This is a genomic window from Streptomyces sp. NPDC000941, assembly GCF_053599555.1.
Genome location: NZ_JBSFMM010000007.1, coordinates 54,272 through 107,952, shown reverse-complemented (window position 1 = coordinate 107,952; position 53,681 = coordinate 54,272). Strand labels below are relative to the sequence as shown.

Genomic DNA, 53,681 nt, shown 5'->3' with positions numbered 1-53,681 from the left:
GGGTGCGCGAGCCCGCGCAGGGAGCGGGCGTCGAGCACCCGTACATCATCGTCGGGCGTCGGCTTCTCGTTCTCGGCCATGGCGGCAGCGTAAGCATGCAAAGAATCCATTGCAAGGATTTCTTTGCATCTAGATCTTTGCAACGGAGTCTTTGGAATATCGTCCGGGAGAGCCGGTCAGTCCTCTGCCGCCTGCTTGACCAGCGGGATGATCCTCAGCGGCACCGCGTTCTCCATCACGATCGTCGTCGATGCCCGCACGATCCCCTCGAACCCCACCACCCGGTCGATCACCCGCTGCAGGTCCGCGTTGGAGCGGGCGACCAGGCGGCAGAGCATGTCGCCGTGGCCGGTGGTGGTGTGCAGTTCGAGCACTTCCGGGACGCTCGCCAGGTGGCTCCGTACGTCCGGGCCCTGGCCCTGCTTGATCTCCAGGGTCGCGAAGGCCGTGACCGGATAGCCGATGGCCGCCGGGTCCACCTCGGGCCCGAAGCCCCGGATCACGCCCTGGGCCTGGAGCCGGTCCAGCCGCGCCTGCGCCGTGCCGCGCGCGACGCCGAGTCGGCGGGACGCCTCCAGTACGCCGATCCGGGGCTCCTCGGCGAGCAGTGTGATCAGTCGGGCGTCGAGCCGGTCGATTGCCACGGCGGTCCTCCTGCTGAGGGTGAGAGTGTGAGGGTGGTCACTGTGTACAGAATGCCCGGCTGTTCACCGGACCAGCTGTACGCATTGTCCATCGAATCATCGAACTGTTGCGCATCCTGAGCCGTGGAGTAACGGTAAAGACATGACTGAGACCTTGGATCACACCCTGGCCGTGACGGGAGAAGGCGCGCGTCGGGCGGACCCCTTCCCGGTGAAGGGGATGGACGCGGTCGTCTTCGCCGTCGGCAATGCCAAGCAGGCCGCGCACTACTACTCCACCGCGTTCGGCATGCGGCTCGTCGCCTACGCCGGGCCCGAGAACGGCAGCCGGGAGACCGCGAGCTATGTCCTCGTCTCCGGCGGCGCCCGCTTCGTGTTCACCTCCGTCATCAAGCCCGCCACCGGATGGGGCACCTTCCTCGCCGAGCATGTCGCGGCCCATGGCGACGGCGTCATCGACCTGGCCATCGAGGTGCCGGACGCGCGCGCCGCGTACGCGTACGCCATCGCCCACGGCGCCTCCGGTATCGAGGAGCCGCACGAGGTCAAGGACGAGTACGGCACGGTGGTGCTCGCCTCCATCGCCACGTACGGCGACACCCGCCACACCCTCGTCGACCGCTCCGGCTACACCGGCCCCTACCTCCCCGGCTTCGCCCCCGCCGCCCCGCTGGTCGAGCCGCCCGCCCGCCGTAACTTCCAGGCCGTCGACCACTGCGTGGGCAATGTCGAACTGGGCCGGATGAACGAGTGGGTGACCTTCTACAACGACGTCATGGGCTTCACCAACATGAAGGAGTTCGTGGGCGACGACATCGCCACCGAGTACTCCGCGCTGATGTCCAAGGTCGTCGCGGACGGCACCCGCAAGGTGAAGTTCCCGCTCAACGAGCCCGCCGTCGGCAAGAAGAAGTCCCAGATCGACGAGTATCTGGAGTTCTACGGCGGTCCCGGCGTCCAGCACATCGCGCTCGCCACGAACGACATCGTCGCGACCGTACGGGCCATGCGCGCGGCCGGTGTCCAGTTCCTGGACACCCCCGAGTCGTACTACGACACGCTCGGCGAGTGGGTCGGCGAGACCCGGGTGCCCTTGGAGACGCTGCGGGAGCTGAAGATCCTCGCCGACCGCGACGAGGACGGCTACCTGCTGCAGATCTTCACCAAGCCGGTGCAGGACCGCCCGACGGTCTTCTTCGAGCTGATCGAGCGGCACGGCTCGATGGGCTTCGGGAAGGGCAACTTCAAGGCGTTGTTCGAGGCGATCGAGCGCGAGCAGGCCAGGCGCGGCAACCTCTGACGACCCCTTTGCCCCGGTCCACTTGCGCGAAAGTACGAACTAAAGCTGTTACGAACTTCGGACCGTCTACACTCGGCGCGTTGCTATCCAGTACAACGCCGCGTGGTGTATGGGGAGTTGTTGAGGTTCGAATGGCGCAAGATGTGCAAGATATGTATGCCAAAGGGCGGCTGACCAGGAATAAGTTCGCCCTCGGGGGAGGGAAGGCCGCCGCCTCGGGCGCGCTGGGAGTGCTCTCCGTCCCCGCGCCCGACACGGCCGAGGACGAGGTGCCGGTCGTGCCGGTCGTGCCGGTCGGCGAGGGCGGCGCACGGGAACTGCCGGCTCTGACGGCTCTGACGGCCCTGACGGCTCAGGAACAGCCGTAGCTCCGGCGCCGACCCAGCCGCCCGCTCCCGCACCACCCGCTGCCGTGGCGATCTTCCCTCCCGGACGGTCGGGTGCGAGTCTGGAGCCATGGCTGATCTGATGGAGATGCTGCGGGAGGGCCTCCCCTCCGAGGCCGTCCTGACCGACCCCGACGTCATGAGCTCGTACGCCAACGACATGGCGAGCTTCTGCGAGGCGGGCACCCCGGCCGTCGTCGTCCTCCCGCGCAGCGTCGAGCAGGTGCAGCACGTGATGCGTACCGCGACCGTCCTTCGTGTCCCGGTCGTGCCGCAGGGGGCTCGTACGGGCCTGTCGGGGGCCGCCAACGCCTCCGACGGCTGCATCGTCCTCTCCCTGATCAAGATGGACCGGATCCTGGAGATCAACCCGGTCGACCGGATCGCGGTCGTCGAGCCGGGCGTGGTCAACGCCGTTCTGTCGCGCGCCGTCATGGAGCATGGCCTCTACTACCCGCCGGACCCCTCCAGCTGGGAGGAGTGCACCATCGGCGGCAACATCGGCACCGCCTCCGGCGGCCTGTGCTGTGTGAAGTACGGCGTCACCGCCGAATACGTACTGGGCCTGGACGTCGTCCTCGCCGACGGCCGGCTGCTGAAGACCGGCCGCCGCACCGCCAAGGGCGTCGCGGGCTATGACCTGACCCGGCTGTTCGTCGGCTCCGAAGGCAGCCTCGGCATCGTCGTCCGCGCCGTGCTCGCGCTCAAGCCCGCCCCGCCCCAGCAGCTGGTCCTCGCCGCCGAGTTCCCGTCCACCGCGACCGCCAGTGACGCCATCTGCAAGATCATGGAGAGCGGACACACCCCCTCGCTCCTCGAACTCATGGACCGCACCAGCGTCCAGGCGGTCAACACGATGGCGAACATGGGGCTGCCGGACTCCACCGAGGCCCTGCTCCTGGCCGGCTTCGACACCCCGGACCCCGCCGCCGACCTCGCCGCCGTCGGCGAGCTGTGCACCGCCGCGGGCGCCACCGAGGTCGTCCCCGCCGAGGACACCGCCGAGTCCGACCTGTTGCTCCAGGCCCGCAGGCTGACCCTCCCGGCCCTGGAGGCGGTCAAGGGCGTCACGATGATCGACGACGTCTGCGTTCCGCGCTCACAGCTCGGCGCGATGATCGACGGGGCTGCCGCGATCGCCGAGAAGTACGGCCTGACCATCGGCGTCGTCGCCCACGCCGGCGACGGCAACACCCACCCGACCGTCTGCTTCGACCCCTCCGACCCGGACGAGACGCGGCGCGCGCGGGAGTCCTTCGACGAGATCATGGCCCTGGGCCTGGAGCTGGGCGGCACGATCACGGGCGAGCACGGGGTGGGGGTCCTCAAGCGCGAGTGGCTGGCGCGGGAACTCGGCCCGGTGGGGGTGGAGTTGCAGCGCGGCATCAAGCAGGTCTTCGACCCGCTGGGGCTGCTGAACCCGGACAAGCTCTTCGTGTAGCCGCCGGTGCAGCTTGTGTAGCTTGTGCAGCCCTTCCTGCGGCTATTCCCTCCGTCGGCCCTGGTACGCGTCCCACGCCAGCCAATGGACAAGCTGATCCCTCATCTTCGCCTTGGCCGGAGAGAGCGAATCGAAGTCCTTCTCGGCGATGTCGAGCCTGGCGAACTCGTAGCGCGGCTTCTCCCCGGCCCCCAACTCCATGCCATGCGGAATAGCCGCGATCAGACACATCCAGCTCTTCACGGGTGAGGGCTCCGGGAGATACGGGATCACCACGAAGAGCTGCCCCGACTCCAGGTCCAGGCCCTTGCCCGTCCTGCTGAAGCCGCTCGTCCTCGCGGTCTCCACAAGCTCCCGCATGCGGGACGGCGATGCCGTCATGACGGCGGCGGGGACGGGCCAGCCGAACCACGACCGGGCTCGTCTGGATGTCCTCAGCCAGTTCCTCATGGGACCACCCATACCTGTGTGTCGGGAGTGATTCCTGGAGAGTACGGGTCGTTCACGCGATCCAGGGCCTCGCCTATGCGGTGGTTGCCGTTGACCACCTCTCCGTTGTCCAGGACGACACTGCCGCCCAGCTCATCCGGGTTGTTGATCGATTCCAGCAGGCGCTCGTCGTCCATTCCGCGTATGGCCGCCAGCTTCTCCGGGTCTCCGCGGTCGGGCAGTCTGACGTCTTCCAGATCGCCGAGTCGCATGGGCACCCGTTTGGCCCTCATCGCCGCGTCGGCCGCCTCTGCGGCGCTGGGTTGGCGGCCGAAGACCTTGCTGAGAAATTTCCCGATCCCGGAACGAGTTTCGCCGTCGGGGTACGGCCCGAGCCCCAGCGGGTCGCTCCAGGTGGTGGGGTTGTGGACGTAGGTGGCGGGGTTGGGGGCGGGGATCAGGCCGAGGGGGTCGGGGGTGAGATAGCGGGCGGTGGTGGGGTCGTAGTAGCGGTGGTGGTTGTAGTGGAGGCCGGTTTCCGGGTCGTAGTACTGGCCGGGGAAGCGGAGGGGTGTGTACGTGGTGCTGGTGGCGGCCCAGGTGGTCGTTCCCCAGAGGGCGGTGCGGGCGTGCCAGGCGATCTCGCCGGACTCGTCGATGAGGTGGGTGGGGGTGCCGACGAGGTCGGTGACGATGGCGTAGAACCGCTGGTCGACCTCGCGTTGGGAGGTCGCGTCGGTGATCCGCTCGGTCTGGGCGATGGGGTGGCGGCCCTGGTGGTCCCAGGTCAGGGAGATGGGGTGGGGGAGGCCCGGTGTGCTGGTGGTCTGTTCGACGAGGGTCGAGCCGTCCCAGGTGAAGTCCACCTGCTCCATGACCGTTTCGCCGTCGTCGGCCAGGCGTTGTTTGGCGGCGCGGCGGCCGAAGGGGTCGTAGAGATAGCGCCAGACCGTGCCGTCGGGGGTGGTGACGGTGGTGAGGTGGTCCTCTGCGTCCCAGGTGTAGTGCCAGGTGTCGGGCTTGCGGGAGAGGCGTGTCTTCTGGCGGAGGGTGAGGCGGCCCGCGGTGTCGTGTTCGTAGCGGATGTCTCCGGCGCGGGTGATGCGGGTGCCGGTGTAGGTCCGGTCTCCTGTCGCATCGGCTTCGGGGTGTCGCTCCGGCCAGGTGGCGTGGGTCTGGTTGCCCGCCTCGTCGTACGCGTAGCTCTCCGTCCAGTTCCGGGCCCGGACCGTGGTGACGCGGCCCGCCGCGTCGAGGTCGAAGGTGCGGGGGCCGGTGAGCCGGTCGTCGATGGTGGTGACGTAGCCGTCGGCGCGGTAGGTGTAGGCGCGGTGGTGGAGAGGGGCGGTGGCGGCGGCTGGGCCGGTGAGGGTCTGTTCGGTGAGCCGGCCGAGGGGGTCCCGGACGGTGGCGAGGGTGAGGTCCCCGCTGATCCGGCGGCTGGTCTCGCGGCCCGCGGCGTCGTGGTCGAAGTCGAGGGTGTGGCCGGAGGCGGTGAGGGTGGTGCGGTTGCCCGCCGCGTCGTAGGTGTAGGTGGTGGTGGCCCCGGTGGGGGTGATACGGCGGATACGGCGGCCCAGCGCGTCGTACGTGTGGGTGAGGACCCGGCCGTTCACCATCTCGGACTTGACGCGGCCCATGCGGTCGCGCTGGTAGATCAACTCGACGTCGGGCCCGGTGGCCGAGGCCAGGCGCCCGGCGGGGTCGTAGCCGTAGGCGGTGGTCCGGTCGTCGGCGGTCTTGCGGACCGTACGGCCGAGCGCGTCGCGTTCGAAGGCCACCGTCTGGCCGAGGGGGTTGGTGCGGGCCGTGAGGTGTCCCGCCGCGTCGTGGGCGTAGGTGTGGGTGCGGTGGTCGAAGTCGGTCTCGGCGACCAGGCGTCCGGCCGGGTCGTAGTCGTACGACCAGGTCAGGCCCTGGGGGTTGGTGACCTGGGTCAGGCGCAGCGCGGCGTCGTGGGCGAACTCGTAGCGCACCCCGTCCGGGCCGGTCCGGGCGGTGAGCAGATCGAAGTGCGTGTATTCGTAAGAGGTCGTGCCGCCGCCCGGGGCGGTGTGGCTGGTGCAGTTGCCCTCGCCGTCGTACGTCCAGCTCTCCTGGGACCCGTCGGGGTGGGCACGCCGGGCGAGTTTGCCCTCCACCGTCCACTCCAGGTGGGTGGTGTGGCCGAGCGGATCGGTGATGGTGGTGGGGCGGCCGAAGGGGTCGCGCCGGTAGCGGGTGGTGGCGCCCAGCGGGTCGGTGATCTCCACCGGGAGGCCCGCGGGGTCACACATCACGGCTGTGGTCTGCCCCAGCGCGTCCGTGGTGGCGATCAAGTGGCCGTGGTCGTCGTAGGCGTAGCGGGTGGTGTGGCCGGCGGGGTCGGTGAGGCTGGTGCGGCGGCCCGCCTCGTCGTAGGTCTGCCGCCAGGTGGCGCCGTCCGCTCCGGTCAGGGTGAGGGGGAGGCCGAGCGCGTCGTAGGTGGCGGAGGCCGTGTGGCCGTCGGGGCGGGTGACGGTGGTGAGGTGTCCGGCCTCGTCGTAGGTGTGGGTGGTGGTGTGGCCGAGGGGGTCGGTGTGGGCCAGGGGGCGGTGGTGGCGGTCGTAGGTGGTGCGGGTGGTGTGGCCCAGGGGGTCGGTCTGGGCGATGACCTGGCAGGCGTCATTGATGACGTAGCGGCTGGTGTGGCCGTCGGGGGTGGTGACGGTGGTGATGCGGTGGCCGGTGGCCTGGTCGAAGCGGTCGTAGTCGATACGGATCGATATGTGGCCCGCTTCGCCGCCTTCCGCGATGCAGCGGTCGCGGTTGTCGTAGACGTAGTCGTAGCGGCGGTCGTTGGTGTCCGTCCAGGAGATGACCCGGCGCTCGTCGTCGTACGCGAACCGCAGCGGCAGCCCTGAGGAGTTGATGACCTCGGTGAGATTGCCGTCGGCGTAGCCGTAGCGGATCAGTTCCTGATCCGAGCCGTCCTCGGCCGCGCCCGCCAGGTGGAGGGCGGTGATCCGGCCGTCGGCGGTGGTCAGCTTCAGGTGATAGCCGGCCGAGTGGACGACATCGGTGGGCGCCCCCTCGCTGTCGTGGTCGAAGGTGATGAAACGGCCGCTTCGGTCCATGACCTGTGCCAGCCTCGCCACTCCGTCGCCCCCGCCCTCCGGGCCGGTGAAGTGGCGGGTGTGCCCGGTGTCGGGATCGGTGAGGGTGTAGTCGCCCTGCGCGTCCCGCTCCAGCGGCCGGCGCGGACCCGCCTCGGGGAGGGTCGGCAGGCCGGGGGCGGGGTGCGGATAGGCCAGCAGCAGGCCGTCCTCGCTGATGAACACCACACCCTCGGGGTCGATCTCCAGCCGCTGGTCGGCCGTGCTCGACCACGACGGACCGAACCAGCCCCCCGCCGCGTAACCGGACTCCACCCGGCGCCGGAAGATCAGCGGCAGCTCGCCGGGCAGCGTCACATCCGTCTGGGGCAGGAACATCTTCCCGGTCGCCAGGTCCACCGGGTCCGTGCCCTTGCACGGCCTCCCGGCATCCTCGCGCGCGAACGGATGCGACCCCTCCTTGCGCAGCGCCGCACGAGCCGCATCCTCCCCACCCCGCGCATACCGGGCCGCCGCCATGCCCTCCCGGGCGGCGCCCATGCCCGCCCGGGCCGCGCCGAGTCCCTTGGTGCCGACCAGTTCGGGCACCAGCCGGCCCAGGCCCTCGCCCGGGTCCTTGGCGAAGGCGTCGAGCATGGTCTTGCCCGTCCCGACCGGATCATTGGCCATCGTCACCAGCCCGGCCGCGGTGCTGTTCAGGTTGGTCACGTACTCGGCGGGGTGGGTGATGTTGTACGGGTCCAGCGGATTGAGCCCACGGGCGAAATTGACCAGCCCCGCCGTCCCCTTCACCACACCGCCGAGGAAATGCGACGTGTCCAGCTGCAGACCCTCCAGCCCATCGGCGACCTGCTCGCTGTACGACGGCTTGGGCGGGGCGGCGTCCCGCGCCTGCGCCACCGCCTTGACCGCCGTCTCCTCCGCCCGGTTCCGCTGCCGCCGCGCCTCGTCCAGCTTCTCCTGCGCGGCCTGCGCCTTGGCGGGGCCCGGGTCGGCGAAATCCCCCGGCTTCTTCGGCTTCGCCCCCGGCTCCTTACCGTCCTCCACAGCGGCCTTGTACGTGTCCACCGCCGCGTTGTACGTGTCCACCTTCCCGTTGTGGGCCGAACGCGCCTCCTCCGACGCCTTCTTCGCCGCCTTGTACGCGTCGATGGCCTCTTGCGCCTGGCCCTGCGCCCACTCCACGGTCCCCGCGAAGCCGTCCAGCGCCAGCGCGGCCTTCTCACACGCGTCCGCGGCCTTGAACCACTTCGCCGGCTCGTCCGCCACCTTCTCCCCGAACGCATCCGCGCTCCGGCCCTTCAGCCGGGACGGATCCACCCCCTTCAACCCACGCCCCACCTGGTCGAACGCCTTTTGGAAGTCCCGCAGATGCGTGGCCGTGGACCGGATCTTGCCGGCGCTCCCGAAGACCAGCTTCTTCGGATCCTCGGTCTCGTCCAGCTGGAACTCGGCGACATCGGCGCCCAAGGCGTTCGCCGCCGAACGGGACTTGTCACGGACCCAGTCCGCCCCGCCCTCCCAGCCGACCTTGTCCAAACCCTCCGCGGACTTGTTCCCCAGCCACTCCACACCGTCGCCGACGGCCTCAGTGCCCGACTCGACCGCGTCATCGAGCCAATCGGGGGTCAGATCCCACCCCATCAGCGGCACCCCTCGGACGTTTCGGACACCTGGAAGGGCCATCTACGCCGAGATTCGGCCACACACTCCAGCAACGTCATGACGCCCCCGCCTCCCCGTCAACAACCGAGCGCTACCCGACAGTATTCATAGAAGGGGAGGTAACTGCCATCTTAAGGTGTTATTAATCACCGAAGGCGGCCGCTTTAACTCGTTCGCTCCGCAAACCCGGCGGATCTACCATGCATCGGATGACAAGCCTGGCTGAGACTATTCGCCCCTTCCGCATCGACATCCCGCAAGCCGAGCTGGACGATCTGCACGCACGGCTCGACCGGACCCGGTGGCCCGATGAACTGCCGGGCGTGGGCTGGGCGTACGGCATTCCGCGCGACTATCTGCGGGAGCTCGTACGGCACTGGCGCCACACATACGACTGGCGGGCCGCCGAGGCCCGGCTGAACCAGTGGCCGCAGTTCACCACGGTGACCGACGGGGCGAACATCCACTTCGCGCATATCCGCTCACCCGAGCCGGACGCCACCCCGCTGATCATGACGCACGGCTGGCCGGGCTCCATCGTCGAATTCGCCCAGGTCGCCGGCCCGCTCACCGACCCACGCGGCCACGGCGGCGACCCCTCCGACGCGTTCCACCTCGTCCTGCCGAGCATCCCGGGGTTCGGCCTCTCGGGACCGACGCGGGAGACCGGCTGGGAGTACCACCGGGTCGGCGCCGCGTTCGCCGAGCTCATGGAGCGCCTCGGCTACCGGCGATACGGCGCCCAGGGCGGCGACTGGGGCTCCGCCATCTCCCGCGAGCTCGGCCGCATCCACCCCGACCGGATCATCGGCGTCCACCTCAACCACATTCCCGGCTCCTCCGTCACCGAGGAACCCGACCCCGCCCACCTGGCCACCCTGCCCCCGGCCGAACGCGCCCGCACCCTCGCCTCCTGGGAGCTGAACCAGCGGTGGGCCCGCGACCGCCAGGGCTACGCCGACATCCAGTCCACCCGCCCCCAGACCCTGGCCTACGGGCTCACCGACTCACCGGTCGGCCAACTGGCCTGGATCGCCGAGAAGTTCAAGGAGTGGACCGACTCCCGGGACCGCCCCGAGGACGCGGTCGACCGAGACCAGCTCCTCACCAACGTCATGCTCTACTGGCTGACCGGCACCGCCGGCTCCGCCGGCCGCATCTACTACGAACGCGCCCACTCCTCCTGGGGCGCGGCCCCCGAACCCTCCACCGCCCCGACCGCCCTCGCCGTCTTCCCCCGCGAGAACTTCATCCCGCTGCGGCATATCGCGGAGCGGACGAACAACATCGTGCGGTGGACGGAGTACGAGCGGGGCGGGCATTTCCCGGCCATGGAACAGCCGGACCTGCTGGTCGCGGACGTCCGCGCGTTCTTCCGCGACCTCGGGCGATGAGCGGAGCCTCATGGCGTCCGAAAGACGGCGTGTCAGCGGCAAGTGGCATAGGACGTATGGTCGATGCCGTGTCTCCCGTCTACGAAGAGCACTTCACACGAACACCAATCAACCTGCTCGGCGGCCACGGCTGGAAGCGGCTCTTGGCCTTCCGGGCGGATCAGTACGGCATCACCTTGGGCGGTATGCCGCTCCAATATCGCCGTCAGACCGCCGTGGTCCCCTGGGCGGAGATCGAGGCCGTCGTGCTGTGGGGCCAGAGAACAGCCCAGCTCCGCCCGATCCGCTGCGTGGGCGTCAAGCGCCGGCCCGGCTCCCCGGCACTCCCTGGTCCCAACTGGAACCTCAGACCCGAGATGGCCGCGCGCGTGGCGCCCCACATCGAGTACGAGGTCGTCCGGGACGGCCGCACCATGGTCCTCTGGCGTGTCGACCCCGACGGCCTCACCACCGCGCTACGCGCCTTCGCCCCCGGTGTGCCGCTGCGCTTCCACCAGGAGTACTGGAAGGGGCGGACGGGCGAGATCGACCTCGACCTGTTCTCGTGACCGGCAATTTCACTTCGCCTCGCCGACCGGACGCCGTGGGTCGTCGATATCGACGGTTATTTCGACGGCTGAGGTCGAGATGAAGGACGCGATCTTGCCGTGTAGCAGAATCTCTTGGAACGGGTTCGATTCGGTGAGGAAGATTGCCCACATAAGCGAACGGTCGGCAGTCAAACGCGCTACGAATCCTTCCGAGCCGTAGGAACCCTCACCGCCCCAGAGGAAACCGCCATGAGCCAGCTCCACGGATTTGAGCCCATCGACCTCGGACGTCCAATCCGGTTCGCTTGTGAGTACCTGATGCAGATCGAAGGCCCCAAGTAGCCTGAAGCCGCTCGGCGTGCCCGGTGAGAGGGCCACGTCGTACGAATTTCCGTCCGCGAGATGGAGTGCATCCCGGATCGGGAGCCGGAATTCTCCCCATAGGAGTTGGATGTCATTCATGTGTGTTCACTGCTGGGCTCGACATACTGGTCGATGATCCTCCTGCCGCGGTGGGTGTGGCATGTGTGCACGGGATGTCTCAACGCCACGGAGTCGGGTACTCGGCGGGCTTACGACCGGCGGAAAACCGGTTCGGCTCGTTCGGATCGGCCGCTGACCTGCCCATATGCCACTCCGATCGCTGGAGAGAACCATGAGTGACCTCCCCGACGACAGCACCGTCCACGCCACCCAGCACGCCCTCGGCGAACTCGCGGCCAACCGGGCGGACGATACGGCGCTGGACACCCTCGCCAGCAGCGAGGTGCTGCTTCCCGCTCCCGAGGGCGTGGAGGATACGGACCCGCAGGCCGTGACGCTCCCCGTGCTCGAACAGGACGACGGCGCGCAGCTGGTGCCGGTCTTCACCACCCCGGACCGTATGCACCAGGCCCTGCCGCAGATCCACCGCTACCACCGGGTGCCGCTGGGCGCCCTGGCCCAGGGCTGGCCCTCCGATGAGCTCTCGCTGGCCATCGACGCGGGCGCGCCCGAAGAGGTGACCCTCACCGGGGGCGGCGTACGCACCCTCCTCACGCGTCCCGGCCGCTGAGGCCGCCGAGCCCCGGGCGAGGGTGATGTGCACGGCCATCGCCGCCGCACTGGCCCTGCTGCTGTCCTCGGTGTCGGCTGTGGAGTTCGGGGCGAATATGGCGACCACATCAGCACAGGTGACCGCGTCACCTCGGGTAAATGATTTCTCTAGGGGAATTTCTTCCCCCGAGTGGAAGGCTGTTTTCCCGAACCGGGTTGCGAGCTTCAACGTGTGCAATCCGTGTCGTGTTTCCAACCCGCTCCACCACATCGACCAGATCGTTGACGAGATCGTCAAGTACAGGCCCCAAGCCATCGCGCTCGAGGAGATCTGCGTCGGCGAGACGCTACGCGTCATCAGACAGCTGAGGGCAAGGGGCTATCGGTACTACGCCGCGCACGGAAACCAGATGAACACCCGTTGGGGCTGCAACGATTTCGGTTCCGCGTACGGGAGCGCGATTCTGTCTGCCGCGCCGCTCACGAACAAGGTGAACCGTCATTACTCACAGGGCGGCAGTGAGCCTCGTGGATACGTGGCCGCCAATACGACTGTCGCAGGCAGGAAGGTCAGAGTCTTCGCGACCCACCTTGCCCAGGCCGGGCAGGACAATGTCCGTAAAGTCCAGATCGGGGAACTCATCAAAGCCGCCCGGGCCTATCCGCAAGTCATTGTGCTCGGCGACTTCAACGCCGAGCCAAACGCCAGTGAAATGTCTCCCATGTGGTCGAAATTCCATGACGCCGACCCTGCCTGCAGCCCGACCCGGTACCTTCGCCCCTGCAAGATGACAGAGGACTCCAGAAGGCCAGGAGGGAAGAAGTTCGACTACATCTTCCTGCGCAATGGCGGTGCCTTCAGCTCCTCCGGCGTCGGCGTCCACAAGAACTTCTCCGACCACAAACTCATCCACGCCGACCTGGCCACCAACTGACCGCTAGGTGAGTACGGGGGTTCCGTGCGCCCGACCACGACCCCGAGCCGTACTGCGTCAGAGATCGGCCACGAGCAGCCGGTATCCGACGTCGAAGGTGTCGAGCGCGAGCAGTTCGGCGTGGCGGGTGTGCCAGCGGCCGGTCGCCAGATCGTCCGCGAGCCGGGCCAGACCAGGCGCGATGGTGTCCTCGCCGGTCTGAGCGAACAGGGAGACCCCGGCGCGCACCTGCGGGTCGAGATAGGCCTCGGGGCGGCGCCAGTACGCGGCGCCGAAACCGTCCACGCAGTCGTGGGGGACCCGCACCGGCTCCTGGCGCGCCCCGCCGAGCAGGCCGATCAGTTGGTCGGTCGGGGTGGCACGGGTGTCGTCGAACGCGGCCGCCTCCGGGAGGTAGTCCCGGACGAGCCAGAACCGCTCGCGGAAGACCTGCTGGTCCCACGTCAGGATGACGATGCGGCGGCGGGCGACCCTGCGCAGTTCCTCGATTCCCGCTGCCAGATCGGTCCAGTGGTGGACGGTCAGCAGGGCCATCACGGCATCGGCTGCGTCGTCACGCAGCGGGAGCCGTTCCGCGACGGCCTGCACGGCGGGCGCGGATCCCGGCGGGCGCTGGGCGATCATGACCTGGCTGGGCTCGACCGCGAGGGCCGTCTGCGGCGGTTCATAGGAGCCGGTGCCCGCTCCGACGTTGATCACGTCGGTGACGCTCCCGAGCGCTGCGTGGATCTGCGCGCCGATCCGCGGATCGGGCTGCCGTGTGCGGGCGTACGTCGTGCCGAGCGTGTCATAGGTAGTCATGCTCGTCAGTATGCGAAACGGGCACCGCCGCTGTCCTGCACACAGCTACCGTATGTGGCGGCCGTAGTGCTGGGCCAGTGCATGGAACGCTTCCTTCCGTTCCCAGTGCCAGTTGGGCGTCGGCTCCTCGAAGGTCTTCCAGATCGGCTTGACGATGCCGTAGCTCGCCAGGTCGAGGTCGTAGCGCGGGTTGGTCCGATGCGGGGCATCAGGGGCGCCGAACTGGTAGACCAGGGCCGCGTAGAGGTTCATTGACTCGAAGGCGTCGAGCAGATCGGTGAGGTACGCGGCCTGGGTCCGCTCGCTGCGGGCCAGATCGCCGACGATCTCCGGGGGGTCCTTGTCGTAGTCCACGACGTTCCAGCCCATGCCGCCCTGCTCCGGGGCGCCCTTGAAGGTGCAGGTGCCGAACTCGGAGATCGCGACTGGTTTGTTCCAGCGAAGGAAGGGGGTGAGTTCGCGGACGTAGTCGGCCTTGTTCGGGAAGTACGAGTAGTAGTTGACGCTGACCATGTCGAACAGGTCCCAGTCGACCTCCTCGTCCTGCGCCGCGCCATACGTCATCCGGCCCTTGAAGACGGACCTGCCGACCTTCGCGGCTCGCGCGGTGAACTCGCGCAGGCGGCGCACCATCTTCTCGGGGTCGAAGTTTCCGCTCAGCATGTTCTTTACGCGCTCAAGAGCGTTGTCACCTGGCACGATGCCCGGCACGAACAACACGAATTCGGCGCCCACGCTCAGGTGGACCCGTGCACCCTGGCGCCGCAGTTGCTCGGCATGCCTGCCCGTCTCCGCCAAGTGGTCAAGGATCTCCTGGTGGGAGACGTCCGCCAGACGCGGCTGGAGCCAGACGTGCAGCCCCTGCTCCGCCGCCTCCGAGGATGTGGCCTTGAGCCGGTCCACACCGTCGCCGAAGACCGACACCGAGCCGGCGTGCAGATCGTTCTTGATGACCTGGATGTCCTTGCGCATCCGCGTGGCACTCCAACTCGTCGCCGGTGTCTCGCCGTCGATGACCTCGTACGACACGCCCCGGTAGGTCAGGCCCGCCGGGCCGCGGCGACTTCGCGCCTCGGCCCGGCCCGGCGTCAGCAGCGCCCCCGCGGTGCCCGACACCGCAACGGCTCCCGCAGCCCCCGTCCCTGCCAGAAAACGCGCCCGGCTGATGCCCTTGTCCCCCATGTGTCTCCCCCTGGTGTCCGGGCCCGCTGTCTGCGACCCACCACCAGTTTCGGGACTAGCGGCGCCCCCTGTCGTCAGCCGATGGTCTGCGCCTGCTCGACTTAAGTTGTACTGCGTCGGCCGCCTCCACCCGAGGACCACTTGTTGAGCTTCCGGATGACCTCCTTCAGCTCGTCGCGCTTGGCCTCCTGGTCGGCACCGCCGGGGTTGGGGTTGGGGGCGGGGGTCTCGCTCTTCTGACCGGGCATCAGAGTCCCCACCGTGCTCGTTCCCGGTCCCGCTGCCGCTGGTCCATGCCGGGGAAGGCCCGCTCGTTGAGCAGGCGGGTCAGCTGGGCGTTCATCAGCGACGCGTCGTCGATCGAGATGTGCGCCAGCTCGGTCGCCATGTACACCTCGCCCCGCAACACGCGGACCCCGACGACGAACTGACCGTCGTGCTGCCGCACATCGCCGGTCAGTTTGAGAGTGCGGGGGAGTGTTTCGTATCGGTGGCCGCTCACTGATGTCTGCCTTTCTGGGGGGTGTTGCTGTCTGTGCCTCCATGCTTACGGAGCGGCGCTACAGTGGGTAGACCTGCGGTTTTCGTGGTGCGAGATCGGAAACGGGGGCGACGATGCCTGCGCCGAAGGAACTTGACCCGTCTACGTCACTGGCTGCGCTGTACGGCGTCAAGCTTCGCAAGCTGCGGTTGCGCGCGGGGTGGACGCAGCGGGAGCTGGGGGCGAAGGTTCCGATCGGGCACAGTCGGATCGCGCAGTTCGAGCTGGGCAAGGAGATCCCGCCGGAGGACGTGAACGACGTGTTGGACGCGGTGCTGGGGGCGGATGGGGATCTGTGTGACCTGTGGGAGCACGTCAAGAAGACGCCGCTCGCGGACTGGGCTCGGAAGTTCGTGGAGTACGAGGCCAGGGCCAATGCCATGCGTAAGTTCATGGTGCAGTACGTCCCGGGTCTGTTGCAGACCGAGGCGTACGCCCGTGAGTTGCTGCGACTTGGCCACCCTTGGTGCACGGCAAGCGAGATCGAGGAGAAGGTGCGGGCTCGGCTCGACCGGCAGAGCTTGCTGGCTAGCCAGATGCCCCCATTCCTGTGGGTCGTTCTGGACGAGTCGGTACTGCGGCGGTCGGTTGGAGGACCGGCGGTCATGCGCGAGCAGCTGGCTCGCTTGGTCGAGGCAGCCAGCGCTCCGAACATCGAGATCCAGGTTCTGCCGTTCAGCGCAGGCGGGGAAACCTTGGGTGGCTCGCTGACGTGGCTTTCGTTCGAAAACGCGCCCGACGTGGTCTACCTTGAGGGTGTCTCCGGCGAGTTGGTCGAGAACGGGGCCGCCGTGAGGAGGCTGTCTCACCGATACGATCTTGTGCGTGCCATGGCGTTGCCCCTGGCCTCGTCAACTGCCCTGATCCAGCAGGCAATGGAGGACTTCAACCGATGCGAGCCGAACTGAGCACCGCTAGATGGCGCAAGTCCACCCACAGCAATGGGACCGGAGGCGAATGCCTCGAAGTCGCCGAAGGCTTTCCCGGCGCTGCCAGGTGGCGTAAGTCCACCCACAGCGGTGGCGGCGGCGGCGACTGCCTCGAAGTCGCGGAAGGCTTCCTGGGCGCCGCCCGGTGGCGCAAGTCCACCTACAGCAACCCTGGCGGCGGCGACTGCCTAGAGGTCGCCGATAACCTCCCCGGCATCGTCCCCGTCCGCGACAGCAAAAACCCCCACGGCCCCACCCTCATATTCTCCGCAAACGCATGGTCGGTCTTCGTGGCGACCATAGCCACGAAGACCGATCACACCACCCGCCGTTAGCCCTTCAGCGACGCGATGTCGATCACGAACCGGTACCGCACATCGCTGCTCACGACCCGCTCGTAAGCCTCGTTGATCTGGTCAGCCGTGATCACCTCGATCTCCGCGCCGAACCCGTGCCCCGCGCAGAAGTCCAGCATCTCCTGCGTCTGCCGGATGCCGCCGATCTTCGAGCCAGCCATCGATTTACGGCCCATGATCAGCGAGAACTGGTGGAACGAGCTCGGGAACTCCGGGCCGCCCACGTGCACCATCGTGCCGTCGCGCTTGAGCAGCGAGAGATACGAGTCCAGCGGGAGGTTCGCCGAGACCGTGTTGATGATGAGGTCGAAGGAGCCCGCCAGCTCGGCGAACGTCGACTCGTCGCTGGTCGCGTAGAAGTGGTCGGCGCCCAGCCGCAGCCCGTCGTCCTTCTTGCGGAGCGACTGGGACAGGACGGTGACCTCCGCGCCCATGGCGTGGGCGATCTTGACGCCCATGTGGCCGAGGCCGCCGAGGCCGACGATGGCGACCTTCTTGCCGGGGCCGGCGTTCCAGTGGGCCAGCGGGGAGTAGAGGGTGATGCCGGCGCACAGCAGCGGGGCGGCGACGTCGAGGGACAGGCCGTCGGGGATGCGCAGCGCGTAGTTCTCGTCGACGACGACGTGCGTGCTGTAGCCGCCGTAGGTGGGGGAGCCGTCGTACTGCTTGCCGTTGTACGTCGACACCTCGCCCTTGAGGCAGAACTGCTCCTCGCCGGCCAGGCAGTTCTCACATTCGCGGCAGGAGTCGACGAAACAGCCGACGCCGACCCGGTCGCCGACGGCGTACTTGGTGACGCCGGAGCCGACCTCGGCGACGGTGCCCGCGATCTCATGGCCGGGGACCATCGGGAACAGGGCGCTGCCCCACTCCTCGCGGGCCTGGTGGATATCGGAGTGGCAGATGCCGGCGTACGCGATCTCGATCAGGATGTCGTGCTCGCCGACCGGGCGGCGCTCGATGGTGGTGCGCTCCAGCGGGGCCTTGGGTGCCGGGGCAGCGTACGCGGTGACGCTGGTGGTCATATCAGTGATCTCCGTGAACGGGGTTTCGGGGTATGGAAGGGGGAGGGGAGGAGGGAGAGGGGGAAGAGGGAGAAGGGGACGAAGGAGAAGAGGACGAGGCGCGGTCGGGGGGCGTGGTCGCGGTCCAGTTCGCGAGTAGCTGCAGCGCCGCCTCGGAGGGGGATCCGGACTCGACCGTGTAAATGCACATCGCCTGATCGTCATCGCCAGGGAAGGTCACGTTCTCGTAGGCGAGCGTCATGTCCCCGACCACCGGGTGGTGGTAGAGCTTGACGCCGTGCGTCTTCTCCCGCACGTTGTGGTCGGCCCACCACGTGCGGAACTCCGGGCTCTTGATCGTCAGCTCGCCGACCAGCTCGGTGAGGCCGGGGTCGTCGGCGTAGCGGCTCGTATGGAGCCGCAGACTGGCCACCATTTCCGACGCGTATTTGTCCCACTCGCGGTACAGCTCGCGGGCCGCCGGGTCGAGGAACATGAAGCGGGTCAGATTCCGCTCGCGGTACGGCAGCGCGTCGAAGTCGATGATCAGCGCGCGGGCCAGCCGGTTGGAGGCCAGCACATCGCCACCGCGCCCGAGCACGAAGGCGGGCGAGACCCCCTCCAGCATCTGCAGCACGCGGTACACCCCGGGCCGCACCCGCTGGGGGCGGAGCGGCCGGCGGCGCTGGGCGCGGCGGGGCCGTGGCTTGGCCAGCTCGAAGAGGTACGCACGCTCGGTGTCGTTCAGCTGCAGGCCGCGCGCGACGGCGTCCAGCACCGCCTCCGAGACATTCAGATGGCGGCCCTGTTCCAGCCGGGTGTAGTAGTCGGTGCTGACCCCGGCCAGATGCGCCAGCTCCTCGCGGCGCAGCCCCGGCACCCGGCGGCGTCCGGAGGCAGTCATGTTCACGCCCGCGTCCTCAGGGCGCAGCCGGGCCCTGCGGGTCCGCAGGAACTCGCTGAGCTCGGTGTTGCGGTCCATGGCTTCAAGTATTCGCGGTCGGAAAGGCTCGCGGCCGTGTCAACGTAGGTCTGCTGGACCTAGGCGGGCCGGACCCAGCCAGAGGCTCGCGGGTGTACGGCGGCGGCGTCGCGCTCGCACGGGAGAGTGGTGCCCACCCAGGATGGGTACGGGCCTCGGGCCGGTCTGATAGACCTTGACCGCGCGCTCCGTGTTGCACTGCGGCTCTTGTACGGCAGACTGCATGTCCGCCCCCACCGCGACGCACCGCACAGGCGCGGCGCAACACAGCACGGCCGAGCAGATACGGGACATCGGAGATCATGAGCGCCCCTACCTCAGGATCCGCGGACGGTACCTCTTTTCCTGGTTTTTATCCTGATCCGTCCATCCCCGGCTACATCCGTTACTGGAACGGCGCCGCCTGGGTGCCCGGCACCAGTCGGCCCGCGCCGATCGACGGCGAGGCCATGCCCGCGCCGCCGCCTGGGGTGACCCATACGCAGGTCACGGCCCCGGTGCCGGACGAGACCGGGCCCATGTATCTCGACGAGGCCCCTGCCGCCGGTCCTGCCGGTCCTGTCGGAGACAGCGGCGGACGTGCGCTGCCGGAGCTGCGTCCGCGCGGTGAGATGGACGTACGGAGCGGGCCGGTGCCCGAGCCCGTGCCGCCGGCCCAGGGCGTGGGCGGCGCGGCTCCGGTCGGCATGGACTGGAACGATCCGCAGCGGCTGCACGGCACCCGGCCGGAGCCCGCGTCGGCCTGGCAGGCGGACGCGGCCCGGCAGTCCGGTTTCGGCGGGGAGCAGGACCGCCGCGTCTCCTGGGGCTCGAACCCGGCGGAGCCGGGAGCGGAGGCCGGAGGCCCGGCTTCCGGTGGGCCCGTAAGGCCCGGGGTGCCGGATCCACGCCGGGCCGTCAGCGGTTCTGGTGGTTCCGGTGGTCCTGGTGGCTCCGGCGGGCCCGGGGGCGCCGGCGGTCCCGCGGGCGCGCAGGCCCTGCCGCCCGCGCGGCGCGCTCCGGAGCTGCCCCCGGCGGAGCCGGGCCCCGGCGCGGGCGCCCCTGGTGCGGGCGCGGGCGGTGATACGGATGCGCCCGGCGGCGGGCGTACGACAGGCGGGGACGGCACGATCTCCATCCGCGCGATTCGGCCCGGCCAGACCGGGCCGGGCCAGACCGGGTCGGGGGCGGGCAGCGGCGCGCCCACGCGGGACGACGGCACGATGACGATGCGCGCCCTCGGGCGCGGCGCGCCGAAGCAGAGCGGCGGTACGGCGGCGCCCGGGCAGCAGCAGGGACAGCAGGGACAGCCGGGGCAGCAGGCGCAGCCTGGCTGGTCCGGGCAGGCCGGTGGGCAGCCCGGCGGGGCCGCTCCCATGCAGGGCGCGGGTGCGCTGCCCCCGCAGGGCGGCGTCGTGCTTCCGGGCGGCGGTCCGGCCGCGCCCGGCCACGGTGCTCCAGCACAGGGCCCGGTCGGGCTACCCGGCGGTGGTCCTGCCGCACCCGGAGCCCAGCCCCAGCCCCAACCCCAGCCTCAACCCCAATCCCAGCCCGGCTGGCAGCAGCAGGTGCGGCAGCTCGCCCAGCAGCCCGCGCCCGGTGCTGTCCCAGGCGCGGTCCCGGGCGCAGGCCCTGGTGCCCCCGGTGGTGCGCCTGAAGGCGTCATTCCGTGGAAGCCGCCCGTCGACAACCCCTTCCTTCAGGCCGCCCAGGCGGAGGGTCGGCCCGCCTCCCTCGGCCGTCGCCTCGTGGCCCGGCTCATCGACTCCGCCGTACTCCTCGGGGCAGTCGGCGCCGCCGCGTATCCGCTGTGGACCAAGGCGAGCGATCACTTCGACGAGAAGGTGGAGCGCGCCAAGCTGACCGGCGAGACCGTCACCGTCTACTGGCTGGACGGCACGACGGGCGCCTACCTCGGCATGGTGCTCGGCCTGCTGCTCGTCGTCGGGCTGGTCTACGAGGCGTTCCCGACCGCGAAGTGGGGCGCCACGCTGGGCAAGAAGCTGTGCGGGGTGCGGGTCCTGGACATCGAGGGGCACGACACCCCTTCCTTCGGCGCCGCGCTGCGCCGCTGGTTGGTGTACTCGGTGCTCTGGCTGCTGGTGATCGGGGTCCTCAATGTGCTGTGGTGCCTGTTCGACCGGCCCTGGCGGCAGTGCTGGCACGACAAGGCGGCGCGCACCTTCGTGGCCGGTCGCGGCTGAGCCGCAGGGGCGAGGCTGAGCCGTAGGCCGGTGCCGGGGCGGTGAGGCGGTAGGGGCCGTACGGGGCGCTGACTCGTACGGTCCATCCCGGTCGCCCGAACGGAGCGCGCCGGATGCGGTGGCTCCGGCTCCGGGGTCGACTCGGGCCATGAGCACCGACCAGCCGACCCCGGGGCCTGACGAACCCCGGCCCGACCAACCCAGGCCCGACCAGCCCCGGTCCGAGGAGCCCCCGTCCGAGGGGCCCAGGCCCGAGGAACCCCGGCCGGGAGGGCCAGGGCCGGGCGGGCCAGGGCCGGGCGAGCCGCGGGCCGAGGAGCAGCCAGAGGGCGACGCGTTCTCCAAGCAGCAGCCGCCTCCGTCCTTCGGCTCGCCGCACGGAGGCGAGTACGGCGGCGAGTACGGCGCCCCCGACCCGCTCGCGGGCATGCCCCCGCTCGCGAACCGCGGCCGCCGCCTCGTCGCCCGGATCATCGACGCGCTGATCGTGGGCATCCCGGTGGGTCTGGTGATGGCGGTGCTCGTGGGCGACTACGACCCGGTGAACAACAACGACGAGGCGACCGCCATAACGATCGTCTACGCCCTGGTGTACTTCCTCTACGAAGGGCTGATGCTGACCAAGTACGGCCAGACGGTGGGCAAGAAGGTGATGAAGATCCGCGTCGCCCTGCTGGAGAACGGGGAGATCCCGGCCGGTCAGCCGGGCTGGCTGCGCGCCGGTACGTATGCCCTGCCCGAGATCGTGCCGTGCTGCGGCTTCATCTTCTGGCTGGTCAATGTGTTGTGGTGCACCTGGGACCAGCCGTACCACCAGTGTCTGCACGACAAGGTCGCCAAGACGGTCGTGGTCGCCGTGCCTTCATGATCCGCTGCACCGAAACCGCAGCCCCCGAGCTACCTGCCGCCCGCGCGCTGCTGGTGTAATCGGGTCATGAGCCCCGACCAGCTGTCGTATCCACAGCACCACCCCCCTGTGGGCATGCCGCCGCCCGCCACTCCCGGTCAGCGCTTCGTCGCCCGGCTGGTCGACACCCTGATCCTCGGGTTCATCTGGACCGTGGCGCTCGCCTCGACCGGCGCGCTCAAGTACGCCTACGACAACCCCGGCGAGCAGGACATGGGCAAGGTGACCCTGTCGCTGGTGATCACCATGGCCGTCTACTTCGTCTACGAGGGCGTGATGCTGGCCCGCAGCGGCCAGACGCTCGGCAAGAAGGCGCTGCGTATCCGCGTGGCGATGCTGTCCGACGGCGATGTGCCGGGCCGCCAGGGCTGGCTGCGGGCCGTGGTGTACGTGCTGCCCGGGATGCTGATCCCGCTGCTGGTGGGCACCCTGTTCTGGCTGCTCAACGTCCTGTGGTGCACCTGGGACCAGCCGCTGCGCCAGTGTCTGCACGACAAGGCGGCCAAAACCGTCGTAGTGGCGGCCTAAGACTTGATCCGCGATTCACCAAAGGGTGAGCTGCGGATTGCACGTGGGGCGGGGTCCGGGCTTTCCGGCGTGGTCGCGCACGGGGCGCGGCTCATCCGGGGTCGCTCGGTCCCGCCGTCCGGCGGTTCGGTGAGCAGAGGTCACCCGCTGGCGGGGGACTGCCACGCGACCAGCACCCCGAGGGGTGTTCTGGCACGGTGTGGTTGACTCACGCAGGGCCTCTTCCAGCCCTTGATCGAAGATGATCTGTGCGTTCCGCGACCGGGCCGAATCCAGTCGGGCCGTCTTGGGGTCGTCTGGGTCGGCCAGGTCCACGAAGGCGGCCAGCGCTGCGGACACCAGGTCGCGTTCGCCGACCAGCCCACATGCGATGCACTTGTGTTCCCGGTCGCGCAGGGTCTTGATGACGCGCTCGCCGCACAGGCAGTGCTGGGACAGGGCGGTGGACCAGGTGGAGGCGCGTACGAGGCGGCCACCGGCGGCGTTGCACTCGATCTCCAGGGCGGAGATGAGCATGCCGGGCGCGGTCTGGGAGAGGCGCTTGCCCCACAGCCGGTACCAGGTGCGGATGTCGCAGTCCTCCACCGTGAGATGGGGGCCGTGGACGGCGATGATCTCCCGTGCGATCTGGCGGGCGCGGTGGCGCCGGTACTCGGCAGCGGACCCGGCGGCTTCGGCCTGGCGGGCGCGTAGCTCTCGGTAGCTGCCGGACAGGCGGTCGTGGCGGAACGCCTGCTTGGGTCCTCCGTCCGACCGGGCATCGCGGGCACCACCGGGCACCGCCACCGTCTTGGGCCCCAGGCCCTTGGCGGCCCGGCGTTCGGCGCGCTCACGCTGCCGCTTGGACAGCCCGTACTGTGCGGCGTTGGTGGCCCGGCGGGAGCGTTCAAGGGCTCGTGCGCGGCCCCGGCGCTTGCTGGCTTCCTTCTCCAGTCGCGCCCGCTCCTCCTCGGTCAACACGATCTCCGAGGACGCCGGGACACCTTCGGCGGGGTCCAGGCTGGCGGGGAAGGAGATGATCGACAGGTTGGAGACGTTGCCGTCCACCCCGCCGATCCGCTCCAGTTCGGCGGTGCGCTGCCGCATCTCTCGCACGGCCGGGGAGGCGTAGCCGGGGCCGAGGACCATCAGGTGCGCCTCATACGCCCAGCCGCCGGGCGCGCTGGCCTTGCGGCGGCGTACGAGGTCCACCTTGTGCCAGCGGCGCGGGTCGGTGAGGAAATGCTCCACCCGTGCCCGCTGGCCCGGCCCCTGCGGGATACGGACGGGCAGCACGAGGTCACCGCGCTTGCTGTCCGGCCCTCCGGCGAACACCACGGCCAGCGGCCCCGTGTGGTCCCACCAGTTCGTCTTCCGCATACCGGGTTTGCCTGAGGCGGTGACCTTCCCGGTGGGGACCTTGCCGTCCGGCGCGGTCGGTTTCGGCATTCGGTGCGGCTGCATCAGCTCGCGCCGGCCGCCGTCGGTGTGGGCCATGGCGTGGCCGTGGAGGGTGCCGACCAGCCGGAAGGTCTCCCACTTGTTCTCGGTGGTGTGGGAGCGGGCGCGGCCCGGAATCCGGGTGAAGTCGTGCCAGTGGCCAACACGGGGGCGGCCGTGGTGCTTGCCGGTGTCGTCGGCGAACAGGTGCCGGGAGGTCCCGTTCCACACCTCGTCCGCGATGTGCATGGCCAACGCTTTGGTGGCGTGGTGCTTGAGGTGCCCCGCGTCCTCCAAGTGCCGGTAGGCGCAGCGTTCCAGGGCTTCGCGGGACAGGCCGAGGCGCTGGCGTACGACCTTCGCGCCGTCGCTGTCGCGCTCATGCTTGGCGGCCCAGTACGCATCGACCTTGGCGCGAGCGTCGCGTTGAACGGCCCGCTTGATCGACCACATCGCGCCGAACAGCTTCTCCAGCCGGGCCAGGTCGGCGGGGTCGGTGACGGCCAGCGGTAGCACCATCACCGACACGATCCCGTCGTCGGGCTTGGTCCACTTCGGAGCCTTGTTCTTCCCCCGGAACCTGCGCGTCTGGGCAGCCTGCATCGCCGTCACCTCCCTCCCTGATTAGCTGACCCAAATCACGATACGCGACTATCTATGGCAGTCGGGGTGGAATTGGTCCCATCATTGCGACCTGGTTATCTGAACGTCCGGAGTGCCTGAAGACCACCGTCGCGCACGTCCACACCCTCAACAGCAACCGCGCTGACTTCCCCTGCCCCATCTACGTCGGCCGCGCCCCGTTGTGGCCCGTTGACCGGCTGGACGCCTGGCGCGAAGCTCACCCCGAGCGCGGGGATCAGGTCACCTATCCCGCATTCGGGAAGTAATTGACCTAATACATTGTTCTGTCTCCTTCCGGAGACGGGGCGTGGGCGCCCCTGGGCGCTTCTGCTGGCCAACCGCACCCCTGTTGGCTGCCATCGCGTGGCGCACGCCTGACCCACCGGCAGCTTGTTGACCTGTTCGCGGTCGGCGTCGCTACCATCCATCGCGTCATCGACCGCCTTACCCCCGTGATCGCTCGGCTCTCCGGGCCGCCCGAAGGCAGCCGGGCTCATCTGTGGGTGGTGGACGGCGCGCTGATCCCCATGGAGGGGCACGCGGTGACGGCCTGCTCCAAGAACTACCGGCGCTCGGTGAGTGTCCAGATCACCATCCGCGCCATGGACCGGCGCGTCATCGTCGTGGGCGACTCATGGCCCGGCAACCGCAACGGCATCGTGGTCTTCCGTGCCACCCTGGCCAACCAGGTCGCCCGGCACTGGCTGTTGATCGGCGACGGCGCCTACCGCAGCGCACCGGAGAATCAACGACACCGCCCGCGCTGTCGCCGTGCTGCGCAACCTCAAGATCGACTATGCCTGATCTACGGAACAGCTCTTAGTCGAACACTCCGGGTCAGGCGAAGTCCCGGCGGCGTCAGCCGTGGAGCGAGTGCTGGCTGACCCGCGGCTCCACCGGCTCGGCGTGGGCATGGGCCGGGGCGGCGGCGGGAGCGGCGGTGGCGGGGGTCCGCGGCGCGCGGACCAGGACGGTCCGCCGGTTCGTACGCGCCGCCGCCGCACGGCCGGCGGCGCGCGGGGTGCCGGGCATCGGCACCGTGACGGCGACGAGGAGCCCGAGCGCCAGCCCGGCCACGGCGATCACCGCGACTCCCAGGCCCGATCGCGTCTGGGTCAGCAGCAGCATGGCGAAGGTCGAGAAGACGACGGTGGCCGAACCGTAGGCGAACTGTGCAGGAGTCGGACGCGGCATGGCTGGATCCGTCCTCAAGGCATCGACTATGCGGGGGGCATGAGTCACAGGGGTGTGCACCGGCAAAATGACTCTACGGTGCTGAATGCCCGACGGGAAACGCAAGTAAGCGTGACCTGACCCACGGGGCCGTTGCATAGGGGGCGCAGGGGCGCACACGGTCCTGCGCCGTCCCAACTGGTGAGACCCGCGCGCCCGTTGGCGTCCGGAATCCGGTATAGGTGGGTCGCGAAACGTACTTGTCCCCCGTATCCAAGTCAAGGTCTGTTTTTTCTCCTGCCTCTCCGGTCAAATGTCCCGCACTGGTGTCACTGGGGAGGACTGGAGAAGCGTGAGCAGTCAACGGAGGGCCGTGAGAACGGCCGCCATCGCCACCGTGGTCGCCGCACTCGGCGCGGCGGGGCTGTCGACAGGCATAGCCCAGGCGGACAATGGGTCATCTACGCGCGTTGAGCGACGCGACCCGGCGCCCGCGAAGACCGACGTCGAGCACGACCTGGCCGGGCCCTACAGCAAGCAGCAGGAGGCGCAGCGGCAAGAGGCGCTGCAGCAGGTCATATCCGGGGACGCCAAAGCGGACCGGCGCGGCGCGTCCTCGGTGGTGAAGCTCGGCAAGGGCAAGTACGTCGAACTGGCCCGGGAGAAGACCGACAAGATCTTCACCATCCTGGTCGAGTTCGGCGACAAGGTCGACGACACCACCATGTACGACCCCGACGGCGCGGACGGCCCCGAGCCGCCGGTGAAGAAGTACGGCGGCACGCCGGGCCCGGCGCACAACACGATCGCCGAGCCGGACCGTGCCAACGACAACAGCACGGCCTGGCAGAAGGACTACAACCGCCAGCACTTCCAGGACCTCTACTTCTCCGCCGACAAGGGGAAGGAGTCGCTGAAGAAGTACTACGAGAAGCAGTCCTCGGGCCGCTACTCGGTGGACGGCGAGGTCTCCGACTGGGTCAAGGTCGACTGGAACGAGGCCCGTTACGGCTCCAACTACTGCGGCGACACCAACTGCGCCAACGCCTGGGACCTGATACGCGACGGCGTCAACCAGTGGGCCAAGGACCAGAAGGCGGCCGGCCGCACCGACGCCGAGATCAAGGCGGACCTGGCCAAGTACGACCAGTGGGACCGCTACGACTACGACGGCGACGGCAACTTCAACGAGCCCGACGGCTATATCGACCACTTCCAGATCGTCCACGCCGGTGAGGACGAGTCGGCGGGCGGCGGCGCTCAGGGCACCGACGCGATCTGGGCCCACCGCTGGTACGCGTACGGCACCGACGCAGGGCAGACCGGCCCCGGCGACAACAAGGCCGGCGGCGCGCAGATCGGCGACACCGGCATCTGGGTCGGCGACTACACCATGCAGCCGGAGAACGGCGGACTCGGCGTCTTCGCCCATGAGTACGGCCATGACCTGGGCCTGCCGGACGAGTACGACACCACCGGCAAGGGCGAGTCGGCCGTGGCCTTCTGGTCGCTGATGTCCTCCGGCTCCTGGCTGGGCACCGGTCAGGACGCGATCGGCGATCTGCCCGGCGATATGAGCGCCTGGGACAAGTTGCAGCTCGGCTGGCTGGACTACGACACGGCGAAGGCCGCCACGAAGTCCCGGCACACCCTCGGGGTGGCCGAGTACAACACCAAGAACCCGCAGGCGCTGGTGGTCGAGCTGCCCGACAAGGCCAAGACCACCGAGATCACACAGCCCGCCGAAGGCTCCAAGCAGTGGTGGAGCGGCATGGGCGACGATCTCAAGAACACCCTGACCCGGTCCGTGGACCTGACCGGCAAGTCCAAGGCGAGCCTGGACCTTCAGGGCTGGTGGGACATCGAGGAGAACTTCGACTACCTCTACGCCGAGGTGTCCACGGACGGCGGCGCCAACTGGACGCCGGTGGACGGCACCGCGGACGGCAAGGCCATCCCGCGCGACGCCGGGGACAAGCCCGCGCTGACCGGGACCTCGGGCGCGTACAAGAAGCTCTCCTTCCCGCTCGACGCCTACGCGGGCAAGAAGATCGACCTGCGCTTCCGCTACCAGACGGATGGCGGCGTCGCCCAGGCGGGCTTCGCGGCCGACGCGATCACTCTCACGGCGGACGGCGCGCCGGTGCTGACCGACGGCGCCGAGGGCGATGACAACGGCTGGACCACGAACGGCTTCTCGCGCATCGGGGCGTCCTTCACCAAGGACTATCCGCAGTACTACATCGCGGAGAACCGCCAGTACGTGTCGTACGACAAGACCCTCAAGGTCGGCCCGTACAACTTCGGCTGGCTCAACAGCCGGCCCGACTGGGTCGAGCACTTCCCGTACCAGAACGGTCTGCTGATCTGGCTGTGGGACACCTCGGAGCCGGACAACAACGTCGGCGTCCACCCCGGCTCCGGCCAGATCCTGCCGGTCGACGCGCACGCCACCCCGCACACCTGGGCGGACGGCACGCTGATGCGCAACCGCATCCAGGCGTACGACTCGCCCTTCAGCTGGTACCCGACGGACGGCTTCACGCTCCACAAGAACGGCGCCGCCGCGAAGGTCCCGGCAAAGCGGGGCGCACCGGTCTTCGACGACCGCAAGGGGACGTACTACTACGAGTCGAATCCGACGGGTGGGGTGAAGGTTGCTGACACCAACACCAAGATCAGCATCCTGAAGGAGCTTCCCGGCGCCTCCACGCTGACCGTCCAGGTCTCCCCGTCCGCTTCCTAGATCAATAGATCTGCCATCGTCGCAGGTCAGAGCGGCATCGGCCGTCGCCCCCTAGCGGGCGGCGGCCGTTCGCGTTTAGATGCCCCTAGACCTTTCTTGCTGACACGACGTCTTACGGGGGACATGAACTGATGGCCGACGGAGGATTCACCAAGCTGCCGGGAGGCAGCGTGGTCGTGGCACTGACCCTGCCGCGACCGCTGGGCGAGGGCGGCGTACGGGTGCTGGTGCACGCCGTGAACCGGCAGCGCGCCCTGACCAGGCTGCGCAACCTCGGACTGCGGGCGGTGTACCTGCGGGGGAACAGTGCGCCGCCGACACCGGACGAGGTCACGGCGGTGCTGCACCATCCGGACGGGCTGGTGTGGCGCACGGCGCCGTACGGGGTCGGGGAGCTCTGGCACCCCATCGCGGCCCTGCTGCGGCCGCCCGCGACGGCGTAGCCCGATGTAGCGCGGGTCAGACGACCGGCTTGCCGGAGAGCTCCACGCCCGCCGCGCGAAGCTCCTCCAGGGCCCGCTCCGTGGTCGCCTCGGCGACCCCGGCGGTCAGATCCAGCAGGACGTGCGTCGCGAACCCCTCGCGGCGCGCGTCCAGGGCCGTGGCCCGGACGCAGTGGTCGGTGGCGATGCCGACCACGTCCACCTCGGTCACCCCGCGCTCGCGCAGCCACCGCGCCAGCGGCATCCCGTTCTCGTTGGCCCCTTCGAAGCCGCTGTACGCCGCCTCGTACGCGCCCTTGTCGAAGACCCCGTCGATGGCGCCGGAGGCGACGGCGGGGGCGAAGTTCGGGTGGAAGCCGCTGCCCTCGGTGCCCGCCACGCAGTGCGGCGGCCAGGTGCGCTCGTAATCCGGGTGGTCCGAGAAGTGGTCCCCGGGGTCGATGTGGTGGTCCCGGGTGGCGACGACATGGCGGTAACCGGGCGTCGCCTCCCCGATCAGATCGGTGATGGCGGCGGCGACATCCGCGCCGCCCTGGACCGCGAGGCTGCCGCCCTCGCAGAAGTCGTTCTGGACGTCGACGACGATCAGTGCCCGGTGCATGGCGTGCGCCTTCCGGCTGGGATCTGCGTGCTGGTGATCTACTGACTGTGGCGGATGTCACCGAGGGTAGACACTCGGCCAGGTTTGCGGGAGTGGGCCGGGGCCGGACGCCGGACTGGCGGGATCGCGCTCCGGCACGATACGGCGGCCGGGCGCGAGGCCGGGCGCGCGCGCCGCATCGGCCGGTGCGCACGCCGTCTCGGCGCGCCGCGTTGCGCCCTGATGTGCGCCCTAACCGTGCGCCGCACTCATGCGTCGTGCATGGCATCGCGCCCCGTCGTCGGCGGTCCCGCCGGCGGCCACGCCGCGTACGGTCCTCGCACGTACGGCCACTCTGCGTAGCGCAGCTCCGGACATGGCTGCCCCGCGTGCGGCTGCCCCACGCATGGCCGAACGGCTCACCGCATCGCGTACTCCGTCGGGATGACCGGCTCGCCGCGCGAGAGCTGCGTCGCCGACAGCGGCAGCCCGGCCCGCGCCGTCACATGCCGCTCGCGCGCCGCGTCCAGCGGCTCGCGGGCCACGACCTCGCCGCCGCGCATCAGCTCGATCAGCAGCTGCCGGTCGTCGAGGCCCGGCGGGACCGGGCCGCTGCCGACCACCTCGGCCTCGGCCACGCCGTCCTCGTCCAGCCGCCGGGCGGCCCACTTGCGGCCGCCGACCGAGATCTTGGAGCCCATGGACTTCTTCGCCACAGGGCGCAGCGGCGCCTCCGGGGCGTCGGAGTCGGCCCGGGCGACCAGTTTGTAGACCATCGCACAAGTCGGGTGACCGCTGCCGGTGACCAGCTGGGTGCCGACCCCGTACGCGTCCACGGGCGCGGCCGCGAGCGAGGCGATGGCGTACTCGTCGAGGTCGCTGGTGACCACGATCTTGGTGTTCTTCGCGCCGAGCTCGTCGAGCTGGTGGCGCACCCGGTGGGCGAGCAGCAGCAGGTCCCCGGAGTCGATCCGTACCGCGCCCAGCTCGGTGCCCGCGACCTCGACGGCGGTGCGCACCGCCGAGGCGACGTCGAAGGTGTCGACCAGGAGGGTGGTGGCGCTGCCAAGGGAGTCGACCTGCGCGGTGAAGGCGTCGCGCTCGGTGTCGTGCAGCAGCGTGAAGGCGTGTGCGCTGGTGCCCACGGTGGGGATGCTGTAGCGGAACCCGGCGGCCAGGTCGGAGGTGGAGGAGAAGCCTCCGACGTACGCGGCGCGGGCCGAGGCGACGGCGGACAGCTCGTGCGTGCGGCGGGCGCCCATCTCGATCAGCGGCCGGTCGCCGGCGGCGACGGACATCCGGGAGGCCGCGGCGGCGACCGCGGAGTCGTGGTTGAGGATGGAGAGGATCACCGTCTCCAGCAGGACGGCCTCGCCGAAGCTGCCTTCGACGCGCATGATCGGCGAGCCGGGAAAGTAGACCTCGCCCTCCGGGTAGCCCCAGACGTCGCCGCGGAAGCGGTAGTCGGCGAGCCATGTCAGCGTGGGCTCGTCGACGATGTGCTGGTCGGCGAGGAAGTCCAGGACGCCGCTGTCGAAGCGGAAGTTCTCCACGGCGTCCAGCACCCGGCCGGTGCCCGCGACGACACCGTAGCGCCGCCCCTCGGGGAGGCGGCGGGTGAAGACCTCGAAGACGGAGCGCCGGTCGGCGGTGCCGGCGTGCAGGGCGGCCTGCAACATGGTCAGTTCGTACCGGTCGGTGAACAGCGCTGTCGAGGGCACGTCCACCGGCAGTCCGAGTTGAGCGGTGTTCATAGACGATGATGCTACCCCCGATACTCGTCAAAGTGACGATTTCTGGGTGCCGGTTTATGCGACGCGCCATGCCGGGTGGCAGCATGGGGGTTGTGAGTGCGACACCGGTGGAGATCGAACGTCCCCAGTCCAGCGAGGCGCCTTCGGCGGTACCCGAGCCCGATGTTCCCTGGGTCACCGTCGTGCACAACGACCCGGTCAATCTCATGAGCTATGTCACGTATGTCTTCCAGACGTACTTCGGCTATTCAAAGGACAAGGCGCACCGACTGATGCTGGACGTCCACCACAAGGGTCGCGCGGTCGTCTCGAGCGGCAGCCGCGAGGAGATGGAGCGCGACGTGCAGGCGATGCACGGGTACGGACTGTGGGCGACCCTCACGCAGGACCGCTGATGGCGGGGCACTTCGAGCCGCTGCCCGGCGGCGGGGCCATGGCGGCCCTGGATGACGTGGAGATCTCCATCCTGCGCAGCCTGGCGGTTCAGCTGCTCGAGCTGATCGGTCCCGGTACGGAACCGGTGGAGGGGCGCGACCCGCTGGACGCGCTTTTCGCCGACGGACCCACCAAACCGCCCGCGGACCCGGCGCTGGCCCGGCTCTTCCCGGACGCGTACGGCGGCCCCGGCCGGAAGCTGGGGGCCGACGAGGAGGCCACGGCGCAGGCCGCCTCGGCCGAGTTCCGCCGCTATACGGAGAACGACCTGCGGGCCCGTAAGCGCGAGGACGCGCTCGCGGTGGTGCGCGGCCTGGACGCCCTCGCGGGAGCGGAATCGGAATCGGGAGCGGGATCGGGAGCGGACACGGGGGCAGAGGCTGAGGCCGAAGGCGCGGAGGCCGGGACGGGAGTCCTGGAGCTGTCGCCCGAGCAGTCCCGGCAGTGGCTCGGCGCACTGAACGACCTGCGGCTGGCCATCGGCACCCGGCTGGACGTCACCGACGAGGACGACGGCGGCGAGCTGCTGCGGCTGCCGGACTCGGATCCGCGTAAGCCCATGGTGATGGCGTACTTCTGGCTCGGCGGACTCCAGGAAACCCTCGTCGAAACCCTGATGCCCTGATCACTGAGTGTTCGTTTAGAGGATGCTCAAGTCCGGATAACGATCGCATCACCGAGGCTGAGGTTTTTGCCGGTTGAGGTGGTGTTTGTCCGCTTCTTCCTGTGGTGTGCCGCACATCTACCCGTGTTGATCTGCGTTGCGGCCGTGGTAAATCTTCACGATCGCCAGCCCCCCCACTGCAAGAAGGGCGAAGAAACCATGACCTCAGCGCGGGCCGATCGACCTGGAGACGACGCCGTCGGCAATGCGGCCGTGGGCACCACTTCCGAAGAGGGCTACGAACGGGGCCTGGGCAGTCGCCAGGTCCAGATGATCGCCATCGGCGGCGCCATCGGCGTCGGGCTCTTCATGAAGGCCGGGGCGAACATCGCCAAGGCCGGGCCCAGCATCATCCTGATGTATGCCCTCGCCGGCGTGGTCATCTTCTTCATCATGCGAGCGCTCGGCGAGCTGCTGCTCTACCGGCCGGTCACCGGCTCCTTCTCGGAGTACGCCCGGGAATTCCTCGGCCCGTTCTTCGGCTATGTCACCGGCTGGACGTACTGGCTGATGTGGGTGGTCACCGGCATGGCCGAACTCACCGCGGCCGCCATCTACATCCACTTCTGGTTCCCCTCGATCCCCCAGTGGGTCAGCGCCCTGGTCTTCCTGGTGGTGCTGTTCGGGGTCAACCTGATCTCGGTGAAGATCTTCGGCGAGGTCGAGTTCTGGTTCTCGATGGTCAAGGTCACCGCGATCATCGGCATGATCGTGATCGGTCTCGGCGTGCTCACCCTCGGCTTCTCCGACGCCGGCGACACCGCCTCCGCCTCCAACCTCTGGTCGCACCACGGCGTCTTCCCGAACGGCATCGGCGACAGCCTGATGACCCTGCAAGGCGTGATGTTCGCCTACCTGGCCGTCGAGCTGGTCGGCGTCACCGCCGGGGAGTCCGAGGACCCGGAGAAGACCCTGCCCAAGGCGATCAACACCCTGCCCTGGCGCATCCTCATCTTCTATGTCGGCGCCCTGCTGGTGCTGCTCTCCGTCGTCAAGTGGACCGAGTTCTCGGCGGGCGAGAGCCCCTTCGTCCACGCCTTCTCGGTGATCGGCATCCCCTTCGCCGCGGGCATCGTCAACTTCGTGGTGCTCACCGCCGCCCTGTCGTCCTGCAACTCCGGTATGTACTCCACCGGCCGGATGCTGCGCGACCTGGCCGCCAACGGCGAGGCCCCGGCCGCGCTCGGCAAGCTCAGCGCCCGCAAGACCCCGGCGATCGGCATCACCCTGTCCGTCGGCCTCATGGGCATCGGCGTGATCCTGAACTACCTGGTCCCGGAGAAGGCCTTCGAGTACGTCACCTCGGTCGCCACCGCCGCGGGCATCTGGGCCTGGTCGATGATCCTGGTCAGCCACATCCGCTACCGCGCCGCGCTGCGCGCCGGCCGGGTCCGGGCCTCATCCTTCCCGGCCCCCGGCGGCGCGATCTTCAGCTGGGTCGCGCTGATCTTCCTGATCTTCGTCACCGGCCTGATCGCGTACGACAAGGACGCCCGGATCTCGCTGTACGTCGGCGCCGGCTGGGCCGTGTGCCTGGCCATCGGCTGGGCGGTGCTCAAGAGCCGCGGCCCGCGGGCGGCCGACGCGGCCCCGGAGCGGGAGTACGCCGCCAAGTAACGGCCACACCATCTCGGTGGTCCACACCGTCTCGGTGGGCGGGCTCCGGATCTCAGGGTCCGGAGCCCGCCTCTCGTTTTGCGCGTCTTATTCTTTGGCCATGCTGACCATCACGCAGGCCCTCCATGACCAGATCGTCGCGCACGCCCGCGCCGACCACCCCGACGAGGCGTGCGGCGTGATCGCCGGTCCGGCCGGCAGCGGCCGCCCCGAGCGGTTCATACCGATGCTCAACGCGGCCCGCTCGCCCACGTTCTACGAGTTCGACTCGACCGACCTGCTCAAGCTCTACCGCGAGATGGACGACCGGGACGAGGAGCCCGTGGTCATCTACCACTCGCACACCGCCACCGAGGCATATCCGTCCCGCACCGACATCTCGTACGCCAACGAGCCCGGCGCGCACTACGTCCTGGTCTCCACCGCCGAGTGCGGCAACGACGAGGGCCCGTTCCAGTTCCGGTCGTTCCGGATCGTGGACGGCGAGATCACCGAGGAAGAGGTCAAGGTCGTCGAGGCGTACTAGACAAGCCCCGCATCTCGTATGGCGGTCGCCATCCGCCCGAATCGTGGGACGGCCCTCTGGGGGCGGGGCGGGGAATCGATACGATGACTCCATGGTTGTCGATGATGTGAGCGAGAAGACGCCGGGCATGCTGCTCGTGGCGCGCCTCCACGTCGACCTGTGCCGGCTCGCCAGCGCGATGTGTCCGCGCCGGGCCGCCGCCTGACCGCCGCGGAGCGACGTCCCTACGCCCGCGTGCTGCCGTGCGCACCGACCCTCCCCCCGGACGCCGTCCGGGAGGGGCCCTGAATCCCCGCCCTCCGACAGGAGCCCACACATGGCCATCGAGGTCCGCATCCCGACCATCCTCCGCACCTACACCGACGGCCAGAAGGCGGTCGAGGCCAGCGGGAACACGATCGCCGAGCTCTTCGCCGACCTTGAGACCCGGCACACCGGGATCCAGGAGCGCCTGGTCAACGACGGTGAGCTGCGCCGCTTCGTCAACGTCTACCTGAACGACGAGGATGTGCGCTTCCTCGACGGCGTCTCCACCAAGCTCACCGACGGCGACAGCGTCACCATCCTTCCGGCCGTCGCGGGCGGCGGGGCCTGATGCGGTACGACAGCCCGCTGGCAGCGGTCGGCAACACGCCGCTCGTCAGGCTGCCGCGGCTCTCCCCCTCCGCCGACGTCCGTATCTGGGCGAAGCTGGAGGACCGCAACCCCACCGGCTCGATCAAGGACCGCCCCGCGCTCCACATGATCGAACAGGCCGAGAAGGACGGCCGGCTGACACCGGGCTGCACCATCCTGGAGCCGACCTCCGGCAACACCGGCATCTCGCTCGCCATGGCGGCCAAGCTCAAGGGCTACCGCATCGTCTGCGTCATGCCGGAGAACACCAGCGAGGAGCGGCGCCAGCTGCTCACCATGTGGGGCGCGGAGATCATCTCCTCGCCCGCCGCCGGGGGCTCCAACACCGCCGTACGCGTCGCCAAAGAGCTCAGCGCCGAGCACCCGGACTGGGTGATGCTCTACCAGTACGGCAACGCGGACAACGCGGGCGCCCACTACGCCACCACCGGCCCCGAGATCCTGGCCGACCTGCCGTCGATCACCCACTTCGTCGCCGGGCTCGGCACCACCGGCACGCTGATGGGCGTCGGCCGCTATCTGCGCGAGCACGTCCCCGGCATCCAGATCGTCGCCGCCGAGCCGCGCTACGACGACGTCGTCTACGGCCTGCGCAACCTCGACGAGGGCTTCGTCCCCGAGCTCTACGACGAGACCGTGCTGACCACCCGCTTCTCGGTCGGCTCCGAGGACGCGGTGGCCCGCACCCGGCAACTCCTCGCCGAGGAGGGCATCTTCGCCGGCGTCTCGACGGGGGCCGCGCTGCACGCCGCGCTCGGCGTCGCCCGCAAGGCGGTCAAGGCCGGGGAGAGCGCCGATGTGGTCTTCGTGGTCGCCGACGGTGGCTGGAAGTATCTGTCGACGGGCGTCTACACCGCCGCCACCACGGAGGAGGCCATCGCGACGCTGCACGGCCAGCTCTGGGCGTAGCCCGGGGGGCCGGGGCGCTGGGGTGAGAGCCCGGGGCCGGGGCTTCGGGGTGAGCCGGGCGGCCGGGGGCATGCGGCATGGGGTGTGTGCCCGGGGTTTGGGGCTGTGGGGGCGTGCGGACCGGACTGGGGCCGCCGGGGGCCGAGTTCCCGGCCGTCCTGGTGATTCCGCCCACAACGCGGGCCGGTAGAGGAGCGACCAGGGCTTTCGCGCTTTACGCTCGTGGGCACCGCATGACCCCCGCACCCGCCCATGGCCTTCGGCATGGGGACCCCCCGAGGAGGTTCCTGCTTCATGAAGCTCACCGTCGTCGGATGCTCAGGGTCGTTCCCGTCCGCGGAATCGGCCTGCTCGAGCTACCTCGTAGAGGCCGACGGCTACCGGCTGCTTCTCGACATGGGCAATGGCGCCCTGGGCGAGCTGCAGCGCCACTGCGGTCTATACGACCTCGACTCCGTATTTCTCTCCCATCTGCACCCCGATCACTGCATCGACATGTGCGCGTACTTCGTCGCCCGCTACTACCGGCACGACGGCGGCCGCGCCGAGGCGATCCCCGTCTACGGCCCCGAGGGCACCGAGCGCCGGCTCGTCCGCGCCTACGAGGACGTGCCCGACGAAAAGTCCATGCAGGAGGTCTTCGACTTCCGCACGCTGACCCCGGGCACCTTCACCCTCGGCCCCTTCACGATCCGCACCGCCCGGGTCTGCCACCCCGTGGAGGCGTTCGGCTTCCGCATCGAGCACGAGGGGCGCTCACTGGTCTACTCCGGCGACACCGGCCCCTGTGAGGCGCTGGTGGATCTCGCCCGGGGCGCCGATCTGTTCCTGTGCGAGGCGGCGTTCACCCACGGCAAGGAAGACATCCCCGAGCTGCACCTCAACGGGCGGCAGGCGGGGGAGCACGCGCGCCGCGCCGGGGTCGGCACCCTGGTGCTGACACATATCCCGCCATGGACGGACCCCCAGATCAACCAGCGGGACGCACAGGCGGTCTTCGGCGGGCCGGTGGAGCTGGCGAAGGCGGGCGCGGTCTACGAGATTTGAGCGCAGAGGCCGTCGTACACGGCTGTCGTACATGACCGTCGTACGTGACGAGGCCCCCGGAACCGAAGGAGCGGTTCCGGGGGCCTCGGCGTTGCTCGGCCAATCTGCTTCTAGGCCTTCGTGAGGTCTTCGACCTCCTCCTCGGGCTCGCGGCCCGGGGTGGGGAGATCGAATTTGACGATCGCGAAGCGGAAGATCGCGTAGTAGATCACCGCGAAGGCCAGTCCGACGGGGATTATCAGCCAGGGTTTGGTGGCCTGTCCCCAGTTGAGCGCGAAGTCGATGAAGCCCGCGGAGAAGTTGAAGCCCGCGTGTACGCCCAGGGCCCAGGTGATCGCCATGGACGCGGCGGTCAGCAGCGCGTGGATCACATACAGCAGCGGCGCGATGAACATGAACGAGAACTCGATCGGCTCGGTCACCCCGGTGACGAACGAGGTCAGCGCCAGCGAGACCATCATGCCCAGCACGGCCTTGCGGCGCTCGGGGCGGGCGGTGTGGGCCATGGCCAGGGCGGCGGCCGGAAGGCCGAACATCATGATCGGGAAGAAGCCGGACATGAACATTCCGGCGGTCGGGTCGCCCGCCAGGAAGCGGTTGTAGTCGCCGTGTACGACCTGGCCGGCCGCGTTGGTGAAGTCGCCGAGCTGGAACCAGGCCACGGTGTTCACGAACTGGTGCATACCGATGGGGATCAGCGCGCGGTTGACGGCGCCGAAGAGCGCCGAGCCCGCGGATCCCAGGCCCGTCATCCACTCGCCGAAGTTGCCGATGCCCTCGCCGATGGGCTCCCAGATCAGGCCGAAGAAGACGCCCACCGCGATCCCCACGAAGGCCATGATGATCGGCACCAGCCGGCGGCCGTTGAAGAAGCCGAGCCAGTCCACCAGCCGGGTGCGGTGGAAGCGCTGCCACAGCACCGCGGTCAGCAGCCCCATGACGATGCCGCCGAGCACCCCGGGGTCGTTGAACTTGGCCGGGATGTCCTGGCCCTTCTGGATGACCGCGTCGGCGACCGGGAACGCCTCCAGGACCTTGCTGTAGACCAGGAAGCCGACCACGGCGGCCAGCGCGGTGGAGCCGTCCGACTTCTTCGCGAACCCGATGGCCACACCCACGCAGAACAGCAGCGGCAGGGCACCGGTGAGCGCACCGCCGGCGTTGCTGAACACGGCGGCGACCTTGTCCCAGCCGAGGCCGTCGGCGCCAAAGACGTCCGGCTGGCCGAGTCGCACCATGATTCCGGCGGCGGGCAGGACCGCGATGGGCAGCTGCAGGCTGCGCCCGACCTTCTGCAGTCCCTGGAACAAACCGGCGCGCCGCTTTCTGGCGGGCGCGGCCGTAGCGGTGGCCGTACTCATCGGATTCCTCCTGGTGAGGCGGGCGCTCGGGGGAGAGGGGACGGCCCGCATATGGTCTACACCACAGTGGTGTAGACCTGTTTTTAGCACGTAAGGGCGGGATAACGGAATCTATCGTTCCGCTATGGTCTGAACCACTGGAGGGCGGGGTGTTGCGGCTGCGGCGGCGGACATGGCCGAGCGAACCAGGACTAAACGTGGTTAACGTATGAAAACCGGCGCGCAACAGGAACGGACAACAAGGAGTGGACATGGCCAGCAAGGCTGAGAAGATCGTCGCCGGGCTCGGCGGCATCGACAACATCATCGAGATCGAGGGCTGCATCACCCGGCTCCGCACCGAGGTCAAGGACGCCGCCCTCGTCAACGAGGCCCTGCTCAAGGCCGCCGGCGCGCATGGCGTGGTGAAGATGGGCACCGCCATCCAGGTCGTCATCGGCACGGACGCGGACCCCGTGGCAGCCGAGATCGAAGACCTGATGTGAACTGTTGAACCGGGCCGAACGGACCGCGGGATTGCCGACCGGTATTGCCGATAGGCTCCACCCATGTCTCGTATCGACGGCCGCACGCCCGACCAGCTCCGCCCCGTGACCATCGAGCGCGCATGGAGCAAGCACGCCGAGGGCTCCGTCCTCGTCTCCTTCGGCGACACCCGCGTTCTGTGCACGGCCAGCTTCACCGAAGGCGTGCCGCGCTGGCGCAAGGGCAGCGGCGAGGGCTGGGTCACCGCGGAGTACGCCATGCTGCCGCGCGCCACCAACACCCGCGGCGACCGCGAGTCCGTCCGCGGCAAGATCGGCGGCCGTACGCACGAGATCTCCCGCCTGATCGGCCGCTCGCTGCGCGCCGTCATCGACTACAAGGCCCTCGGCGAGAACACCGTCGTCCTGGACTGCGACGTCCTCCAGGCCGACGGCGGCACCCGCACCGCGGCCATCACCGGCGCGTATGTGGCCCTCGCCGACGCCCTGACCTGGGGCCAGGGCAAGAAGCTCATCAAGGCCGGCCGCCAGCCGCTGACCGGGACCGTCTCGGCCGTCAGCGTCGGCATCGTCGGCGGCATCCCGCTGCTCGACCTGTGCTACGAGGAGGACGTGCGCGCCGAGACCGACATGAACGTCGTCTGCACGGGCGACGGACGCTTCGTCGAGGTCCAGGGCACGGCCGAGGGCGAGCCCTTCGCACGCGAGGAGTTGAACGGACTGCTCGACCTGGCCGTCGCGGGCTGCGGCGAACTGGCCGAGATCCAGCGCGCGGCGCTCGCCGGCGAGCAGTGAGGTAAACATCAAAAAGCAACCCGGCGGCGGCCGGTGGCGTGTAGTCAGGTACCGATGCTCGGGTACTGAGATCGGGTACTGACAATCGGGTACGGGCGTGTGCGCCCGTACCCGCCACCAGGGGAGGGGAACCCGTCCATGGCACTGCGCCACCACCGCCTAGGCCGCCTAGGCCGCTTCGGCCAAAGCCGCCGCCACCGCCGCGCGAGCGCGTTCACCGCTCTCGCCGCCGTCGCCATCGCGATGCCCATCACCGCGGGCTGCAGCGCGGTCGAGAAGGCGATCGACTGCGCGCAGCTCGCCGTCGAGATCTCCACCGACGTGGACAACCTCCAGGACGCCGTGACCGGCGCCGCGGTCAACCCGCAGGACGCCGACAACATCCTCGACGCCCTCGACAAGGACATCGACAAGGTCAAGGACAAGACCGACAACGCGGATGTCGGCAAGGCCGTCGACGACCTCCAAAAGGCCGTGGACAACGTCCAGACCGCCATCGACAAGGGCCAGGACCCCGATCTGACCCCCGTCAAGGACGCGGCCGGAGAGCTGACCAAGGTCTGCAGCCCCTGAGACCACCGCGATAATCAAGTCCCATGAAGCGCCTGATCCTTGCCACCCGCAACACCTACAAGATCGTCGAGCTGCGCTCGATCCTGAGCGACGCCGGTCTCGACGTCGAACTCGTGGGCGCCGACGCCTATCCGGAGGTCCCCGACGTCAAGGAGACCGGGGTGACCTTCGCCGAGAACGCCCTCCTCAAGGCCCACGCCCTGGCCCGCGCCACCGGCCACCCCGCCGTCGCCGACGACTCCGGGCTGTGCGTCGACGTCCTCGGCGGCGCCCCCGGCATCTTCTCGGCCCGCTGGTCGGGCCGCCACGGCGACGACCGGGCCAACCTCGAGCTGCTGCTCGCCCAACTCGGCGACGTCCCCGACGAACACCGCGCCGCCCACTTCGAATGCGCCGCCGCCCTGGCCCTCCCCGACGGCACCGAACGCGTCGTCACCGGCCGCCTGCCCGGCACTCTCCGCCGCGAGCCTGTTGGCGGCGGGGGCTTTGGCTACGACCCCATCCTCCAGCCCGACGGCGAAACCCGCACCTGCGCCGAGCTGACCCCGGACGAGAAGAACGCGATCAGCCATCGGGGGAAGGCGTTCCGGGCGCTTGCGCCGTTGGTGCGGGATCTGTTGGGGTGAGCGACGCCGAAGGCGCGGCACCCGTCTGGTGCCGCGCCTTTCACGGTGGGCCCGGTGGGACTCGAACCCACGACACACCGGATCTAAACCGGCGTCCTCTGGCCAGCTGGGATACGGGCCCGTCGGGCGCGAGTCTACTGCGTGTCGAATCGCTGACGCCAAGTGGCGGTGCGCTGTCGCCCGCGGCCCGAGAACGTCCCGGTTTGGCTGTGGCAGGACGGACAGAGGTACCGCAGGTTCGCGAGGCGGTTGTCCCATCGATCCCCGTTGATGTGGTCTATCTCCAGGACGAGGCGTCGGCCCTGCCATGTGTCTCCCGTCCCGCACTCGTCGCAGAGTCGAGGCACCGCACTCTCGTCGAGCGCGCGCCTCAGCAGTGAGGTCTTCGTGCGTGCGGCTCCAGGATCGAGTTTCTGAAGGATCGCGGCGGCGGGCTTGCGGTTGAGGGAAGGGCGGCCGCGCTGGTGGCCCTGGCCGACGAAGTGGGCGGTCGAGATCCCGTACGTGGCGATGCTCCGCCCCACCAGAGCACGGCCCGCGCCTCCGACAGGGAGTCCCAGAGCGCGCAGCGCCCCGGCCAGGCTGCCTGACTCGGCGACGGCGCTCTGCAGCGCGTCCCGGGGCAGCAGTCGCTTCGTGCCATTTCCTCGCCTGCCGGTGAAGTGCGCAGTATCGATTCCGAACTGGTCCAGCTTCTTCTGGATGTGGGTGTACGCGCTGTCGTAGGGCGGGATACCCATGTGCGTGAGCATGTCCCGGATGCTGTGGCTGTGCGCGGCGGCTTCTTCGAGGCGTTCTTTCGAGTAGACCATTCGTGGCCGCTCCGGTAACGGTTCCTCCAGGAAATGCGCGGTATCGATGCCGTAATGCTTGAGGCGGTCACGCAGATAGCGGCGAGTTCCGCTCCCCAGGGGCGCGCCAAGCCTGCGCATCATGTCCACGAGACTGCGGGATTCGGTAGCACTGCGGGCCAACACATCCTGGGTGTACTTGATGCGTCGATTCATGTCGCGCTTCGCCGATTGCGCCCGCGGTATGTATCTGTCACTGCATGGCAATTGGGACACAAGAGTCTCAGATTATCCGGGCGGTTGTCCCACCAGTCCCCGCTGATGTGGTCGACCTCGTGGCGCAGTGGCTTGCCGTTCCACTCCGGGCCCGTGCCGCACATCGCACACAGTTCCGGAACACCACGCCGGACGAGTTCCTCGCGCAGTCGTTTACCGGAGACTCTTCCTTCTGATGGCGATCGCAGAACCAGACGGTCTCTCACGGATCTCCGGGGACGCCGAAGGGAGCGTGCCGAGAAGTGCGACGTATCGAGACCAAGGGCGGCGATGCGGCGACCGATGTGGGCTTGATTTCCGCCCACGGGGCTGATGCCCAGACGGCGAACGACATCGGCCACGCTGGTCGAACACGCGACGACTTCGCGGAGCCGTGATTCGCTGTGGCGCTCCCGCGGCGTGCGGAGGTGCGAGGCATCGATGCCGGCCTCGGAGAACTTGCGGCGGAGGTAGCTTCTGCTGCCGACAGTTGGCTCGCCGCCGCACAGCCGTATGGCCTCATCGATGGTCTTCGAGGTGCGCGCGGCTTCCGAAAGCAGCTCAGGCGTGTATCTGATGCGCATGGTTCCCCTCCCCGTGCGACCACATGTCGCACCATCGCACTGAGTAACGAACCGATCGCTCAGAAGTCACGCATGCCGTCCGGCATATTGGGCGCAAACCCCACTGTCAGTGACACCTGCCAGACTCCGCCCATCCCGACGAAGCATCCCGACGCAGGAGACGAACGATGAGCGGATCAGGCGTGCCCCAGCACTTCGCACCCAGGTGGGGCCAGGAGGGTGCGCGGGTCGACCCGCCCGCGGTAGGTGGGGAGCGGGAGGTGTTGGGCGGGGTGCTGGAGTGGCAGCGGGCGACGTTCGAGGCGAAGTGCGCGGGGGTGGAGCCGGGGCGGCTCTCGGAGCGGGGGGTGGCGCCGTCGGGGATGTCGTTGCATGGGCTGGTGCGGCACTTGGCGGGGGTGGAGCGCTGGTGGTTCCGTATCCAGTTCGCCGGTGAGGACGTTCCGCTGCTGTATTACTCGGATGACGACCCCGACCAGGACTTCGACGCGCTCGACGGCGACCCCGCGGAGGCGTTCGCGGTGTGGCGGGCGGAGTGCGAGCGCTCGCGGGAGATCGTGGCCGCCGCGGAGTCGTTGGAGGTGACGGGGATTCGGAAGCGGACCGGGGAGCCGATCGCGCTGCGGCGGATCATGGTGGACATGATCGCCGAGTACGCCCGTCACAACGGCCACGCGGATCTGCTGCGCGAGCGGATCGACGGCGCCACGGGGTGGTGATCCGCGGGACCTCAGGACTTGATGAAGTCGAGGATGTCGGCGTTGAGCTGATCCTTGTGGGTGATGTAGAGGCCGTGTCCGGCGGCCGGGTACTCCCTGTAGACGGCGCCGGGGATCAGCGCCGCGGTACGGCGGCCGGTCACCTCGACCGGCGCGGAGAAGTCCGCGTCGCCGTGCACGACCAGGGCCGGGATGGTGAGTCCGCGCAGTTGCTCGCGGTTGTCGGCGTGGAAGACCGTCTGCTGGACCTGCAGCGTGGCCCAGGGGGAGGCGGACAGGCACATCCGGAGCTTCCAGTCGATCATGGCGGGGGAGGCTTCGGTGCCCAACTGGGTGGCGAAGTAGGCCTGTGACTGGGTGGCGAGCCACTTGGGGCGGTCGGTGCGGAGGGCGGCGAGGAGCCCGTCGAGGGCGGCCTCGGGGATGGCCTCGGGGTTGTCGTCGGTCTGCTTGAGGAACGGCAGCATGGCGCCGACGAACACGGCGCGCCCGACGCGGTCCTCGCCGTGGCGGCCGAGGTAGCGGGCCACCTCGGCGCCGCCGAGCGAGTGGGCGACGAAGGTCACGTCGCGCAGGTCGAGGTGGTCGAGGAACGCGGCGAGGTCGTCGGCCAGGGTGTCGATGTCGTAGCCGGCCGAGGGGCGGTCGGAGCGGCCGTGGCCGCGTCGGTCGAACGAGAGGCAGCGGAAGCCCTGCTCGACGAAGAACGGGATCTGGTACTCCCACATCTCGGTGTTGAGCATGGAGCTGGTGACGAAGACGATCGGGCGGCCCTGTCCGTAGTCCTCGTAGGCCAGGCGGGTCCCGTCGGCGGTCGCAAAGAACATCTCGGCTCCTCGGCAGGTGGTGCTGGTGGTTTCGACGTGTTCAGAGTGTCTGAGCTGCCGAGGAGCGTCGATTACGTGCGGGGTAATGCCCGCAGCGCCGGTGCGTCAGAGGCCCAGGTCCTTGATGATCTTGGCGACATGGCCCGTGGCACGGACGTTGTACAGGGCGCGCTCGACCTTGCCCTGTTCGTCGACGACGACCGTGGAGCGGATCACGCCGGTGACCGTCTTGCCGTACATCTTCTTCTCGCCGAAGGCGCCGTACGCCTGGAGGATCTCCTTCTCGGGGTCGCCGAGCAGGGTGACCTTCAGGTGCTCCTTGTCGCGGAATTTCGCCAGCTTCTCGGGCTTGTCCGGGGAGATGCCGACCACGTCGTAGCCGTGTTGCGCGAGGAGGTCGAGGTTGTCGGTGAAGTCACAGGCCTGCTTGGTGCAGCCGGGGGTGAGGGCGGCCGGGTAGAAGTAGACGATCACCTTGCGGCCGGCGTAGTCGGCGAGCGAGACAGGCTTGCCGTCCGCGTTGGGGAGGGTGAAGGCGGGGGCGGTGTCGCCGGGCTGCAGGCGCTCGCTCATGGTGGGGTCTCCTCGTGGCACGGGTGCGTGGCGCGGGTGTAGGGCGCGGGTGTGTACGTGCCCGACATTAGTCAGGTTTCCGATCGGGGGTGCTGTGGGGCATCGGCCAGGGGGAGCTGACAGACTGTCCATCACCGGATCATCGAGAATGACGGAGGCAGCGCGGTGTCGGATGCCAGGACCCCTGCGCAGATCGAGGCGGACATCGCCCGCAGGCGGCAGCAGCTCGCCGTGACGCTCGACGAGATCGGGACGCGGATGCATCCCAAGACCATCGTCGGGGACGCGAAGGCGAAGGCGGTGTCGGTGGTGGACCGGACGGCGGGGCGGGCCTATGTCTCCGTGAACCGCGCGGTCACCGGCGTACGGGCGCAGTTCGTCTCCGAGGAGGGCGTCCCGCGGCTGGAGCGGATCATTCCGCTGGCGCTCGTGGCGGTGGGCCTCGCCGGGCTGTACGCCATGTCATCGCGGCGTCGCCGTTCGTAGCGGGCGGGGGGCGGTCAAGGGGCGGCCGGGGGCGTTTGGCGGGCTGTGTCCGGCCGGTGCCTCCGGTGTGTCGCCGGGCCAGGTACGGTCAGGGGCGTGAGTACGAACACCTCCCATGACAAGCTGCCCATCCGGATGCTGCACGACCGGGTGCTGGTCCGAACCGACATCCCGGAGGGCGAGCGGCGCTCGACCGGCGGCATCGTCATCCCGGCGACCGCGGCGGTCGGCAGGCGGCTGGCCTGGGCCGAGGTGGTCGCGGTCGGGCAGAGCGTGCGGACCGTGGAGCCGGGCGACCGGGTGCTCTACGACCCGGAGGACCGGGCCGAGGTCGAGGTGCGCGGCGTCGCGTATGTGCTGATGCGGGAGCGCGATCTGCACGCGGTCGCGGCCGAGCGGCTCGAGGGGTCCGAGGACTCCACGGGGCTGTATCTCTAGGTGCGATGCCAATGATTTTGCGGTGAGTATGGGACAACGACACGCCGACACCACGGCGTGTCGTTGTCGCATACTCACCGCAAAGTCTCAGCCGCCCGCCTCTGGGCCTCCGGGGACGCCCTGGTCACCCGGGTCGCCGGGGTCGGCCGTCGTCGGAGCGTCCGTCGGGACGCCCGTCGGCACGGTGTACGTGGGCTGGGTCGCCGGGGCCGTCGGCGGGGTGGTGGTGGGCAGGGTCGGGTCGGTGGTCGGGGTGGTCGGCAGCGTGGCGGGCGGGGTGGTGACCTCCGGCGGGGTGGTGACGGCCGGGGCGGTGGTGGCCGGGCCGGTCGGGAGGGTCGGGGTGGTGGTGCCGTCCCCGGGGTTCAGCTCGAACTGGGCCGGGGTGCGTCCCTGGAGCGCGGCGGAGGTGTACGCGGCCCAGATCTCCGTGGGGTAGCCGCCGCCGTTGATACGGGGCAGGCCGGTCGCCCCGTACAGCGACTTCTGCGCCCCGGTGGACGAGTCCTGGCCCATCACGGCCACGACCGTCACCAGGTCCGGGGTGTACCCCGCGAACCAGGCCGCCTTGTCGTCCTCCGCGGTGCCGGTCTTGCCCGCCGCGGGGTGCCCGGCGGCCTGGGCCGCGGTCGCGGTGCCGCCGTCGACCACGCTCTGCAGGACCGTGGTGGTGGTGTCGGCGGCGGCGCGGGTGACGGCCTGGTCGGTCTTCGGCGACGGGACGTCGATCTTCTGGCCGTCCCTGGTGATCTTTGTGACCAGGGCGTACGGAGTGTGGACGCCGTGGTTGGCGAGGGTCGCGTACGCCTCGGTCATGTCCAGCACGCCGGCCGTGGCGACGCCGAGCGCGATGGAGGGGGAGGCGTTCAGGTCCGGGGTGTCCTTGGGGATGCCGAGGGCGATCGCGGTCTGCTTGACCTTCTCCGGGCCGACGTCCTGTGCCATCTGGGCGTACACGGAGTTGACCGACTTGTCGGTGGCCGTGGTGACGTCGATGGAGCCGTAGTCGACGTCGTCCTCGTTGGCCGGGGAGTAGCCGGTGGGCCCCGCGGCCCCGGTGACCTCGCGCTTGTTGGTGCCGTCGTAGATCGTGTCCGGGGTGATCTGCACCCCGCCCTGGGTGGTGGATCCGTTCTGCAGCGCGGAGGTGAACACGAGCGGCTTGAAGGTGGATCCGACCTGGTAGTCGGTGCGGGTCGCGTTGTTGACGAACTGCTTGGTGTAGTCGATGCCGCCGTAGAGGGCGACCACCCTCCCGGTCTTGGGGTCGATCGAGGCGCCGCCCGCCCGGACGTACTTGTCGACCTTGCGGGAGCCGCTGAGCTTGTTCATCAGCTTGTCGCGCACCGCCGCGACGAAGGCGTCCTGCTTCTTACGGTCGATGGTGGTGGTGATCCGGTAGCCGCCGCGGGCCAGGGTCTGCTCGTCGATGATGTTGTTCTTGGTGAGGTACGCCTCGACGGCCTCGATCAGATATCCGCGCTGCCCGGACATGCCCGACTGGGCGGTGACCTTGCCGGGGGCCGGGAAGGTCATCTTGTCGCGGGCGGTCTTGGTCAGCCAGCCCTTCTTGACCATGCCGTCCAGGACGTAGTTCCAGCGGGCCAGCGCCCGGTCCTTGTTCTGCGGGTGGGTGACCACGTCATAGGCGTTGGGGGCGTTGAGCAGGGTCGCCAGATACGCGCCCTGGCCGAGGTTCAGGTCCTTGACGTCCTTGCCGTAGTAGGCCTGCGCGGCGGCCTGGATGCCGTAGGCGTTGCGCCCGAAGTAGCTGGTGTTCAGATAGCCCTCGAGGATGTCGTCCTTGCTCACCTCCCGGTCCAGCTTGATCGAGATGAAGAACTCCTTCACCTTCCGGGAGACGGTCTGCTCCTGGTCGAGGTAGTAGTTCTTCACGTACTGCTGGGTGATGGTGGAGCCGGACTGCTTGCCCTTGCCGGTGGCGGTGTTCCAGGCGGCGCGGATCATCGCCTCGGGGTTGATGGCCGACTCGCCGTAGAAGTCCCGGTCCTCGGCCGCGAGCACCGCGCGCTGGGTGGCCTTGGGCACCTGGCTGAGCCGTACGTTCTCCCGGTTGACCTTGCCCTCGCGGGCGAGCGGGGTGCCGTCGGAGTAGAGGAAGACATTGCTCTGGGCGATGGCGATGTCCTTGGCGGCCGGGATGTCGACGAGCAGATAGCCGGTGACCAGGCCGCCCGCGACGAGCAGCACGATCACCAGAAAGCCGCTGAGTACCATCCGCCAGGTGGGGAACAGCCGGCGCCAGCCGGTGCGCTTGGGGCGGCCCTTTCTGCCTTTGGGGCGGGCGGCCCTGCCGTTGTCGGTGGTGTCGGTGCTGGTGACGTCCGGGCCGCCCATGCCGCCGTCGATCATCTGGGGCTCGTCGCTCATGTCTTTTGAGACTCCTCGGCCGCCGTCGAGGGTTGCGCCGCGGCGGAATCGTGCACGGTCGGGCGATTGGCCTGGTACGCCCCAGAAAACACTGTCGCATCATCCGTTCCGGGGCGGGGCCGTGGCCCACACCTGTGACACCTCTGTGACCGGCGGAATGGACGATTTCCGCCTTCCAATCGGGTGGAATTCCGCGCTCCATTCGGGCGAATAATGCCTCGCCCACCCCCCGGCCGCGCGGCTAGGCTCCTGAGCTTTGGTGCCGAGCGGGGAAGGGAGGGGCGGTCCATGCTGCGCGGTCATCCGCGGCGCGGTCATATGAGGCTTTACGCGGCCGTCGCGATGGGCGGGTTCAGGCGCTATGCGACCTATCGGGTGGCCACCGCGGCCGGGGTGTTCACCAATACGGTCTTCGGCTTCATCGTCGCCTACACCTATATCGCCCTGTGGGACCAGCGGCCCCAGCTGGGCGGCTACGACCTCTCCCAGGCGTTGACGTTCGTCTGGCTCGGCCAGGCGCTGCTGGCGACCATGGCGCTGATGGGCGGGGGCTTCGAGGAGGAGCTGCAGGAGCGGATCCGCTCCGGCGATATCGCCATCGACCTCTACCGCCCGGTGGATCTTCAGCTGTGGTGGCTGGCCGGGGACCTCGGCCGGGCCACCTTCCAGCTGCTGGGGCGCGGGATCATGCCCATGGTGTTCGGCGCGCTGGCCTTCGAGCTGACCCTGCCCGGCTCCGCGCTGACCTGGGTCTGGTTCGTGCTGTCGGTCGTCCTGGGGTCGTGTGTCGGCTTCGCGATGCACTATCTGGTCGGGCTCACCGCCTTCTGGCTGCTCGACAGTTCGGGGATCACCCTGATGAGCAGTCTGCTGGGGCTGTTCTTCTCCGGGATGATCCTCCCGCTGAGCGTCTTCCCGGGTGCGCTGGGCGAGGTGGCCCGGCTGCTGCCATGGGCGGCGATGCTGCAGGTGCCCGCGGATGTCTTCCTGGAGGAGCACCACGGGCTCGGGCTGCTGCGGGCGCTGGCCTTCCAGGCGGGGTGGGCGGTCGTGCTGTTCGCGGCGGGGCGGGCGCTGCAGTCCGTCGCGACGCGGAGGGTGGTGGTGCAGGGTGGCTGAGCCGCTCCGCTCCGGCGCCGACGGTGAGCCCGTACGCTCCGGCGCGTACGGTGAGCCGCTGCGCTCCCGGGCGTACGCTGAGCCGCTTCGCTCCCGCGCGTACCACGGGCTGCGCGCCTACCTGCTGATCATCGCGATGTGGGTGCGCTCCACGATGGCGTACCGCACCTCGTTCCTGATCATGACGATCGGGAACTTCGCGGCGACCGGGCTCGACTTCGTCGTCATCGCGCTGATGTTCTCGCATGTCGGCACGCTGGGCGGGTTCAGCCTGCCCGAGGTGGCCTTCCTCTACGGCACCACCAGCACCTCCTTCGGCCTCATGGACATGACCCTGGGCAGCATGAACCGGGTCGGCCGCCGGGTCCGCGACGGGACGATGGACACCCTGCTGGTGCGGCCCGTGCCGATCCTCGCGCAGGTGGCCGCCGACCGTTTCGCGCTGCGCAGGCTGGGCCGGATCTGCCAGGGGCTGCTGCTGCTCATCTGGTCGCTGAGTCGGCTGGACATCGACTGGACGGCCGACCGGGTGCTGCTGGTGCCGGTGATGCTGCTGAGCGGGGGAGCGATCTTCGGGGCGATGTTCGTGGCCGGCGGGGCCTTCCAGTTCTGGGCGAACGACGCCTCCGAGGTGCAGAACTCCTTCACCTACGGCGGCAACACGCTGCTCCAGTACCCGCCGACGATCTTCGCACAGGACCTGCTGCGCGGCGTCACCTTCGTCATCCCGCTGGCCTTCGTCAACTGGCTGCCGGCGCTGCACATCCTGGGCCGGGAGAACCCGCTGGGCCTGCCGAGCTGGATCGGCTTCGCCGCCCCGCTGGTCGCGCTGGGCTGCTGTGCGCTGGCCGGGCTGGCCTGGCGGACGGGGCTGCGGTCGTATCGGAGCACGGGCAGCTGAGAGGGCTGGGGCTTTATGGGTGACTTCAACGCTGACTTGAAAGACGGCTTCATGGATGACTTCATGGATGACTTCGCTGATGACTTCATCGTGCTCGACGGGGTCGAGAAGGTCTTCCAGGTGCGGCGCCGGGCCGGGCTGCTGCGCCGTGAGCGGCGCGAGGTGCGCGCAGTGGACGGCATCAGCTTCCGGGTGCCGCGCGGCGAGATGGTCGGCTACATCGGGCCCAACGGCGCCGGGAAGTCCACCACGATCAAGATGCTCACCGGGATCCTGGTGCCCAGCGGCGGCCGGCTGCGGGTGGCCGGGATCGATCCGTCGCGCGAGCGGACGCGGCTGGCGCGCCGTATCGGGGTGGTCTTCGGGCAGCGGACGACCCTGTGGTGGGATCTGCCGCTGCGTGACTCGTACGCGCTGGTGCGGCGGATGTACCGGATCCCCGACGCGCGGTACCGCCAGAATCTCGACCGGTGCGTCGAACTCCTCGACCTCGGCGCGCTCCTGGACGTACCGGTCCGTCAGCTCTCCCTGGGCCAGCGGATGCGCGGCGATATCGCGGCGGCGCTGCTGCACGACCCCGAGGTGCTGTATCTCGACGAGCCGACGATCGGTCTCGATGTGGTCAGCAAGGCGAAGGTGCGGGAGTTCCTGCGCGAGGTGAACGCCGAGCAGGGCACCACCGTGCTGCTGACCACCCATGATCTGACCGATATCGAACAGCTGTGCAAGCGGGTGATGGTCATCGACCACGGGCGGCTGGTGTACGACGGCGGGCTCGAGGGGCTGCACGCGGTGGGCGAGAGCGAGCGGACGCTCGTCGTCGACCTGGAGCGGGAGCTGCCGCCGATCGAGATCCCCGGCTCGCGGACGGTACGGGTGGAAGGGCCGCGGCAGTGGCTGGCGTTCCCGGCCGGAAGCAGCGCCGCGCCGATCGTGGCGGCGGTGGCGGACGGATATCCGCTGGTGGACCTGTCGGTGCGGGAGCCGGACATCGAGGACGTCATCGCCAAGATGCTGTATCCGGCGGGGAGCGAGCCGGGGGGCGAAGCAGCGGCGGAGGGGGAGGGAGAGGCGGAGCAGGAGGGCAAATCCGCGCGTCCGTCGGCCGACCCGGTCTGAAGGGGCGTGGGCCGCACGGCCTTACGCCGTTAACCTGTCCGTATGACGAGCGGTGCATCCTCGGGGGATATGACACCCGAACCTCAGACCGGGCTGGAGATGCGGGCCTCGGACGCCGAGCGCGAGCGGATCGCCGACGCGCTCCGGGACGGCGTCGCCGAAGGACGCCTCACCATGGAGGAGTTCGAGGAGCGGCTGGACGCGGCGTACCGGGCCCGGACCCATGCCGAACTCGAACCGCTCGTACGGGACCTCCCGGTGCCCGGCCGTCCGGCCGCCGCCCCCGTGCCCGCGGCCGAGGGCGGCTGGGCGGAGCGGATCGGCGCCACGCCGACCTCCCGGACCGGGATCGCGGTCATGGGCGGCTTTCAGCGCAAGGGCCGCTGGACCGTGGCGCGCCGCTTCACCTCTTTCGTCTTCTGGGGCGGTGGGGAGATCGATCTGCGCGAGGCCCGCTTCGAGGACCGCGATACGGTGATCCGCTGCTTCGCGATCATGGGCGGCATTCAGGTCACGGCCCCGCCGGACATGGATGTGCAGGTCGGCGGCGTCGGCATCATGGGCGCCTTCGACCACACCGGCTCCGGTGAGGGATCGCCGGGCTCGCCGCGGGTGACCGTCACCGGCCTGGCGCTCTTCGGCGGTGTGGCGGTGGAGCGCAAGCTGCGCAAGGAGGAGCGCCAGCGCCTCAAGGATGAGCGCAAACGGCTCCAGGCCGAGCGCCACGCCGAGCGGCGGGAGCTGCGGGCCGAGCGCCACGCGGAACGCAGGGAGCGCCATGCCGAGCGGCGCGAGCGGCGTGGGTCGGCGGAGCGCCCGTCCCTGGAGAAGCGCGACTGGGACTGAGCGGCGACTGGGACTGAGTAGCGACGGGGACTGAGCCGGTCGGCTAGAGGGCGGCCGCCGCGCCGCCCTTGAGGTCCTGCAAGTCGAGTGCCCGCGCCATCGCCCGGTAACCCTCGTCGCTCGGGTGGAGGTGGTCGCCCGAGTCGTACGACGGGCGCAGCCGGATCGGGTACATCGAGTCGCGCAGCGCGTGGTCGAAGTCGACCACGTCGTCGAAGACCTTGCCCGCCCGGATCTCTGTGTTGACCTGCTGGCGCACGGCGTCCAGCTCGGGGGTGTAGCCGCGGTGGCCGAAGAAGGGCGCCAGGGTGGCGCCGATGACGCGCAAGCCCCGGGCGTGCGCCTGCTCGGTCAGCCGGCGCAGCCCGGCGACGATGGCGTCCGGGTCGGTCTGGTGCGGGGTCCGCAGTATGTCGTTGACGCCCAGCTCGACGACGACGGCCTTGACGCCCGCACGGGAGAGCACGTCGCGCTGGAAGCGGGACAGGGCGCTGGGGTTGTTCGGCGGGACCTGGGTGCCGTCGCTCAGCACGCGGTTGCCGCTGATGCCCGAGTTGACCACACTGTAGCGGGGCGCCCCGGGCTCGGTGCGCAGCCGCTCGGCGAGGAAGTCGGTCCAGCGGTGGTTGGCCCCGGCGGTGGAGGTGATGCCGTCGGTGATGGAGTCGCCGATGACGACGACGGTGCCCTGCGCCTCCCGGCTGAACACGTCCACGGCCGTCAGATAGCGCCAGTAGGGGCTCTGCTCGGTGTAGGCCGCCCCGGCGGTGTCCTCCGTACGGTCGCCGCGCGCCAGGTAAGAGGTCTGGCGGGCGTGCGGGTGGTAGGTCACCGAGCCGGAGGCGCGCGGGGTGTAGGTGGTGACCAGCAGGTCGGCGGCGGCCGGGATGTCCAGCCGCACCGGGTCGCTGGTGACGGCCTGGCCCGGCGGGATGGTCACCCACGGGCGCTCGGCGAAGGTGAGGCGGCGCATCGTGCCCGCGGCGGCGGTGGGGTTGCTGGGTGCGGCCGCCAGGGCCAGCGAGGCGTGCGTGATCGTCAGCGGGCGGGCGCTGTAGAAGTTGGACAGTTGGATACGCGCCTGGCTGCCGCCGACACTGGTGTGGACGACGTTCCGTATCGACATTCCGGCATAGCCCCGCAGCGTGTTCGGCTCGGCTGCCGCGGCGGACGTGGACCAGGTGCCCACCCAGGTGCCGGCCGAGGCCGGGGCGGCCGAGCTACGGGGCTTGCCGGCAGCGGTGTCGATATTGCCGTCGCTGTTGCCGACCCCGATGAATATCGCGGTCGAGATGAGGACCACCACAGCCGCCAGCGCAGCGAGCACGGCATAGGCCGTGCGTCTGGGCATAGGGGGCACGCTCATGGGCGGGTGTCTCCTCGGGCAGGCGGAACTTGGGGCTCCGAAAGTGGACGTGAACTGCGAGAGAGCAGCGGCGTCGCTGCGGTCCGGTCGGCTCACCATGATCCCATGGCGCGGTACGCGGAGCTTCCGGCGGGGCCGCAGGCCTGCCTCCGGCGCACAGGGTCGCTCGCCCACTCAGACGATGGGAACCGCCCGTACGTTCCACTCCATAGGCGACGGAATCCGGACTGAGACAAGAAAGAGACAATGACCGAGGGGACGGCTCGACCGGGTGGAGCGAATGGAGCGGATGAACCCGATGGAACGGACGCCGATGGGTGAGGCGGGGCCGCCGCCTGCGGCCGCGAGGGCCGCTTTCTCCTCGGAGACCGCGCTGGACGCGGAGAAGCGCCGCGGCGTGCGCCGGATGAAGACGATGGCGACGGCGCTGCTGCTGGCCGTCGCCGTCGTGTACGCGCTGGCGACCTGGGCGCGGTCGGCCGGCGCGGGCGGCTGGGCCGGGTACGCGGCGGCGGCCGCCGAGGCCGGGATGGTCGGCGCCCTGGCCGACTGGTTCGCGGTGACCGCGCTGTTCCGGCGGCCCATGGGGCTGCCGATCCCGCACACC

57 protein-coding genes and 1 tRNA gene (2 of these 58 running past the window's edge) are annotated in these 53,681 nt (G+C 69.4%); 35 read left to right on the top strand and 23 right to left on the bottom strand.

Translation table 11 applies throughout. The features are described 5' to 3' along the window. Positions 1–80: the start of an ArsR/SmtB family transcription factor gene (locus ACWDSL_RS04805; RefSeq protein WP_450481717.1), read on the bottom strand. Its footprint begins 520 nt before the window's first position; only the first 80 of its 600 coding nucleotides appear in the window; it begins with the start codon at positions 78–80; its stop codon lies off the left edge, out of view. A 96-nt stretch (positions 81–176) separates the two neighbouring features. Next, a complete protein-coding gene (locus tag ACWDSL_RS04800) occupies positions 177–644 on the bottom strand; it encodes an Lrp/AsnC family transcriptional regulator (RefSeq protein ID WP_385621045.1) in 468 nt (155 codons plus the stop codon). A gap of 142 nt (positions 645–786) precedes the next feature. Between ACWDSL_RS04800 and hppD the strand changes: the two genes are divergently transcribed. From hppD to ACWDSL_RS04785, 3 genes are all read left to right on the top strand, one after another. Continuing rightward, complete coding sequence (gene hppD, locus ACWDSL_RS04795) at positions 787–1,944, top strand: 4-hydroxyphenylpyruvate dioxygenase (protein ID WP_450481715.1); 1,158 nt, start codon at positions 787–789, stop codon at positions 1,942–1,944. 152 nt (positions 1,945–2,096) lie between these two features. Next, positions 2,097–2,312, top strand: a complete 216-nt coding sequence (locus ACWDSL_RS04790; protein WP_450481714.1) for a hypothetical protein — start codon at positions 2,097–2,099, stop codon at positions 2,310–2,312. A gap of 88 nt (positions 2,313–2,400) precedes the next feature. Continuing rightward, positions 2,401–3,771, top strand: coding sequence for an FAD-binding oxidoreductase (locus ACWDSL_RS04785; RefSeq protein ID WP_450481712.1), 1,371 nt, complete (start codon positions 2,401–2,403; stop codon positions 3,769–3,771). 42 nt (positions 3,772–3,813) lie between these two features. On the opposite strand, the gene ACWDSL_RS04780 is transcribed toward ACWDSL_RS04785, so the two are convergent. Further along, positions 3,814–4,131 (bottom strand): hypothetical protein, encoded by a 318-nt coding sequence (locus ACWDSL_RS04780; protein ID WP_450481710.1) that lies wholly within the window; start codon positions 4,129–4,131, stop codon positions 3,814–3,816. A gap of 86 nt (positions 4,132–4,217) precedes the next feature. Continuing rightward, the gene (locus tag ACWDSL_RS04775) at positions 4,218–8,918 is read right to left on the bottom strand and encodes a putative T7SS-secreted protein (protein WP_450481708.1); all 4,701 of its coding nucleotides are present in this window, start codon (positions 8,916–8,918) and stop codon (positions 4,218–4,220) included. A gap of 230 nt (positions 8,919–9,148) precedes the next feature. Here ACWDSL_RS04775 and ACWDSL_RS04770 point away from each other — a divergent pair, with 230 nt between their 5' ends. Both ACWDSL_RS04770 and ACWDSL_RS04765 read left to right on the top strand, forming a co-directional pair. Then, entirely contained in the window at positions 9,149–10,333 is a 1,185-nt protein-coding gene (locus ACWDSL_RS04770) for an epoxide hydrolase family protein (RefSeq protein ID WP_450481706.1), read from the top strand. Between the two features lie 68 nt (positions 10,334–10,401). Next, positions 10,402–10,881, top strand: coding sequence for a hypothetical protein (locus tag ACWDSL_RS04765; RefSeq protein ID WP_450481704.1), 480 nt, complete (start codon positions 10,402–10,404; stop codon positions 10,879–10,881). A 9-nt stretch (positions 10,882–10,890) separates the two neighbouring features. Here the strand turns inward: ACWDSL_RS04765 and ACWDSL_RS04760 are convergent, their stop codons facing one another. Next, positions 10,891–11,325: a hypothetical protein gene (locus tag ACWDSL_RS04760; RefSeq protein ID WP_450481702.1), complete on the bottom strand. Its 435-nt coding sequence runs from the start codon at positions 11,323–11,325 to the stop codon at positions 10,891–10,893. Between the two features lie 193 nt (positions 11,326–11,518). Here ACWDSL_RS04760 and ACWDSL_RS04755 point away from each other — a divergent pair, with 193 nt between their 5' ends. Further along, positions 11,519–11,917: an SseB family protein gene (locus ACWDSL_RS04755; protein ID WP_089512370.1), complete on the top strand. Its 399-nt coding sequence runs from the start codon at positions 11,519–11,521 to the stop codon at positions 11,915–11,917. A gap of 25 nt (positions 11,918–11,942) precedes the next feature. Continuing rightward, positions 11,943–12,833 carry an endonuclease/exonuclease/phosphatase family protein gene (locus ACWDSL_RS04750; protein WP_450481700.1) on the top strand — a complete coding sequence of 297 codons (891 nt, stop codon included), beginning with the start codon at positions 11,943–11,945 and terminating at the stop codon, positions 12,831–12,833. A gap of 57 nt (positions 12,834–12,890) precedes the next feature. On the opposite strand, the gene ACWDSL_RS04745 is transcribed toward ACWDSL_RS04750, so the two are convergent. From ACWDSL_RS04745 to ACWDSL_RS04730, 4 genes are all read right to left on the bottom strand, one after another. Continuing rightward, complete coding sequence (locus ACWDSL_RS04745) at positions 12,891–13,634, bottom strand: methyltransferase domain-containing protein (protein WP_450481698.1); 744 nt, start codon at positions 13,632–13,634, stop codon at positions 12,891–12,893. Between the two features lie 45 nt (positions 13,635–13,679). Next, positions 13,680–14,816: an abortive phage infection protein gene (locus ACWDSL_RS04740; RefSeq protein ID WP_450481696.1), complete on the bottom strand. Its 1,137-nt coding sequence runs from the start codon at positions 14,814–14,816 to the stop codon at positions 13,680–13,682. Positions 14,817–14,917: 101 nt separating this feature from the next. Next, positions 14,918–15,064 (bottom strand): hypothetical protein, encoded by a 147-nt coding sequence (locus ACWDSL_RS04735; protein ID WP_450481694.1) that lies wholly within the window; start codon positions 15,062–15,064, stop codon positions 14,918–14,920. Then, complete coding sequence (locus ACWDSL_RS04730) at positions 15,064–15,318, bottom strand: hypothetical protein (RefSeq protein ID WP_450481692.1); 255 nt, start codon at positions 15,316–15,318, stop codon at positions 15,064–15,066. The genes ACWDSL_RS04735 and ACWDSL_RS04730 overlap by 1 nt, the downstream gene beginning before the upstream one ends. A 113-nt stretch (positions 15,319–15,431) precedes the next feature. On the opposite strand from ACWDSL_RS04730, the gene ACWDSL_RS04725 reads away from it, so the two are divergent. Further along, entirely contained in the window at positions 15,432–16,265 is an 834-nt protein-coding gene (locus ACWDSL_RS04725) for a helix-turn-helix domain-containing protein (protein WP_450481690.1), read from the top strand. Beyond that, positions 16,250–16,621 (top strand): DUF397 domain-containing protein, encoded by a 372-nt coding sequence (locus tag ACWDSL_RS04720; protein ID WP_450481688.1) that lies wholly within the window; start codon positions 16,250–16,252, stop codon positions 16,619–16,621. Before ACWDSL_RS04725 ends, ACWDSL_RS04720 begins: the two co-directional genes overlap by 16 nt. Here the strand turns inward: ACWDSL_RS04720 and ACWDSL_RS04715 are convergent. Next, positions 16,618–17,667 (bottom strand): NAD(P)-dependent alcohol dehydrogenase, encoded by a 1,050-nt coding sequence (locus ACWDSL_RS04715; protein ID WP_450481686.1) that lies wholly within the window; start codon positions 17,665–17,667, stop codon positions 16,618–16,620. The two genes, ACWDSL_RS04720 and ACWDSL_RS04715, sit on opposite strands and share 4 nt — an antisense overlap. Before the next feature lies 1 nt (position 17,668). Further along, complete coding sequence (locus tag ACWDSL_RS04710; RefSeq protein WP_450481684.1) at positions 17,669–18,628, bottom strand: helix-turn-helix transcriptional regulator; 960 nt, start codon at positions 18,626–18,628, stop codon at positions 17,669–17,671. A 302-nt stretch (positions 18,629–18,930) separates the two neighbouring features. Here ACWDSL_RS04710 and ACWDSL_RS04705 point away from each other — a divergent pair, with 302 nt between their 5' ends. The 3 genes from ACWDSL_RS04705 (at position 18,931) to ACWDSL_RS04695 (ending at position 22,246) form a co-directional block, all read left to right on the top strand. After that, a complete protein-coding gene (locus ACWDSL_RS04705) occupies positions 18,931–20,811 on the top strand; it encodes an RDD family protein (RefSeq protein ID WP_450481682.1) in 1,881 nt (626 codons plus the stop codon). A 148-nt stretch (positions 20,812–20,959) separates the two neighbouring features. Then, positions 20,960–21,679 (top strand): RDD family protein, encoded by a 720-nt coding sequence (locus ACWDSL_RS04700; protein ID WP_450481680.1) that lies wholly within the window; start codon positions 20,960–20,962, stop codon positions 21,677–21,679. A gap of 66 nt (positions 21,680–21,745) precedes the next feature. Beyond that, positions 21,746–22,246, top strand: a complete 501-nt coding sequence (locus ACWDSL_RS04695; RefSeq protein ID WP_179285592.1) for an RDD family protein — start codon at positions 21,746–21,748, stop codon at positions 22,244–22,246. A 15-nt stretch (positions 22,247–22,261) separates the two neighbouring features. Here ACWDSL_RS04695 and ACWDSL_RS04690 read toward each other — a convergent pair whose 3' ends face one another. Further along, positions 22,262–24,268, bottom strand: coding sequence for a zinc ribbon domain-containing protein (locus ACWDSL_RS04690; protein WP_450481678.1), 2,007 nt, complete (start codon positions 24,266–24,268; stop codon positions 22,262–22,264). Positions 24,269–24,741: 473 nt separating this feature from the next. Between ACWDSL_RS04690 and ACWDSL_RS04685 the strand changes: the two genes are divergently transcribed. Beyond that, positions 24,742–25,173 (top strand): hypothetical protein, encoded by a 432-nt coding sequence (locus ACWDSL_RS04685; protein ID WP_450481677.1) that lies wholly within the window; start codon positions 24,742–24,744, stop codon positions 25,171–25,173. Here ACWDSL_RS04685 and ACWDSL_RS04680 read toward each other — a convergent pair. Further along, entirely contained in the window at positions 25,148–25,483 is a 336-nt protein-coding gene (locus ACWDSL_RS04680; protein ID WP_450481675.1) for a hypothetical protein, read from the bottom strand. The genes ACWDSL_RS04685 and ACWDSL_RS04680 overlap by 26 nt on opposite strands. A 331-nt stretch (positions 25,484–25,814) precedes the next feature. Here ACWDSL_RS04680 and ACWDSL_RS04675 point away from each other — a divergent pair, with 331 nt between their 5' ends. Together ACWDSL_RS04675 and ACWDSL_RS04670 are read left to right on the top strand one after the other, a co-directional pair. After that, positions 25,815–28,208: an immune inhibitor A domain-containing protein gene (locus tag ACWDSL_RS04675; RefSeq protein ID WP_450481673.1), complete on the top strand. Its 2,394-nt coding sequence runs from the start codon at positions 25,815–25,817 to the stop codon at positions 28,206–28,208. 131 nt (positions 28,209–28,339) lie between these two features. Continuing rightward, positions 28,340–28,651 (top strand): hypothetical protein, encoded by a 312-nt coding sequence (locus ACWDSL_RS04670; protein ID WP_065960043.1) that lies wholly within the window; start codon positions 28,340–28,342, stop codon positions 28,649–28,651. Between the two features lie 16 nt (positions 28,652–28,667). On the opposite strand, the gene ACWDSL_RS04665 is transcribed toward ACWDSL_RS04670, so the two are convergent. Both ACWDSL_RS04665 and ACWDSL_RS04660 read right to left on the bottom strand, forming a co-directional pair. Beyond that, the gene (locus ACWDSL_RS04665; protein ID WP_014179246.1) at positions 28,668–29,252 is read right to left on the bottom strand and encodes a nicotinamidase; all 585 of its coding nucleotides are present in this window, start codon (positions 29,250–29,252) and stop codon (positions 28,668–28,670) included. Between the two features lie 398 nt (positions 29,253–29,650). Then, positions 29,651–30,985 (bottom strand): nicotinate phosphoribosyltransferase, encoded by a 1,335-nt coding sequence (locus tag ACWDSL_RS04660; protein ID WP_450481670.1) that lies wholly within the window; start codon positions 30,983–30,985, stop codon positions 29,651–29,653. 83 nt (positions 30,986–31,068) lie between these two features. Between ACWDSL_RS04660 and clpS the strand changes: the two genes are divergently transcribed. From clpS to ACWDSL_RS04620, 8 genes are all read left to right on the top strand, one after another. Then, complete coding sequence (clpS, locus tag ACWDSL_RS04655; RefSeq protein ID WP_179285593.1) at positions 31,069–31,380, top strand: ATP-dependent Clp protease adapter ClpS; 312 nt, start codon at positions 31,069–31,071, stop codon at positions 31,378–31,380. Continuing rightward, positions 31,380–32,045 carry a DUF2017 domain-containing protein gene (locus ACWDSL_RS04650; RefSeq protein WP_450481667.1) on the top strand — a complete coding sequence of 222 codons (666 nt, stop codon included), beginning with the start codon at positions 31,380–31,382 and terminating at the stop codon, positions 32,043–32,045. The genes clpS and ACWDSL_RS04650 overlap by 1 nt, the downstream gene beginning before the upstream one ends. Before the next feature lie 198 nt (positions 32,046–32,243). Further along, positions 32,244–33,701, top strand: coding sequence for an amino acid permease (locus tag ACWDSL_RS04645; protein ID WP_450481665.1), 1,458 nt, complete (start codon positions 32,244–32,246; stop codon positions 33,699–33,701). Between the two features lie 100 nt (positions 33,702–33,801). Next, a complete protein-coding gene (locus ACWDSL_RS04640) occupies positions 33,802–34,227 on the top strand; it encodes a Mov34/MPN/PAD-1 family protein (RefSeq protein ID WP_089512387.1) in 426 nt (141 codons plus the stop codon). 91 nt (positions 34,228–34,318) lie between these two features. After that, positions 34,319–34,432 (top strand): putative leader peptide, encoded by a 114-nt coding sequence (locus tag ACWDSL_RS04635; RefSeq protein ID WP_014179252.1) that lies wholly within the window; start codon positions 34,319–34,321, stop codon positions 34,430–34,432. A gap of 111 nt (positions 34,433–34,543) precedes the next feature. After that, positions 34,544–34,822 (top strand): MoaD/ThiS family protein, encoded by a 279-nt coding sequence (locus tag ACWDSL_RS04630; protein ID WP_450481663.1) that lies wholly within the window; start codon positions 34,544–34,546, stop codon positions 34,820–34,822. After that, a complete protein-coding gene (locus ACWDSL_RS04625) occupies positions 34,822–35,772 on the top strand; it encodes a PLP-dependent cysteine synthase family protein (protein WP_014179254.1) in 951 nt (316 codons plus the stop codon). The genes ACWDSL_RS04630 and ACWDSL_RS04625 overlap by 1 nt, the downstream gene beginning before the upstream one ends. 294 nt (positions 35,773–36,066) lie before the next feature. Next, positions 36,067–36,819, top strand: a complete 753-nt coding sequence (locus ACWDSL_RS04620; protein WP_014179255.1) for an MBL fold metallo-hydrolase — start codon at positions 36,067–36,069, stop codon at positions 36,817–36,819. A gap of 110 nt (positions 36,820–36,929) precedes the next feature. Here ACWDSL_RS04620 and ACWDSL_RS04615 read toward each other — a convergent pair whose 3' ends face one another. Then, a complete protein-coding gene (locus ACWDSL_RS04615) occupies positions 36,930–38,180 on the bottom strand; it encodes a PTS transporter subunit EIIC (protein ID WP_450481660.1) in 1,251 nt (416 codons plus the stop codon). 251 nt (positions 38,181–38,431) lie between these two features. On the opposite strand from ACWDSL_RS04615, the gene ACWDSL_RS04610 reads away from it, so the two are divergent. From ACWDSL_RS04610 to rdgB, 4 genes are all read left to right on the top strand, one after another. Next, positions 38,432–38,665, top strand: a complete 234-nt coding sequence (locus tag ACWDSL_RS04610; protein ID WP_450481658.1) for a glucose PTS transporter subunit EIIB — start codon at positions 38,432–38,434, stop codon at positions 38,663–38,665. Positions 38,666–38,728: 63 nt separating this feature from the next. After that, positions 38,729–39,460: a ribonuclease PH gene (rph, locus tag ACWDSL_RS04605; RefSeq protein WP_385621107.1), complete on the top strand. Its 732-nt coding sequence runs from the start codon at positions 38,729–38,731 to the stop codon at positions 39,458–39,460. Positions 39,461–39,598: 138 nt separating this feature from the next. Beyond that, on the top strand, positions 39,599–40,033 hold the full coding sequence (locus tag ACWDSL_RS04600) for a hypothetical protein (protein WP_450481656.1): 435 nt from the start codon (positions 39,599–39,601) through the stop codon (positions 40,031–40,033). 23 nt (positions 40,034–40,056) lie between these two features. Next, positions 40,057–40,659, top strand: coding sequence for an RdgB/HAM1 family non-canonical purine NTP pyrophosphatase (rdgB, locus tag ACWDSL_RS04595; RefSeq protein WP_450481654.1), 603 nt, complete (start codon positions 40,057–40,059; stop codon positions 40,657–40,659). A 46-nt stretch (positions 40,660–40,705) separates the two neighbouring features. Here rdgB and ACWDSL_RS04590 read toward each other — a convergent pair. The 3 genes from ACWDSL_RS04590 to ACWDSL_RS04580 all read right to left on the bottom strand — a co-directional run bounded on the left by ACWDSL_RS04590 (position 40,706) and on the right by ACWDSL_RS04580 (position 42,289). Beyond that, positions 40,706–40,780, bottom strand: a tRNA-Leu gene (locus tag ACWDSL_RS04590). Between the two features lie 13 nt (positions 40,781–40,793). After that, positions 40,794–41,666, bottom strand: coding sequence for an HNH endonuclease signature motif containing protein (locus ACWDSL_RS04585; RefSeq protein WP_450481652.1), 873 nt, complete (start codon positions 41,664–41,666; stop codon positions 40,794–40,796). Further along, positions 41,663–42,289 (bottom strand): HNH endonuclease signature motif containing protein, encoded by a 627-nt coding sequence (locus tag ACWDSL_RS04580; RefSeq protein ID WP_450481650.1) that lies wholly within the window; start codon positions 42,287–42,289, stop codon positions 41,663–41,665. The genes ACWDSL_RS04585 and ACWDSL_RS04580 overlap by 4 nt, the downstream gene beginning before the upstream one ends. Positions 42,290–42,456: 167 nt before the next feature. Here ACWDSL_RS04580 and ACWDSL_RS04575 point away from each other — a divergent pair, with 167 nt between their 5' ends. After that, positions 42,457–43,008, top strand: coding sequence for a DinB family protein (locus ACWDSL_RS04575; RefSeq protein ID WP_450481648.1), 552 nt, complete (start codon positions 42,457–42,459; stop codon positions 43,006–43,008). A gap of 11 nt (positions 43,009–43,019) precedes the next feature. Here ACWDSL_RS04575 and ACWDSL_RS04570 read toward each other — a convergent pair whose 3' ends face one another. Both ACWDSL_RS04570 and bcp read right to left on the bottom strand, forming a co-directional pair. Next, positions 43,020–43,835 carry an alpha/beta fold hydrolase gene (locus ACWDSL_RS04570; RefSeq protein WP_450481646.1) on the bottom strand — a complete coding sequence of 272 codons (816 nt, stop codon included), beginning with the start codon at positions 43,833–43,835 and terminating at the stop codon, positions 43,020–43,022. Between the two features lie 105 nt (positions 43,836–43,940). Beyond that, entirely contained in the window at positions 43,941–44,408 is a 468-nt protein-coding gene (gene bcp, locus ACWDSL_RS04565) for a thioredoxin-dependent thiol peroxidase (protein WP_385621127.1), read from the bottom strand. Positions 44,409–44,573: 165 nt separating this feature from the next. Here bcp and ACWDSL_RS04560 point away from each other — a divergent pair, with 165 nt between their 5' ends. Both ACWDSL_RS04560 and ACWDSL_RS04555 read left to right on the top strand, forming a co-directional pair. After that, positions 44,574–44,894 carry a DUF3618 domain-containing protein gene (locus ACWDSL_RS04560; protein WP_014179265.1) on the top strand — a complete coding sequence of 107 codons (321 nt, stop codon included), beginning with the start codon at positions 44,574–44,576 and terminating at the stop codon, positions 44,892–44,894. Between the two features lie 135 nt (positions 44,895–45,029). Beyond that, positions 45,030–45,332, top strand: a complete 303-nt coding sequence (locus ACWDSL_RS04555) for a GroES family chaperonin (RefSeq protein WP_048831771.1) — start codon at positions 45,030–45,032, stop codon at positions 45,330–45,332. 87 nt (positions 45,333–45,419) lie between these two features. Here ACWDSL_RS04555 and ACWDSL_RS04550 read toward each other — a convergent pair whose 3' ends face one another. Further along, the gene (locus ACWDSL_RS04550; protein WP_450481644.1) at positions 45,420–47,723 is read right to left on the bottom strand and encodes a transglycosylase domain-containing protein; all 2,304 of its coding nucleotides are present in this window, start codon (positions 47,721–47,723) and stop codon (positions 45,420–45,422) included. Between the two features lie 318 nt (positions 47,724–48,041). Between ACWDSL_RS04550 and ACWDSL_RS04545 the strand changes: the two genes are divergently transcribed. From ACWDSL_RS04545 to ACWDSL_RS04530, 4 genes are all read left to right on the top strand, one after another. Next, positions 48,042–48,842 carry an ABC transporter permease gene (locus ACWDSL_RS04545; protein ID WP_450481758.1) on the top strand — a complete coding sequence of 267 codons (801 nt, stop codon included), beginning with the start codon at positions 48,042–48,044 and terminating at the stop codon, positions 48,840–48,842. 136 nt (positions 48,843–48,978) lie between these two features. Further along, positions 48,979–49,743 (top strand): ABC transporter permease, encoded by a 765-nt coding sequence (locus tag ACWDSL_RS04540; protein ID WP_450481756.1) that lies wholly within the window; start codon positions 48,979–48,981, stop codon positions 49,741–49,743. A gap of 63 nt (positions 49,744–49,806) precedes the next feature. Then, positions 49,807–50,862, top strand: a complete 1,056-nt coding sequence (locus tag ACWDSL_RS04535; RefSeq protein ID WP_450481642.1) for an ABC transporter ATP-binding protein — start codon at positions 49,807–49,809, stop codon at positions 50,860–50,862. Between the two features lie 69 nt (positions 50,863–50,931). Then, complete coding sequence (locus ACWDSL_RS04530) at positions 50,932–51,708, top strand: DUF1707 SHOCT-like domain-containing protein (protein ID WP_450481640.1); 777 nt, start codon at positions 50,932–50,934, stop codon at positions 51,706–51,708. 43 nt (positions 51,709–51,751) lie between these two features. On the opposite strand, the gene ACWDSL_RS04525 is transcribed toward ACWDSL_RS04530, so the two are convergent. Next, positions 51,752–53,059, bottom strand: a complete 1,308-nt coding sequence (locus ACWDSL_RS04525; RefSeq protein WP_450481638.1) for an SGNH/GDSL hydrolase family protein — start codon at positions 53,057–53,059, stop codon at positions 51,752–51,754. A 313-nt stretch (positions 53,060–53,372) separates the two neighbouring features. Here ACWDSL_RS04525 and ACWDSL_RS04520 point away from each other — a divergent pair, with 313 nt between their 5' ends. Further along, positions 53,373–53,681: the start of a DUF445 domain-containing protein gene (locus tag ACWDSL_RS04520; protein WP_450481636.1), read on the top strand. Its footprint extends 1,011 nt past the window's final position; 309 of the gene's 1,320 nt are visible here — the first part of the coding sequence; it begins with the start codon at positions 53,373–53,375; the stop codon falls past the right edge of the window.

Bases quoted from the DNA above. Each gene is read 5' to 3' on its own strand.
- ACWDSL_RS04540 (WP_450481756.1), top strand. From the start codon at position 48,979: ATGTGGGTGCGCTCCACGATGGCGTACCGCACCTCGTTCCTGATCATG.
- ACWDSL_RS04735 (WP_450481694.1), bottom strand. From the start codon at position 15,064: ATGCCCGGTCAGAAGAGCGAGACCCCCGCCCCCAACCCCAACCCCGGC.
- ACWDSL_RS04750 (WP_450481700.1), top strand. From the start codon at position 11,943: ATGTGCACGGCCATCGCCGCCGCACTGGCCCTGCTGCTGTCCTCGGTG.
- ACWDSL_RS04525 (WP_450481638.1), bottom strand. From the start codon at position 53,059: ATGCCCAGACGCACGGCCTATGCCGTGCTCGCTGCGCTGGCGGCTGTG.
- ACWDSL_RS04585 (WP_450481652.1), bottom strand. From the start codon at position 41,666: ATGAATCGACGCATCAAGTACACCCAGGATGTGTTGGCCCGCAGTGCT.
- ACWDSL_RS04570 (WP_450481646.1), bottom strand. From the start codon at position 43,835: ATGTTCTTTGCGACCGCCGACGGGACCCGCCTGGCCTACGAGGACTAC.
- ACWDSL_RS04755 (WP_089512370.1), top strand. From the start codon at position 11,519: ATGAGTGACCTCCCCGACGACAGCACCGTCCACGCCACCCAGCACGCC.
- rph (WP_385621107.1), top strand. From the start codon at position 38,729: ATGTCTCGTATCGACGGCCGCACGCCCGACCAGCTCCGCCCCGTGACC.
- ACWDSL_RS04640 (WP_089512387.1), top strand. From the start codon at position 33,802: ATGCTGACCATCACGCAGGCCCTCCATGACCAGATCGTCGCGCACGCC.
- ACWDSL_RS04665 (WP_014179246.1), bottom strand. From the start codon at position 29,252: ATGCACCGGGCACTGATCGTCGTCGACGTCCAGAACGACTTCTGCGAG.
- ACWDSL_RS04780 (WP_450481710.1), bottom strand. From the start codon at position 4,131: ATGCGGGAGCTTGTGGAGACCGCGAGGACGAGCGGCTTCAGCAGGACG.
- ACWDSL_RS04745 (WP_450481698.1), bottom strand. From the start codon at position 13,634: ATGACTACCTATGACACGCTCGGCACGACGTACGCCCGCACACGGCAG.
- ACWDSL_RS04635 (WP_014179252.1), top strand. From the start codon at position 34,319: ATGGTTGTCGATGATGTGAGCGAGAAGACGCCGGGCATGCTGCTCGTG.
- ACWDSL_RS04740 (WP_450481696.1), bottom strand. From the start codon at position 14,816: ATGGGGGACAAGGGCATCAGCCGGGCGCGTTTTCTGGCAGGGACGGGG.
- ACWDSL_RS04580 (WP_450481650.1), bottom strand. From the start codon at position 42,289: ATGCGCATCAGATACACGCCTGAGCTGCTTTCGGAAGCCGCGCGCACC.
- ACWDSL_RS04645 (WP_450481665.1), top strand. From the start codon at position 32,244: ATGACCTCAGCGCGGGCCGATCGACCTGGAGACGACGCCGTCGGCAAT.
- ACWDSL_RS04555 (WP_048831771.1), top strand. From the start codon at position 45,030: ATGCTGCACGACCGGGTGCTGGTCCGAACCGACATCCCGGAGGGCGAG.
- clpS (WP_179285593.1), top strand. From the start codon at position 31,069: ATGGGGGTTGTGAGTGCGACACCGGTGGAGATCGAACGTCCCCAGTCC.
- ACWDSL_RS04545 (WP_450481758.1), top strand. From the start codon at position 48,042: ATGAGGCTTTACGCGGCCGTCGCGATGGGCGGGTTCAGGCGCTATGCG.
- ACWDSL_RS04600 (WP_450481656.1), top strand. From the start codon at position 39,599: ATGGCACTGCGCCACCACCGCCTAGGCCGCCTAGGCCGCTTCGGCCAA.
- bcp (WP_385621127.1), bottom strand. From the start codon at position 44,408: ATGAGCGAGCGCCTGCAGCCCGGCGACACCGCCCCCGCCTTCACCCTC.
- ACWDSL_RS04550 (WP_450481644.1), bottom strand. From the start codon at position 47,723: ATGAGCGACGAGCCCCAGATGATCGACGGCGGCATGGGCGGCCCGGAC.
- ACWDSL_RS04535 (WP_450481642.1), top strand. From the start codon at position 49,807: ATGGATGACTTCGCTGATGACTTCATCGTGCTCGACGGGGTCGAGAAG.
- ACWDSL_RS04705 (WP_450481682.1), top strand. From the start codon at position 18,931: ATGAGCGCCCCTACCTCAGGATCCGCGGACGGTACCTCTTTTCCTGGT.
- ACWDSL_RS04630 (WP_450481663.1), top strand. From the start codon at position 34,544: ATGGCCATCGAGGTCCGCATCCCGACCATCCTCCGCACCTACACCGAC.
- ACWDSL_RS04775 (WP_450481708.1), bottom strand. From the start codon at position 8,918: ATGGGGTGGGATCTGACCCCCGATTGGCTCGATGACGCGGTCGAGTCG.
- ACWDSL_RS04695 (WP_179285592.1), top strand. From the start codon at position 21,746: ATGAGCCCCGACCAGCTGTCGTATCCACAGCACCACCCCCCTGTGGGC.
- ACWDSL_RS04720 (WP_450481688.1), top strand. From the start codon at position 16,250: ATGCGAGCCGAACTGAGCACCGCTAGATGGCGCAAGTCCACCCACAGC.
- hppD (WP_450481715.1), top strand. From the start codon at position 787: ATGACTGAGACCTTGGATCACACCCTGGCCGTGACGGGAGAAGGCGCG.
- ACWDSL_RS04625 (WP_014179254.1), top strand. From the start codon at position 34,822: ATGCGGTACGACAGCCCGCTGGCAGCGGTCGGCAACACGCCGCTCGTC.
- ACWDSL_RS04680 (WP_450481675.1), bottom strand. From the start codon at position 25,483: ATGCCGCGTCCGACTCCTGCACAGTTCGCCTACGGTTCGGCCACCGTC.
- ACWDSL_RS04650 (WP_450481667.1), top strand. From the start codon at position 31,380: ATGGCGGGGCACTTCGAGCCGCTGCCCGGCGGCGGGGCCATGGCGGCC.
- ACWDSL_RS04575 (WP_450481648.1), top strand. From the start codon at position 42,457: ATGAGCGGATCAGGCGTGCCCCAGCACTTCGCACCCAGGTGGGGCCAG.
- ACWDSL_RS04790 (WP_450481714.1), top strand. From the start codon at position 2,097: ATGTATGCCAAAGGGCGGCTGACCAGGAATAAGTTCGCCCTCGGGGGA.
- ACWDSL_RS04715 (WP_450481686.1), bottom strand. From the start codon at position 17,667: ATGACCACCAGCGTCACCGCGTACGCTGCCCCGGCACCCAAGGCCCCG.
- ACWDSL_RS04710 (WP_450481684.1), bottom strand. From the start codon at position 18,628: ATGGACCGCAACACCGAGCTCAGCGAGTTCCTGCGGACCCGCAGGGCC.
- ACWDSL_RS04760 (WP_450481702.1), bottom strand. From the start codon at position 11,325: ATGAATGACATCCAACTCCTATGGGGAGAATTCCGGCTCCCGATCCGG.
- ACWDSL_RS04690 (WP_450481678.1), bottom strand. From the start codon at position 24,268: ATGCAGGCTGCCCAGACGCGCAGGTTCCGGGGGAAGAACAAGGCTCCG.
- ACWDSL_RS04660 (WP_450481670.1), bottom strand. From the start codon at position 30,985: ATGAACACCGCTCAACTCGGACTGCCGGTGGACGTGCCCTCGACAGCG.
- ACWDSL_RS04700 (WP_450481680.1), top strand. From the start codon at position 20,960: ATGAGCACCGACCAGCCGACCCCGGGGCCTGACGAACCCCGGCCCGAC.
- ACWDSL_RS04725 (WP_450481690.1), top strand. From the start codon at position 15,432: ATGCCTGCGCCGAAGGAACTTGACCCGTCTACGTCACTGGCTGCGCTG.
- ACWDSL_RS04530 (WP_450481640.1), top strand. From the start codon at position 50,932: ATGACACCCGAACCTCAGACCGGGCTGGAGATGCGGGCCTCGGACGCC.
- ACWDSL_RS04620 (WP_014179255.1), top strand. From the start codon at position 36,067: ATGAAGCTCACCGTCGTCGGATGCTCAGGGTCGTTCCCGTCCGCGGAA.
- ACWDSL_RS04770 (WP_450481706.1), top strand. From the start codon at position 9,149: ATGACAAGCCTGGCTGAGACTATTCGCCCCTTCCGCATCGACATCCCG.
- ACWDSL_RS04610 (WP_450481658.1), top strand. From the start codon at position 38,432: ATGGCCAGCAAGGCTGAGAAGATCGTCGCCGGGCTCGGCGGCATCGAC.
- rdgB (WP_450481654.1), top strand. From the start codon at position 40,057: ATGAAGCGCCTGATCCTTGCCACCCGCAACACCTACAAGATCGTCGAG.
- ACWDSL_RS04785 (WP_450481712.1), top strand. From the start codon at position 2,401: ATGGCTGATCTGATGGAGATGCTGCGGGAGGGCCTCCCCTCCGAGGCC.
- ACWDSL_RS04615 (WP_450481660.1), bottom strand. From the start codon at position 38,180: ATGAGTACGGCCACCGCTACGGCCGCGCCCGCCAGAAAGCGGCGCGCC.
- ACWDSL_RS04670 (WP_065960043.1), top strand. From the start codon at position 28,340: ATGGCCGACGGAGGATTCACCAAGCTGCCGGGAGGCAGCGTGGTCGTG.